Raw genomic sequence first — 57671 nt, forward strand, 5'->3', positions numbered from 1 at the left:
ACAATAAATCTAACAATTGGATTCAGCTGAATGTTACTCAGGGCAAAAAGAAAGAAAATGAATTTGTGTTAGTTGAACAAGGATTTAGTGGTGTTTTAATTTTGCAGAAAAACGGAAGTACATTTACAGGTTTATGGATTAGTCCAGACACTAAAAAACAGTTAAAAGTGGATCTCAAAGAAGCTACGATGACTAAAAAAGAACTTGAAAACTTCGAAAAAACAATGGAGAAAGTGAATTATGAAAATAATGACTGCTAAAATTCTATTTATTTCAGCTTTGTAAAAATCTACAAAAATGCAATAAAAGTCAATTTCGAATAAAAATTTTGTGATGGATGATAAAAAATCGAGTCGTAAATTCGTAATTTTACATTTTAATCTACAACGTTTTCGAAATGAATCCAAATATTGAAACCAATCCGTTATTAGAGCGATTGCCGAAGCATTTAAAGCAATTTATTAAACCTCAAGATTATAGCGATTACACTCCTATCAATCAGGCGGTTTGGCGATATGTAATGCGCAAAAACGTAGATTATCTTTCTAAAGTTGCCCATGATTCTTATCTAGAAGGTTTACGCAAAACTGGAATCGAAATTGATTCTATTCCAAGTATGTACGGTATGAACCGAATTCTAAGCGAAATTGGCTGGGCAGCGGTTGCGGTTGATGGCTTTATTCCGCCAAATGCTTTTATGGAGTTTCAAGCTTATAATGTTTTGGTAATTGCCTCAGACATTCGTCAATTGGAACATATTGAATATACTCCTGCTCCAGATATTATTCACGAAGGTGCCGGCCACGCTCCTATTATTGCAAATCCTGAATATGCAGAATATTTGAGACGTTTTGGCGAAATTGGCTGTAAAGCGATTTCTTCTCATAAAGATTATCAGATGTATGAAGCGATTCGCTTGCTTTCTATTTTAAAAGAAGCCGAAGATACTCCGCAGGAAAAAATCGACGAAGCTGAAAAAGCGGTGGCCGATTTACAAAATGATATGGGAGAATTGTCTGAAATGGCCCAAATTAGAAACTTACACTGGTGGACTGTTGAATATGGCTTGATCGGAACCGTTGAAAATCCGAAAATATATGGCGCTGGATTGCTTTCTTCTATTGGAGAAAGTGCACACTGTATGACCGATAATGTAAAGAAAATCCCTTATGATATTTCGGCTGCGAATCAGAATTTTGATATTACACAGTTACAGCCACAATTATATGTAACTCCAAATTTTTCTTATCTAAGTTTAGTTCTAGAAGAATTTGCTCATAAAATGGCGCTTCGTACAGGAGGGCTTTCTGGAATTCAAAAACTGATTCAATCAAATGCTTTAGGAACTATTGAATTGAGCACAGGTTTGCAGATTTCAGGAGTTTTTACGAATGTTATTGAAGAAGAAGGAAAACCTGTCTACATTCAAACTACAGGAAAAACAGCTTTGGCTTACCGCGAAAAAGAATTGGTGGGACACGGAACTTTAACGCATCCACACGGATTTGGAAGTCCGATTGGGAAACTGAAAGGTTTTAATTTGGCGATTGAAGATATGAGTCCGAAAGATTTACAGGCTTACAGTATTGTAGAAAACGAAACCGTAAAACTGGAATTTGAAGGCAATATAATTGTTGAAGGAGAAATTATTACAGGTTCGAGAAATCTTCACGGAGAAATCATTTTAATCAGTTTTAGAAATTGCAAAGTAACTCATGGAGAAACAGTTTTGTTTCAGCCTGAATGGGGCAATTATGATATGGCAATTGGTAAAAAAGTGATTTCTGCTTTCTCTGGCCCAGCCGATGTAAATAGTTTTGACTTAATTAATATTGTTCCTTCAACAAAAACAATCAAAGCAAAACATACTGAAGAGCGTGATGAATTAGAACATTTGTACGCAACAGTTAGAGATATTAGAACAAATAAAAGCGCTAAAACAGAACTAAATTCTGTTTTTGAAAAACTAAAAAGCAGCCATTCAAACGACTGGTTATTGTCTGTTGAAATTGTAGAACTTTTGAAGGATACTGATGAAAAACAGCTTTTACAAGAAGTTTTAGTTTATCTGGATCAATTGAAGGTGAAACGCCCTGAAGTAGCACATTTAATTTCTGGCGGATTGGATTTGATTTTTGATAATTCTTTACCTAATTTGCCACAAAGGCACTAAGACACAAAGTGTTTTTTTAAATTGCAAGTATTGAATTGCCTCCTGCTTCAGCTGGAGGAAAAAACAAAGCCAAAATGAAAAGGCTTTAGCCAAATGTCATATTTTGGCTAAAGCCTTTTTCAATTTCTTGATGAATACCTCCAGCTGAAGCAGGAGGCAATTCAAAAAACTTTGTGTCTTACTGTCTTTGTGGCAAACTTCACAGCTTCAAATCCTGAGTTAACTCCGTTTCCGATTCAATAGTTTTTCCATTGTATTGCAGCTTCCAACCCATTGAATTTGTCATAATCAAGATTTTAGACAATTCACTTATTAATCTGTTTTCGGCGTTTGTTTTTAATGAAGATGCTTCAATTTTCTTAGCCAAATTCGCTTTTACCGATTTATTGATTTTATTGTAATCATCTCCCGTAAATTGATTCATTTGACTTTGTTCAATATCATAAAACTTAATATCCGGATTGATTGTAATTTCTTCTTTTGGAATATTTAAAATCGTAATCGTTTTGTTTTTTTCGTCTATGTCGTATTTCATCTTATGCAAATCGTAGGCAACCGTCACATTTGCATTTACAACTACAAGCGCTTTTTTCTCAAAAGAAACCATATCCATCAAATATTTCTGCTGATTTTTATAGGTAATAACTTCTGAGAAATGCCCTTCGGTAACCACCAATTTCCCAACATTAAGAATCTGCTGCTGAATTAAATTGGTATTATATTGAATATCAGAATCGTCTTCTTTTTTGAACTGGCAATATTTAAACCCCAGAACAATTATTAAAACAATAGCTCCAACACCTATAATTCTTTTGATCAAGTTTTGCATTCTTCTAAAATATTTTAGACCAATTTACTCCTTTTTTTAGTTTTTTTGCCACGAATTCAGCGAATTTCCACAAATTTTTGGAACGCATAAATTTTAATTTAATTTTTGAAATTGTCCAATGTACGCAAAGATTAATTAGTGAAAATTCGCGGAATTGCTTCGCCTGTTCGCTATCGCTCGAGTCGTGGCAAACAAAAACCGTTTAGAACGGATAGCCGATAGCGATATTCAAAATCAGGTTGTCTTTTCTCCACGAACTGCTTCCGAAATTAATATCGTCAATTACCCATCTTTGTCCGTCTGGCAAAGCGGGATTTCGAAGCGGAATCGCTAAATCGGTTCTTAAAATCAAAAACGATAAATCAAAACGTAAACCTGCTCCTGCTCCAACAGCGATTTCTTTCATAAAATCTTTTGAGATTTCAGCTCCTGGTTTATCAGGATCTGCATGCAAAAGCCAAATATTTCCTGCATCCAAAAACACAGCCCCTCTTACAATACTGAAAAGCTTTGCACGGTATTCTGTATTAAATTCCAGCTTTAAATCGGCTGATTGATCGGGCGTATAATTAGCATTTGTAGTTGGCGGAATAACATAACTTCCTGGCCCTAAAGTTCTCGCTCTAAAAGCTCTAATACTATTGGTTCCCCCTACTACAAATTGTTTTGAGGCTGGAAGTGTTCTTGAATTTCCGTAGGCAAACCCTGCACCAACAATCAATCTGCTGGCTAATTCGCTTTCTTTTCCCAATTTTAGATAATGTCTGAAATCGGATCTAATTTTCACATATTGGCTAAAAGGAACATCAAAGATTTTTATCGTATCATTTTTCTTGATATTGGCTCCAGTAACCGCACCTGTTAAATTCCCTGCCAAGTCCAATTCTCCATTAAAATAGATGGTATTTTTTTTACGTTTTTGCATCGTATTGGTATAGGTGTAATTGTATGTGGGACCAAAAATCAATTGTTTTTCAATTACTTTCCCCAAAGCTGGATCATCTTTAATATCTTCCATATATTCTGGCGTAACGTGATTCGGACTCACATACGTCACGTCAACAACGTTCAATTGATGTTCTTTACGAATATTTTCTTTCCACATATAACCAAAAGAAGTATTAAAAGAATTTAAAGCATACAATTGAGTTCTTTTCTGATACTCGTAACGTAAAGTTGCTTTGGTTCTTGGCACATATTCGCTGTTGCCTTCAATATGAAAAGGCGTTATAAATCTTGGCCAGGTTAAACTGACTTCTCCTCCCAGTTTATAAATATTTTTACCTCTGTTTACTCCACCCAACTGAAAATCGGCGCCACCAAAAACTGAAGCGGTAAACAATTCAGCACCTTTAAGAAAGTTTCGGTTATTCCAGTTTAGATTTAATTCTGTTCCTGTATAACTCGCCGAATTGGTTTTTCCAATCACTTCAACACGAATAAACTTCTTAGGTAAAAGTGTCAGATAGTAGTAAGAATCTAAAGTATTCGGAATGGAATCTGAGGGTTTAAATTCGTTCTTTACAAAACTGAAGGTTCCCAGATTTACAAATCGGTTTAAGGTTAAATTGTGGTCTTTTCGATTGTAAACATCTCCTTTTTTGAAATAAATCGTTCGATCGTAAATTCTTGGTTTAAAAGTTTCTGTCGTGTCAATTATAGTGAGATCTTTATATTGTGTGATATTTCTTTTTCTATAAACCGCACTATCATTTGTTAAAGAATAATTAGGATACACAAAGATTTTATCAATCTTATAAGAAGTCAAGGCTTTTACAGGCGTATCATCTTTTATAACCAATCTGATTCGCACTTCATGATCGCCTTTACTGCTATCTACTTGAGCCAAAATATAATCTGGATTAAAATAGAAATAACCTTTTTCTTTTAATCGCGCATCGATTCTTTCTCTTTCCGCTTTTATGACATCCAAATCATATGGTTTCCCAACTTTAAGCAGACTTCTTCTGTGGCTTTTGGCTATAATTTTTGACATTTTTAAAGAGTCGTCAGGAAATGTAACGCTTTTTATAATGTACTGTTTTCTTGGTGTCACAATATATTCTGCGGTAACTCTTTTATTTCGAACAGTTGAATCGGCACTGACACGAGTTTTAAAATACCCTCTGTTCTCTGTAAAATTTCGCAAAACCGAAGCGTTATAATCCAAATCGACCTGACTGAAAAGTACTGGCGGTTCTCCAACTTTATTGCGAAGCCAATATCTCGTTCCTTTATCTTTTTTGGGTTGGCCTGCAAGGTTATATATCAATAATTTAGGACGAAGTCCAAAGATTTGTTTGTTTGGTTTTGGGCGCAATAAACCTTCCAATTCTGTTTCCAGTGCTTTTCGATCTTTCTTTTTCATAATCGAATCTTTGATGGTCACAGAACCGCCTGTATAAAGCAGATCGCCTTCCGCAAGATATTTTGTATTACTGCATCCAGCAACAAAAAATAAAGAAAGCAGCACGATATACTTTAAATATATATTTCTATGATTATGTCTTTTGCTCATTTCCTTCAATAGTTTTTTCGTCTTCGTTCTCTTGCAGTTTTCCTTTTTCTTTATCTTCTTTCTTTTTTTGTTTTTCTTTTTCCTTGCGAATTTTTTCTTCTTTAATCAATTGTTTTTCTGCTTCCGTACGATGAAAAAGTTCTCTGAATTTGTTGTAGCTCATCGTAATCACAAAAGCAACTCCTGTCTCGATAACTTGCCCTTCAACCGCAACTTGATATTGATTTTTACGGTAAGCACGAACCATATAGCGGCCATCTTTTGTCAATTGATAATCTAATGCAACGTCTCCGGCAATATTGGTTGTTTCTTCATTGGCACGTTCTTGTCCTTCAACACCAAAACTGCTTCCAACGGTAATTTTCAATCGATCGTCAAGCAGTTTTTTAGAAACCTCAACATTCAGATCGGTTCTGTTCTGCATCGTTCCTGTCGTATAATCTTCTGTCGATTCTAAATCGAAATTGACCTCAAATCCTTCAATAAGATCTCCCGCCAGATTATTTAATTGTTGCGAAAGTATTTTACTCACACTTTGTCTCGCAAAAGATTCGGCACTTACGCCACCGCTTTCGCTCGCAAACGGATTTTCGCCCACAAATCTGTTCAATAATAAAAGGGCAAAAACTTGTTTGTTTAATTCTGCTGGATCTTGCTCTAATTGTTTCAGTTTTGCCTGTGTCATATCTACAACATTTGAAGCAACATTATAATTTCCTTCAGGAAGTACAATTCCAAATGAGATTTCTGGTTTCAGCAATTCTCCTTTCATTTTCAATAAAGTCTGAAAAGGGAGCTTTTGCTTATAGGTATTTTGTACCGCTTGAGTTTCTCCTTTTATCTGACTTCCCAATAAATCAATTGGTGCTGTGTCCACTTTATAAATGGCCGTAATGTTTAAAGTCGCCATTGTCGGTTCGCCATTCCAAGTGATAAAACTTCCTTTCTGAATATCAAATTTTCTTTTGATTCCGTTAAAATTCATCTGATAAGCACCATCAGAAAACTCATATTTCCCAGTAAGAGTAGTTTTTCCCGATTGATCGATTCCGCCAACTAATTCTGCTTCTCCTTTCAAATTCAAATAATCCCCATTAGATTTATCAATCAACAAGGTTAATTCGGCTTCTTTATTGATCGAAATCGCCACATTTACATCCATTCCTTTCAATTCCGATTGATTCAGTTTGTTCTGCATATCAACCGTTTGCCTCAAATACATATTATCTTCATCAACAAATTCAACAATTCCTTCTCGATCAGCAATCGATGGATCTGACTGCGGCATTACAACTGTAAATTTGGTTTCTTTATTAATTTTAATAGTTCCATCAACGACTGGACTGTCCAAATTTCCTTTGATATTCAGTTTTGTGTCTAAGAATAAATCTCCGTAGAATAAATCGTTGTCTTTAGCTTTTGAATGAATGGCTCTAAAATCGTCAGCTTCAACAAGCAGATTGAAATTGTATTTGACAAAATCTGGAGACTGAATAGTTCCATTTACAAATAATTCGTTGTCGTTTTCATCAAAAAGAGAGAACTTGTCAAATGAAATGGTTCCATCATTAAAAGTGATTTTTTCATTTTTAGTTTTAAAGTACGAATTCAATTGTGTCACTCTAAAACCAGCATCATTAAAATTCAGTTCGCCATTAATTTTTGGAGCCGAAGCATTTCCTGTCAGCTTAAAATTTCCAGACAAAAAGCCTTGCCCTTCCGTAATATTGCCCATACTGAAGCCTTGAATACTTTTGATATAAAGTTTATTAATCACCACATCAAAATCAAAGTTTCCAGTATCCATCAAATAATCTCCTGTTAACTTTAAGTCATTTCCTTCATCGCTCAAGGCTACATTTGCAGCAAGCGTATTGGCAGTTTTATTGTCAACTTTTATTTCTAAATCGCCAACTTTTGAGCCTTTAAAAGTAAAATCATCAATTTTTAAATCGGATGTAAAAGTCGGGTTTGTCATCACGTTTTCAACCAACGCATTTCCGTTTATCAAACCTTGCATCAACAATTCGTCTTTTTTAACCATATTCATAATGGTTCCGATTTTGAAGTTCACAAAATCGACTTGCAAAGGCGCATTGTCTTGCGTTCCTTGAGATTGGACTTTTAACTCGTTCCCGTCATTATTCAAATTGAATTTATTAACGTAAAGTCGTTTTTCTCCAAACTCAATTGCATTTTCAGGATCAACATTCCATTGATCATAATTTAAAATAAAGCTGTCTGGATTTAGTTTTAAAATATTTTTAGAATCTTCTGCTTTAAATTCGCCTGCAATAAAATATTGCTGTTTTTGTTTTGCATCTTGAACTTCAAGCGCATACGTCAGAATATTATTTTGCACATTTCCAGACAAACTTGTAAACGGAATTTTTAAAGAACCGCTTTCAATTGTTGCCACAGAAACTAAATATTCCAGCGCATTTTCTTTGGCTTCAATATTAATTTTTCCGTCAGAAATGGTATTTCCTCCATAAACAATTCTCGGAATCGTTCCTTTTACCGTCAAGGAATCAGTCTGATTATTATAATTCCCATTTATGGTAAAAGGTTCTAATCCAGTTAATTTTGGCAGCAATTTAAAAAGTACAGGATCATTATCGACTTTCAGCATAAAAGCCAATCTTTGCTCGTCTGATTCTGCATTGACTTTTGGATTTTTGAGGTCAATATATTTTGACAATGATTTTTGAAATGAGTTTGCCAAAGTCGTCAATTTGTATTTCCCTGTCACTTCGGCCTTTAAAAATTGAGAAGAGATTTTGATCGAATTGCTGTCTTTATCCGCAAAAGCCAAAACATGAATTGAATCTAAAACAATCGGTTCTGCATCTTGCAAAACTTGAATGTTCGAAAGAAAGACTTTTCCATTTAAAAAATCAGGATTACTGTTGGCGATATCAGCATCTACATTTCCGCGAAGTTTCATTGGCCCCGCATGCAGATTCAGTTTTTCTAAATCGGCAATATCCAGATTCAATTTTAGTTTTACGGTCGGATATTTATCTTTTGCATCTCCAGAAGCTATTAAATCGAAATTTAGATTAGGATCTTTCATTCCCGATTTTACAGCAAAAGAACCATTTTCCATATTTCCTTTTAAAGCCAAATCTTTATACGTATATCGATTAAAAACCGCTTTCTGTACCAAACCATCAATCGCTGCATTTGCGGTTTTTGGATCTAAACCAGTTCCTTTAACTTTCGCTTTAAGCGTAATTTTTCCGATGGAATCGTTTTTAATTAAACGTCCCAAATCAAAATCTAGAAGATAAACCTGCGCATCGTATTTTTCTCTTTTTTTAATGCGCTGATCAAACAAAGCATCAACTTTTGCATTTCCAAAACTGCTCGCTAAAGTCATATTGGTTTTAAAATTCTGAACAGAGCCTTTAAATTTTCCTTTTAAACTTAATTGAGATGGTAGCTGAATATTCTTCGGAATTGTTCCTGCTGGCACAAACATATTGATGTCTTTCGAAGTAGTCGAGGCTTTTTTGATATCTAGATCATAATAGGCTTTTTGCGCATCTGGCAATCCGGTAATTTTCCCCGAAAGAGAAACTTTTGTAGAACCAATTCCACTCATTTCAAACTTCGAAATATTCAAATCTTTGACTTTTCCGCTTACACGGCTGTCTACATACAGAATGGCATTCGGATTACTTTTAAACGGATTTGTATTCTGTAGATCTGGGACAAACAGTAAAATATCTTTGAAACCAATTTTAGATTGCTTTAAATTGGCATCAATACCCAGATTTCCCAAATCTTTCTGAAGTGATTCAAGCGATTCATATTGTGCTTTAATTTTATCCTGAACAAGAGTCTGCGGTGTTTTTAGATATAAATTTTCCAGCGAAGCATTTTTCGGTCCGTAAAAGAAATCAGTTTTGAAAGACTGAATCTCTAAGCCGCTTTTTTCGTTTACGGTAAGTGTTTTTATTTTTCCTGAAATCGTATCATTTCCATAATATAATTTCTCGGCTTCAAAATTGAATTTATTCAGATCCAAGTGCGCATAATCAATTCCTTTTTTCTTGGGTTTTGATTGCTCATCATCAAACTTAAAAGCAATATTTTCTAGATTGGTCTCGTTGAGTTTTACTTTCCAGCCTGCTTGTTTTATGGCTGTTGTGTCTAAATTGGGAGTTTCAATTTGTTTATCTTTTGCACCTAATCGTAGATTCCCGCTAAGATTTTTTACTTCAAAAGCATCAAAATCTAAAAGCTGTTTATTTAGGTCAATTTCGTTTACTGTTAAATTTAAATTTCCTAAACGAATGCCTGAATTGAGTTTTGAATCTTTATTATCGTATAAAATATCGATTTTAGACAAGCTTATTTTTTTTAGAGCAAGTTTAAAATCTGAACGTTTCGAAATTGTATCAACCGTTTTAACTGAAACTTCAGCAATTTTCTCCACAACATCCTGATCTAAAACTACTTTTAAACCATTTAAATTGATGGTTGGAATATTAAAATCCATTTTATCGAGATCAAACTTTTTGAATTTGGTATCAAAATGCGTCAAGTTCACTTTGATATCATTCTTCGAAAAATCATCTTTAAAATTGAATTTAACCTTATCGAGATTTACTTTTACAACAGATATTTTAAACGGTTTTGCATCAGGATCTTCTACTTTTGGTTCTTTAGATTCGAATGCTTTTATGATATAATCGAAATTGAAAACGCCGTCTTTATTTCGGGAAATATTGGCTTTTACATTTTCTAAAGAAATAGAATTAATTTCGAGTTCGCTGCTAACCAATTTAAAAAGGTCAACATCAACCTCTAATCGTTTACCTACCAACAAAGTATCTTTTTTTTGATCTTCAAAATAAAAACCTTCCAGAACTACATCTTTAGGAAATTTAATTAGAATTTTATCTAAAGAAACTTTGGTTTTGATTTTACCTTCAAGATAAGTAATCGCTTTGTCTTTAACGAAATTTTGAACCGACGGAACCTGAATTAAGATTATAAGAAGTAATAAAAGTGCAATTATAGAAACCACGCACCACATTAGGATGCGAAGTGTTTTTTTAAGAAAATAAACTGGTTTCTTATTCATACATCAATAAAATCGGATTAGATTAAAATTGCTTCTGAAAAAAGCAGGATTGCACATTTTACAAAAATGTAAAATTTAAACCTTAACAATTTACATAATTATGAGGAATTATTCTAAAATTTTATTGCGAAATGATTTATTATGGCCAATAAAAAAGCCAAACAATAAAATTATTTGGCTTTAAGATTTTCCCTAAAGATTGATTTATTTCTAATAAGAATATGTACTTATAAAGGATAATGCTTTGTAATTAATTACGGTAGGAAAATTATCTCCGTCATAAGAATATGTTATCTCATTGGTATAACTAGAATTGTCTGCTAAAGTCACAGTATAACTTGTTACATTATTAACCGATGAACTAACTTGCGGCTGCTCCTCAAAGATTTTATTAAACCCTAAGACATTTCTCATTGGGCTATTTTTATTATCGTACTTATATGTTGTTACAGATGATTTAGTCTCATATTTTATGATATTTCCGTCCTTTAATGTATAGATATTCTTTGCAGAAATAACTTCTTCTGCTCCAGTTGAAATAGTGATTCTAGTCACAACAAATGAAACGACATCATTAGATTCATACGTATAAGAATACTTATCATAATAATCCCGTCCTGGAAGTTTTCGCAAATAAGTTGCCAGTTTTCCATTAGTATAAATATATTCCTTTATCAAATCTGAACTCTCCGTCTTTGTAATTAAATCTGCTGTATAAGTATATTTTACAACATAATTACCAGAATGAGTACTACTGACAATTTTATTTCCATCAAAAACGAAATCAATAGTCACAGGATTATCAAGGCTGGAAATAATTTGTTGTTTTGGCACTCTACTTGTCTCAGCATTCTGAGAAGTGTTGCCTTCGCTTGAACAAGATGTAAAAATCAATAGCGAAATGCAAAGCATAAAAATAATTTTCTTCATCATATTTAAAGGTATTTATTACAAATAAACATAATTTTATGATCAAAACATAATAATTTGCTTAATTTTATTTTGAGCATTTTTAAATCAAAACTTAAAAAAAACTATTTTTTACACATCAAAACACAATATGAGGCCATTTTTCTTCAACGTTTTTCATTTTCTGTTGAAGATTGACTAGAAACTTTTTATGCTGATCTGATTCCGGATTAAAACTTCGATGACGCAGACTTTTTTGTATTTCGTCTACTTCTTTCATCACGGAAACGCTTTCTTCTGAAACATAGTTTTCGCTGAAAAGCTTCCAGATATAATCTATCGCAGTCTGATTGGGGTGCAACATATCTTCATTATAAAAACGATAATCGCGAAGTTCGTCCATCATGATTTCGTAAGAAGGGAAATAATTATGAGTTATGAGTTTTGAATTATGAGTTTTTAAAACCTGATGCAATGCTGTAAACAAATGCGATTTGCTTAATTGGTTTTCTACAAATCCGTCTTTGATATGACGAACGGGAGAAATCGTGAAAATAAAATTTATATTAGGATTCAGAGCCTGAATAGCTTCAATTGTATTTTGAATGCTTTTTTGAATTATCTCAACCGATAATAATTCTTTTGAAAATTGCTTTTGAGGCACCTTATGGCAATTGGCTACAATTTCGTCTTTTTCAAGATTTCTATAAATCCATGAAGTTCCTAGAGTGATGATAATATGAGTGGCTTCCTTTAGCTGTTTGTATGTTTCTGTTACTGCTTTATTGAGAGTTTCTAATAATTCCTGACGATCTGAATTACTTAAGTCAGAATGCACTTCGTAACTGTGCCAGCGTTCGTTATAAAAGAAAACATCTTTTTCGCCAAACAATTCTTGCCTAGAAATTCTACAAAACAATTTCTCAATTGAAACTGGATTAAAAATGATTCCAAACGGATTTGTTTCATTTTGAAATTTAAAATAATCAAATTTCTCCGCCATATTTTCTGCAAAACAAGAACCGACAGAAAGCACTTTCGAATTATAATCGATCGGATTGTTACTTTTTGAAATTGGAATTTGGGTTCTGAATTGCATGGCTTATTATTTAGACACGAATTTCACGAATTTTCACCAATAAAAAAACCAAATACAGGAGTATTTGGTTTTTTAGATCTAATTTTTTCTGAAAAATTAATATACAAACTCAATAACTTCTTTTATTCTTTCAGCATAATCGTAAGTTATTTTTTTCGTTGGATATCCCTTTTTATTGTATTCATATTCCATTTTAAACCATTGGGGCTCAAAGATTATACCTGATGATGACCCTTGAATATTGCGCACATAATATCCCTTCATATTATTATTTGAAGATAAACCTGTTTCATAATCCAAACTAAACTGATCAAGCAATAAATTTAGACCCATAATATTTTTAAAGGCATTTTTATTTGTATCGTATTCATATTTAACAATACTAATAACATCATAACCCTCTCCCCAATTATATTCAGACTTCACTATATTTCCATCAATTATAGTAATTACATCTTTTTCAGTTCTCTTTGTTTCTTTCCCTGTGTCAATATCTAAATCACACATTTCTTTAGTTATTGAACCATCATTGTTATAACTATAAGTATATTTTGCTGCTATACCGTATGCAAATTTAGCAGCGGTTTTCAGCTTATTATTTTCATATGTAAATAAAGTTTCAGAACTTTTTGTTTCCTCTCCTTTATAGAAACTATAAACCGTTTCTCTCACGATATGATTACCATCATATTCATAATTTCTTTTACCATTTTTATTTCTTATGCTCACAATTTTATTTCCATCATATATAAAATTGGCATCATAATTTTCTTCAGGATAAGTGGGATATATCGTTTTTATGGTTTTAGGTAAGATTGTATTTTCAGAAGGATAGTATTCTTCATTGGAACAAGAATTAAAGACTAGAAAAATAACTGACAAACAAAACAATAACTTCTTTTGCATTATATTTCATTTAAAGATTTCAAACAAAAAGAAGCATTTCTGTAAAAATAAATTTCCACTAAAAGTTTTAATTATAACAGAATAAGACATATCTAAGTTCTCTGATCAACAAAATATTAACTGTTGATTTATATTTACATCCTCATAAAAAAATCACACATGGAAAAGTTTAGATTTTTAGCCCCTATTTTATTTTTAATGTTTGCCTCATGCAATCACGAAGAGCGTCAAAAAGAGCTGAATCAAATTCAAATATGCGCATTTGATTTTATGAATTCAAACTCTGATCCAGCTACAAAACCCAATTCTGCAATTATAAATTGGCCTAGATGGGAAATTGGGCAAACTATTAAAATAAAATTTTTAGATGGCAATGAAGTTCAGCATGAAAAAGTGAAAAAATATGCAAGTGAATGGACAAAGTATGCTAACCTAAAATTTGAATATGTTTCTTCTGGATATGCAGATATAAGAATTGGTTTTAACCGAGCAGGAGAAAGCAATCTTGATTTTGGCGCTTGGTCAGTTTTAGGAATGAGATCTGCTTATGGTAACACCGATGCACAATCTATGCGTTTGGGGCCGCTTAATTCTACTGATGAAAGCTCTGTAAGTAGAACCGTTTTACATGAATTTGGCCATGCACTAGGACTCGTTCATGAAAATGCAAGCCCTGCCTCAAAAATCAACTGGAATTTGGCTAAAGTTTATCAATATTATAGTGAATTAAATGGGTGGTCTAAAGATGAAGTGGATCGATATGTTATCAAAACTCCTGAATCTACAAATTATAGCCAATATGACGCCCTTTCTATTATGCATTATTATATTCCGGCTGCCCTTACAACCGATGGAAAAAGTGTAAATGAAATGAGTGTCTTATCTGATATTGATAAAAAATCAATAAATCAGTGGTATCCATTTCCTTTTGTATCGGTTATGGAATCCGGACAAAGCTTTAATGATCTGCGTTGGAAAGATCGTATTCAATCGAACAATAAAAGATATTCTTTAGAATTTACTCCTGGTTTTTTACGAATAATTGATCTAGTTGAAAAAAAAATAATTTGGGAAGTTGGAAATATTCGATATCCACGTAGAGCAATTTGCAATTTTGAATCAAATGGGAATATCATATTAAAAGGAGCTAAATATACTGCATCAACTATAGAAACTATTTGGACTAGCAATACATCTGAGTACCCTGGCGCAACATTACAGCTACAAGATGATGGAGATCTTCAATTAATCTATAACGGAACTGTAAAATGGTCTTCTAAAAATGGAAAAGTCTAATTAAGTAAAAAAGCCAAATACTTCTGTATTTGGCTTTCTCTAAATTTAAATATTACTTAGCATTAATATGTATACTCTATTTCATATTCAATATTTTTTCCTCCTCCATCAAATGAAGTATGTCTTGTTGGATATGAAGCATCATTATAAATATAAGTAGTTAAATAAACCGATGGATTCGGAAATTCAGTTGTTGCTCTTGTAGTTTTTACAATATTATTAGTTCCAAATCCATCAACTTCGTTTAGTAATAAATTGAAACCTAGTATATTTTTTAAGGGATTTTTTTTGGAATCGTATTCAAAAGCTAGTGTTGTGGTTGAAGAACCAGACTTTTCTTCTGCTTTTATTAGGTTTCCATCTTTATAAGTTAAAGTTCCTTCTCCACTTTTACTTTCAGTTTTCTTTATATTATCAACAGTATAATCAATGTAAGAAACTGTTCCATTAGAATTATGAGTATAAACCACTTTCTCAATAAAATAACCATCAGGATATTCGGCACTTATACTTTCTCTAAAAACTCTCGTTTTTAATTTCCCATTTTCGTAACTATACGAAACTTCCTCATTTTTAATTTCTTTTCCACTCGTGTCTATATCGAAAATTTCTTGCTTAACAATTACATCTCCATTATAAGTAAATACTGTTTTTGAATCGTCATTTAGAAAGCTAACTACTTTATTTCCATTATAAGAAGCCGTAGTCTTGGCATTTGTCCCTAACTCTGGAGAAGGATAAATATAAGAGATGGTTTTAGGCAGAGTAGAGTCAGTTTCTTCTAAAGAAGGTTTCTCTTCGCTAGAACATGATGATAATATTAATGCCAGAACTCCAAAAAGCCATAATTGTTTTTTCATAATTGAGAGATTTAGTTATATTTTTCAAAATTAAGAAAGCCAGTAGCATTTGCAACTGGCTTTCTTAATATTTAGAACTTATTCAAAATATTAATAAAAATATTCGGTATTACCTACACTATCAGATCCTGTATTGACTTCTTTAGTTGGGTATCCTTGATCATTATACGTAAAAGTGCTATTTCCCCATAGATCACCATCTGCGCTATCTGTTAAAATATTGAATTTAACACCATTTCCTTCTCCATCAACAAATGCAATTTTATCCATTCCTAAAATATTTTTCGTAGGATTATTTTTATTATCATACGTATATTTATGATCTGGTTGGTTTGCAGTAATTGCAAGGATTTCACTTACTTCACCATTTACAAATTTAATTGTTGATGTAACGCCTTCACCAGTTTGAGTTTCGCTATCGCCAGAATATGACTTAACCGAAATTGTACCATCAGCATTATACGTATAAACTTCTTTATGTCCCCAATCCATATTTGGTTCTACTCTAACAAAAGTTGTCAATTTACCTTCAGCATTATAAGTAAAAGTGTTTATTTGGTCAATTGTTCCGTCAGGATATTTAAATTCTATTTTAGTAATTAAATCTCCTGTATAAGTATAATACAGATTTGCTTCACCTGAATCATCTATAGCGCTTACTATTTTATTACCATCATATTTAAAGTTAGTTGTGAATTTTTCACCATCAGAGTTTGTGATAACGATTTTTTTAAGTAATACATTACTTGAAGAATCTGAAGAAGAATCATCACTTGAACAAGACGTCAACAGTAGCGTCAAAGCTCCAAAAAGACATAAAATTTTTTTCATTTTGATTTGGTTAAATTTGTTGTTGAGGCAAACGTAATACAATCAAAAATTAAAACCTTACGGGTTTCCTCATTAAAAACAAATAATACACTTTAAACATTTCTTAATATATTATTGGCAAACAAAATAACCAGATAATTACTTTATTCAACAAAACGTAAAAAGCAAAAAACACGTATAAATACTCAGCTTTTTTCCTTCGTTTTAAAGTATTCTGAAGATTTAAAAAAACTGAATTTTAATCTTTAAAAAAAATTACATTTTTAATAACAAAAACCAACTACACAAACCCAAACAATTCCTTATTTTTGCATCTTCCATTTTTTTAAAATCTCATATGAAATTATTATATACTTACATTATCAAACACAAAATGCTCTTATTTTTTGCTTTGATAATGGCTACGATCAACATTTGTTTCAGTTTGTCAGATTCAGTAATCACAGGAAAGTTAATGCAGGACTGCGGTGTCGGAATCTCAAAATACAAAGGAAATGAAATCGGATTTATAAAATCTTTAGCTTTCTGGCTCGGGCTTTCGCTTGGTGCTGCCATGATTTCCAGAATTACCAAAAACTTCCAGGATTATTTCACCAATGTTGTCATTCAGAGAACGGGCGCTCAAATGTATACTGACGGGATTAAAAAATCTCTTGACCTTCCTTATGCAGAATTTGAAGATCAGCGAAGCGGTGAAACTTTGAGCAAACTGACAAAAGTTAGAATCGATTCAGAAAAACTGATTACACTTTCGATTTCGTTAATTTTCCAGACTATTATCGGATTCATTTTCGTAATTGTTTATGTCGCAAGAATCGATTTTAGAATTTCGATTATCTTTTTAATTACCGCACCAATTATTGCTTTGGTTAGTTTGTATTTAGGGAAAAAGATCAAAATTGTTTCTCGAAAAATTGTCAATCAAACCAATGCATTGGCAGGATCTACAACTGAAAGCTTGCGAAATATCGAATTGGTAAAGAGTCTTGGCTTGACGTATCAAGAAGAAAAACGTCTAAACTTAAATACATTTAAAATCCTTCAATTAGAATTACAGAAAATACGTTTTATTAGAAGTTTAAGTTTCATCCAAGGAACAACAGTTCATTTCTTGAGAACCTGTGTTGTTTTTGCTTTGTATTACTTTCTATTTGGCGGAAAAATTATCGTTGGAGATTTATTGACAATGGTATTCTTTACATTCTTCATTTTTGGACCTTTACAAGAACTAGGAAACTTTATTATTGCTCTGAATGAGACAAAAGTTTCTATGGAAAATTTCAAAACCTTGTTGAATGCTCCAAAAGAGTTTCGTCCAAAAACTCCAAAACATATTGGTGCAATTCAGAAACTGCTTTTCGAAAATGTTAGTTTTCAACATAAAACTGCCAAGTTTAAAGCGGTTGAAAATATCAATTTCGAAATCAAACAAGGTCAGACCGTTGCCTTTGTTGGCCCATCTGGATCTGGAAAAACGACTTTAGTAAAATTATTAGTCGGTTTGTATACGCCAGAAGAAGGACAAGTTTTGTATAATGACATTGATTCAACCGAAATTGATTTATTAGATCTAAGAAAACAGCTTGGTTTCGTTACTCAAGACGCTCAATTATTCTCTGGAACAATTCGCGAGAACTTATTATTTGTCAAACCCAATGCAACAGACGAAGAACTTTATGACGCTTTAAAACGTGCAAGCTGCGATAAACTTCTAAGGCGTGCAGAAGATGGTTTAAACACCACAATTGGAGAAGGCGGAATAAAAGTGTCTGGAGGTGAAAAACAGCGTTTATCTATCGCGAGAGCTATTCTAAGAAATCCGAATTTATTGATTTTTGATGAAGCCACTTCTGCTTTAGATTCTATTACCGAAGAAGAAATCAACGATACGATTCGAAATATTTCAGATAAAAACAGAATTACAGTTTTAATTGCGCATCGTTTATCAACTGTTATGCACGCTGATAGAATTTTTGTTCTGGAGCAAGGTAAAATCATTGAACAAGGCAAACATGATGATTTAATTGTAGAGAAAGGATTGTATTATGCTATGTGGCGCCAGCAGATTGGTGAGCGAAAATAGTTTTCTAAGATTCTGAGGTGCTAAGTTGCTAAGATTCTAAGTTTTTTTTGAATAGCGTCCAGCTTTAGCTGGATGAATATAATAAATTAAAATAGAAGGGCTTTAGCCAAACTACCACGTTTGGCTAAAGCCCTTTCTAATTCCTAATTTTCCCATCCAGCTAAAGCTGGACGCTATTGAACCTATATTAAACACAAAACCCGACAGGTTTTAAAAACCTGTCGGGTTTGTTGTAAATTATAAAAACTTAATTCTTTAGTACCTCAGAACCTTAGAATCTTTATTTAACAAAATCTACCGCTTTAGCCAAAGCCTCTGCAATTCCATCAACATTTTTACCTCCTGCAGTTGCAAAGAAAGGCTGACCTCCTCCTCCACCTTGGATGTATTTTCCTAATTCCCGAACCACTTGTCCAGCGTTTAGGTTTTTCTCAGCTACGATTTCTTTAGAGATGTAACATGTTAACATTGGTTTTCCTTCGTGAGCTGTAGCAAAAACTACAAATAAGTTATTGTAAGAACCGCCCAATTCGTAAGCTAAATCTTTTGCTCCTTCTGGATTTAAGTCAACTTGTTTTGCTAAAAACTGAACTCCATTGATTTCTTGTAATTCTTTAGCCAAATCAGCTTTCATATTTTTGGCTTTATCTTTTAATAAAGCTTCTAATTGTTTTTTCAATTGTGCATTTTCGTCTTGTAAAGCTATAATAGATTTTACAGGATCTTGAGCATTTTTAAGTGCTTCTTTAATTTCTGCTAAAGAAACAGCTTGTGACTCAAAATACTCTTTTGCCGCTTCACTTGTAATCGCTTCAATTCTTCTAATTCCAGCTGCAACAGCCCCTTCAGAAACAATTTTAAAGTGCCAGATATCAGATGTATTCGCAACGTGAGTTCCTCCACATAATTCGACAGAGTCTCCAAATTTAATAGTACGAACTAAATCTCCGTATTTCTCTCCAAACAAAGCAATTGCTCCATCTTCAAGCGCTTGCTCTTTTGGAATTGCTCTTTTCTCAATTAATGGCAAACTCTCACGAATCCTTGCATTTACGAAGTTTTCTACTTCTACCAATTCTTCATCAGTTACTTTAGAGAAATGAGAAAAGTCAAAACGCAATGAAGCATTTCTTACCATCGATCCTTTTTGCTCAATGTGAGTTCCTAAAATCTTGCGTAAAGCTTGGTGCAATAAATGCGTAGCCGAGTGATTTGACGAAGTTTTAGCTCTCTGATTAGCGTCAACAACCGCATTAAAAGTTCCAGTAATGTTTTCTGGTAACGATTTTGCTAAATGTATCGTTTGGTTATTTTCTTTTTTAGTATCAATAATATAAACGATATCTCCATTTTGAGCTTCTAAATATCCTTTATCTCCCGTTTGTCCTCCACTTTCTCCATAAAATGGAGTTGCATTGAAAACTAATTGGAAAATCTCTCCATCTTTTACACTTTCAACTCTGCGGTATTTAGTAATTTTTACTTGTTGAGATAATCTGTCATATCCAACAAATTCTTGAATATCATCTTCCACAATTACATTCCAATCTCCAGCCGTAACTTTTGATGCCGCACGAGATCTTTCTTTCTGTAATTGTAATTGCTCTTGGAATCCTTCTTCGTCTAATTTCAATCCTTTTTCAGAAAGAATCAAAGCTGTTAAATCGATTGGAAAACCGTATGTATCATATAATTCGAAAGCTTTTTTACCATCTATTGTATCTCCTGCATTATTTAAGATTACAGCATCTAAAAGAATTAACCCTTGATCTAATGTGCGTAAGAAAGAGTTTTCTTCTTCACGGATAACATTTGAACAAAGTGCTTTCTGAGCTCTTATTTCTGGGAAAGAATCTCCCATTTGCTCGCTTAAAGTTTCAACCAGTTTAAAAATAAATGGCTCTTTAGTATTTAAGAAAGTAAATCCGTAACGAATTGCACGACGTAAAATTCTACGAATTACATAACCTGCACCCGTATTAGAAGGCAATTGTCCATCTGCAATAGCAAAAGCTACCGCACGAACGTGATCTGCCACTACACGAATAGCAATATTCATTTTATTTTGTTCTTCACTAATGCCTGTTACATCATTAGTTGTATATTTTGCTCCAGTAATGGTTTCGATTTCTCTAATTAAAGGCATGAAAACATCAGTATCATAGTTTGATGTTTTTCCTTGTAAAGCCATACACAAACGCTCAAATCCCATTCCGGTATCAACGTGCTGTGCTGGAAGTTTTTCAAGAGAACCATCAGCTTTACGGTTGAATTCCATGAATACATTATTCCAGATTTCAACTACCTGTGGGTGATCATTATTTACTTCTTCTTTACCTGGTTTGAGCGCCTTTTCTTCTTCAGAACGTAAATCAACGTGAATTTCAGAACAAGGTCCACATGGTCCTTGATCTCCCATTTCCCAGAAATTATCTTTTTTATTACCAAGAATAATTCTGTCCTCGTCGATTAAAGTTTTCCAGATATCCCAAGCTTCTTGGTCAAAAGGAACGTTATCTTCTTTACTTCCTTCAAAAACAGAAACATAAAGATTTTCTTTAGGAATTTTGTACACTTCTGTCAATAGTTCCCAAGCCCAGTTGATCGCTTCTTTTTTGAAGTAATCACCAAAAGACCAGTTTCCTAACATTTCGAACATGGTGTGGTGGTACGTGTCAATACCTACTTCTTCAAGATCGTTGTGTTTTCCTGAAACACGAAGACATTTTTGCGTATCGGCTATTCTTGGACTTTTTGGAGTTCCGTTTCCTAAGAAAAATTCTTTAAACTGGGCCATCCCAGAGTTATTGAACATTAGGGTTGGGTCGTCTTTAAGAACAATAGGAGCTGAAGGAACAATAGTATGCCCTTTACTCTCAAAAAAATCTAAAAATTGTTTACGTACGTCTTGTGATTTCATATTTAAATTAGAAAAATGTGTCAATTTAATGTGTCAATTTGATAACTAGATGATTAGCTAATTTATTCATTTGATGATACGTTAAGTTTTTTATAATGAAATTAAAAAACTTATATTTTAAACAATAAATTGCCTATTTTGCGCATTATCTAATGATAAAATAGCCCCAATATCTAATCATTAATCCTCGTAAAAAAGTGTCGAATAACTGAAACAATTAGCAGTTTTATTCGACTAACTCATTTTACAAGGTGCAAAAATAGCGTATTTTAAAATATGGCGAAAGTAAAATATTATTACGACCCAGAAAATCTGGCTTATACAAAAATAAAAACCAGAAAAAGAATAAAAATAGGTTACGCACTACTGTTTTTACTGGCATCGGCTCTATTTGGTTTTTTAGTTTTTGTTCTTTTAATTAACACCCCTTATTTCGAAACTCCAAAAGATCGTTTACAGGCACGTGAAATTGAAAATTTAAAGCTTCAATATGCCATTTTGAATAAAAAACTGGATGAAATTGATGATGCCGCAGACGCATTAGAAGAACGTGACAATAATATTTATCGCGTATATTTTAACAAAGCTGAAATTCCAGATTCGATTCGAAAAGCTGGTTTTAGAAGTTCTGACAAATACAAAGCGCTAGAAGGATACAACAATTCTCAATTGGTTTTGAATGCAACAAAAAGAGTTGACAAATTATCGAAGCAGTTGGCAATTCAGTCTAAATCTTTAGACGAAATTTTAAAATTAGCTGGAGCTAAAGAAAATTTATTATTGGCTATTCCTGCCATTCAGCCAGTTCGAAATGAAAATTTAAAACGTGTTGCGTCAGGTTTTGGATACCGCATTGACCCTTTCACGAAAGTGAGAAAAATGCATAACGGAATGGATTTCACTGCCAATACAGGTGCTCCAATATACGCGACAGGAGATGGTGTCGTGCAAAGAGCTGACAACACCGCTTCAGGATACGGAAACCATGTTGTGATCAGGCACGGTTTTGGATATGAAAGTTTGTATGCCCATTTGAGCAAATACAACTGTCGTCCGGGACAAAGAGTAAAACGCGGTGATGTGATTGGATACGTAGGAAGCACTGGTAGATCTGAAGGTCCGCATTGTCATTACGAAGTGCATAAAGATGGAAAAGTAGTCAATCCGCTGAATTTTTATTATGGTAATATTTCAGCTGTAGAATATGTGGCGATTTCGCAAATGGCAAACCAAGAAAATCAATCATTAGATTAATAGTACAAAAAATACTATTTTTGAAGTAAAATAGAAAAAAACGAACCATGCATATTGAACTTTCTAAAGACAAAAGATATTACAGTATTGGCGAAGTTGCCAAGGCTTTTAATGTCAATGCTTCTTTGATACGATTTTGGGACAGTGAATTTGACATTCTGAAACCTAAAAAAAATGCAAAAGGAAATAGAATGTTCACTCCAGATGATATTACGAATCTTCAATTGATTTATCACTTAGTAAAAGAAAGAGGATTTACGCTTGAAGGCGCCAAAACGCACTTAAAAGAGGGACAGAAGAAAACGTTAGATAAATTCGAAATAATACGTAAATTAGAGTCCATAAAAACGCAACTCAACGACATAAAAAACGAATTGTAATTAAAAATAGAAATAAACTTAAATCAAAACAAACATGAAAAAGTGGTTAATCCCTGTAGGAATTATTGTAGCACTTATTGCTATTATCGCATTTTGGTCGATTGGTATTAAAAATACTGCTTTACAACACAGTCAAGCTGTAAATAAAGAATGGGGAAATGTTCAAACGGCTTACCAAAGACGTAATGATCTTATTGGGAATTTAGTAAACACTGTAAAAGGTGCTGCTGACTTTGAAAAAGGAACTTTAACTGCTGTAATAGAAGCTCGTGCAAAAGCTACTTCAGTAACAATTGATCCAAGCAATGTAACTCCAGAACAATTAGCAGCATTTAACCAAGCTCAAAGCGGAGTAAGTTCATCTTTATCAAGATTATTGGTTTCTGTTGAGCAGTATCCAACTTTAAAAGCTAATGAAAACTTCTTGAAATTACAAGATGAATTAGCAAGTACTGAAAACCAAATTTTAACTGCTAGAACACGTTTTAATGAAGCTGTACAAGTTTACAACGGATATGTTTTAAAGATTCCAAACAACTGGTTCTTGAGCGAATACAAAGAGAAACCATACTTTGAAGCTTCTACTGGAGCAGATAAACCTGTTGAAGTAAAATTCTAAAAATTTAATATTTTTGATTAACGATTTTAGATTTCAGATCTAATCTGCAATCTAAAATCTACAATCTAAACTCTAAAATAATTTCCATGTCAAAAGTAGAAGATTTTTTAACCAAAGAAGAAGAGCAAGAAATTGTTGAAGCTATTCGTATGGCCGAAAATAATACTTCTGGCGAAATTAGAGTGCATATAGAAAAAACAACTTCTAAAGTCCATTTTGATCGGGCTTTAGAAGTTTTTCATGAATTGCGAATGGATGAAACCAAACTAAAAAATGGCGTATTGCTCTATTTTGCAGTTGAAGATAAAAACTTCGTGATTTGCGGAGATAAAGGAATTAATGATTTAGTTTCTAATGATTTTTGGGATTGTACCAAAGACATTATGGTGAATCATTTTAAAGCCGGCAATTTTAAACAAGGAATTGTTGGCGGCATTTTGAATGCTGGAGAACAACTCAAAAAATATTTTCCTTCTCAGGAAGATGATGTAAATGAACTATCTAACGAAATCTCAAAAGGATAAATAATGAAAAATTCCAAAATTAAAATCCCAAATTCCAATAGAATTTTTCAGATTACTTTTTTATTTATCGCATTATTTATCAGCAATGCTATTTTTGCGCAATTTGAGATTCCACCAAAACCAAGTTTTCAGACTTCTGTTTACGATTACGCTAACATTTTAAGTTCTACAGAAAAAGCGCAATTAGAAGAAAAGCTAATTCGTTACTCGGATTCGACTACTACTCAAATTGTAATTATTACTATTGAGAGTTTAAAAGGAGAAGATGTAAGCCAATTAGCAACGAAATGGGGCCAAACTTGGGGAATTGGAGGAACCAAAGAAGATGATAACGGAGTTGTAATTCTTTTAGCAAAAAATGAAAAAAAGATTGCAATTAATCCTGGATATGGACTTGAAGATCGTCTTACAGCGGGAATTGGAGGAACAATCATCAGAAACATTATCATACCAGAGTTTAAAGCAGGAAGCTTCTACAATGGTCTTGATAAAGGAACTGATGCCATTATTGATGTTTTTAAAGGAAAATTTAAAGGCGAACGTAAAACAACAAGTAAAGGACAAGACTTTCCTTTTCTTCCATTTATTGTAATTGTTGTAATCGTATTAATTCTGCTTTCTCGAAATAAAAGAGGCGGTGGAGGAAATTCTGGCAACAATGGCGGTGGTGGCCCTAGCCTGCTTGACGCTATTATTCTGAGTAATCTTGGAAGAAGCAGTGGTGGATTTGGAGGTTTCGGCGGATCATCTGGTGGTGGTTTTGGCGGAGGCGGAGGCTTCGGCGGCGGATTTGGCGGTGGAGGTTTCTCTGGCGGCGGATCTAGTGGAGGCTGGTAATTTATTCTGGTTCTAATTTTCTTTGTTTGAGGTTTCAAGTTTAGGTTTCAATCTTAAAAAATCATACATTTACATTTTACAATTTATTAATAGATGTTATCACATAAAGCAAAATACGCCCTTAAGGCCTTACTTTATTTAGCAGAACAAGACGAAAATCACATTTCTAGAACTGTAGAAATTGCTGATGGCGCTAACATTCCTAAAAAGTTTTTAGAGCAGATTTTATTAGATCTAAAACGCGGTCGTTTTGTGAGCAGTAAGCAGGGAAAATTTGGCGGATACTATCTAATTAAATCCAAAAATGATATCACTTTGGCAGAAATTCACCGATTATTTGACGGTGCAATTGCACTTTTGCCATGCGCTTCTTTAAATTTTTACGAGCCTTGCTCAGATTGTAAAACCGAGTCCGAATGCAGTCTGCGTCACGGTTTGATGCTTATTAGAGACAAAACTTTGAAGGCTATGGAAGGCATTACAATCGCTTCATTGGTAAAAAAATAAAAAAATATTTTCTAAAGTCTAGTAAATCGATAGAATTAATTATATATATTTGCCAAAAATAATTAACTAATCATTTACAAAATTTTAACTCATGAAAGTACATTCTAGTCAATCAGGTGGACAAAATCTTTTGCAAAAAAAACATAATTATAATTTCACAACTGTGAAAACTCTTTCATCTATGATGTGTATGTGTTGGTAAAAAAAATTTAGTTTTAAATTCTACTAATCACATATACTTAATATAAAAATGAAAACATCTATAAAAAATATATTTACAATACTTGCAGTTTTAACTTTCTCAATCTCATTTGCACAAAAAATAGATGGGGTTGTTACAACAGATCAAAATATTCCTTTAGAAGCAGCCAATGTGGTAATTAAAGGAACAACTTTTAGCACAATTACAGATTCTGAAGGAAGATTTTCGATAGAATCACAAGGCAAATTACCTCTTACGCTTTTAGTTCAGTATATAGGCTATAATACTGCAGAACTAGAAATTACAGCTATTCCTGCGTCACCAATATTGGTTACTTTACGCGAAGAAAACAAACTTGTTGAGGTGGTAGTTTCTTCAAGAAGAAGAATTGAAAAAGTACAAGATGTGCCAATTGCAGTTTCTGTTGTTACAGGAAAACAAGCAGAAGCAGCGGGAGCATTTAACGTAAACCGTATCAAAGAATTGGTTCCTTCTGTACAATTGTATTCTTCTAACCCTAGAAATACGGGAATCAACATTAGAAGTTTAGGTTCACCATTCGGACTTACCAATGATGGTATTGATCCTGGAGTTGGTTTTTATGTTGATGGCGTTTACTATGCGCGTCCAGCAGCGACTACTTTAGATTTTATCGATGTAGAGCAAATCGAGGTGTTACGTGGTCCACAAGGTTCATTATTTGGAAAAAATACTACTTCTGGAGCTTTCAATATTACCTCTCGCAAGCCAAGTTTTACACCAGGAGCTGACTTTGAAGTAAGTTACGGAAATTATGCCTTTTTACAAGCTAAAGCTTCTATCACAGGAGCATTAGGAAAAAAAGTAGCTGGTCGTTTATCTTTCTCAGGAACTCAGCGTGATGGTTTAATTGACAATATTGTTACAGGAAGACCTACAAACACGTTGAACAACCAAGGTTTTAGAGGACAATTATTATGGACTCCTACAGAAAACACAAACGTTACTTTTGCAGGAGACCTTACAACACAGCGTCCTGACGGATATGCACAGGTTGTTGCTGGTGTTGCTCCTACTCAGAGAGCTGCATACCGTCAGTTTGATGCTATTATTAAAGATTTAAATTATCAATTGCCAAGTTTAAATGCTTTTGACCGTAAGATCGATCACGATACTCCTTGGCGTTCTGGACAAGATTTAGGAGGGATTTCGTTAAACATTGATACCAAAATTGGTGGCGGAACGCTTACTTCTACAACTGCATGGCGTTTCTGGAACTGGGATCCTTCAAACGACAGGGATTTTACAGGATTACAGGTCTTAGCTAAATCTCAAAACCCAACAAGACAAACACAAATTACCCAAGAGGTTCGTTATGCTGGGCAATTAACTTCAAAAATTAGCGGTGTCGGTGGAGTATTCTTTATCGATCAGACATCACAAACAGATGGTACAGAAGAATCAGGAAATGCACAATGGAGATTCTCTCAAAGCACAACAAGTCCGTTATGGAAAACTCCTGGCCTTTTTGAAGGTTACGGAATTAAAACTGATGCAAGAATTAGAGCTTCGAGTGCTGCTGTATTTGGACAACTTGATTGGGCAGTTACAGAAAAATTTCACATCTTGCCAGGTTTGAGATATAACTTTGATAAAAAAGATGCAAGTTATTCTCGTAAAACTTACGGAGGTCTTCAGACCACAGATCCTGCATTATTGGCTTTGAAAAAATCAGTTTACTCAGATCAAGCATTTGATTCAGATACAGACAATACGGATTTTTCTGGAAATATCACTCTTACCTATAAAGCATCAGATAAAATAAATGCTTATGCAACTTATGCTAAAAGTTACAAGCCAGTTGGGGTAAACGTAGCTGGGCTTCCAACAAATGCCGCAGGTCAGCCAATGACTGAACTTGCAGTGGTTAAACCAGAAAAAGTAAATCATTATGAAATTGGAGTAAAAACATCTCCTTTCAAAAATTCAATCTTCAACTTAACGTTCTTTAATACTGACATCAAAGATTTCCAAACCAACGTTCAGGCAGCTGAATTGGGTGTAAATCGCGGATATCTTGCCAATGCAGATAAAGTACGCGTAAGAGGTGCAGAATTGGATGCAAGCTTTGTGATCAGCTCACACTTAACAATCAATGGTGCTGCAACTTATACAGATGGTAAATATGTCAAGTTTACCAATGCGCCACTTCCGTTAGAAGAAACAGGAGCGCCAGTTGCCTTCAAAGATGTTTCTGGAACTGAATTGCCAGGAGCTTCAAGATGGGCAGGTTCTCTTGGAGGTGAGCTTTCTGACAATGCAAGATTCTTTGGTAATGCTGGAAAAATCTTCTTCGCTGCTGACGGATATGCTCGTTCTGAATTTTCTTCAAGCCCTTCGGCTTCAAAATATTTAGTGGTACAAGGTTACGCAATCTTCAATGCCCGTTTAGGTTTCCGTGCTTCGCAAGGTCTATCTATTCAATTTTGGGGAAGAAACCTTTTCAACAAAGATTACTACGAGCAATTATTGCCTGCAGGTGGTAACTCAGGACAATATGCTGGAGTTCTTGGTGATCAAAGAACTTATGGAGTTACACTTAAGTATTCACTGTAAGCGGTTAGGTTAGTTAGTTTTAGTATTAAAAACGAGATGCATTTTAATGTGTCTCGTTTTTTTATTTTCACAAAAAAATATATAAAACAGATTTTAAAACAATTAGGAATGAGATCATTTGTATAAATTCGCAGCCTGAATTTGTAGCAATTGAACCGAACCTTTAAACTTATATCTTCTCTACTCTTTATTAGCCAGTTAATAACGGGCCAAAACCAAAGAAATATCGACCAGCAGACTTTGACTTGGATTCGGTATTACAATATTTTTCCGTTATCTGAAAAATGGTCTATTCATTCTGAATTTGATAATAGAAGTTTTGTAAATCCTGTTCATGAGAATCTTTTTGTTATAAGATCTCAAGCTCGTTACAGAGCAGCTAAAATGGTAGATTTGGGTGCTGGTTTTGCTTTTTTTAGTGTCAATACTCAAAACCCAAATATTGATCCTGATTATTCTATTCCTGAATATCGTGCACAGCAAGATATAACATTGATTAATGACATTGCCAAAATCACTTTTCATAACCGCTTTCAGCTGGAAGAACGATTCATTCAAAAAGCAGACAAAAGCGGACTTCTAGATGAATTCTCTTATGCTTTCAGATTCAGATACCGTTTACAATCCATGTTTACCCTTTGGGAAAAAGAAGGAAGAAGTATAAAAGGCACTATTTCAGATGAAATTTTATTCAATTTCGGAAAAGACAATCGCAGAAATACATTTGATCAAAATCGTTTCTACGTTGCTTTACGTTATCATTTCAATCCAAATCTTGGTTTAGAATTGGGGTATTTAAAAAACTTTCAAAGACGCGCCAGCGGCGTAGATTTTTATGATCGTGATATTATCAGGTTCACGGTTTATCATAGAATTAATCGGAAAAAGTTATGAGTTATGAGTTATACAAAAAATGCCTGTCAAATTAAATTTGACAGGCATTTTTTGTAACCTTTGAACCTTTGTTCCTTTGAATCTTTGCACCTTAAAAGCTAAGATCCTCTCTGTCTCTTTCCTCCTTTTTTACTTTCAGCGAAGTTTCCAATTTTATAAGCTAAAGAAAACATTACGTAACGTTTTAAAACAGTGTTTTCTTCATCTCTGATTGAGGTTGGCGAAATAGTTCTTGTTGCACTTTGGTTCTGGTTTAAAACATCATACACTTTTACTTTTGCGTATAATTTTTTATCCAAAAACCCATAAGAAAGACTTGTGTTCCAAAGGAAAAAATCCTTTTTGAAATCGTCTGAAATATTTGAATTATAAGTATATCCAAAGTCATTTCCGAAAATTAAATTAGCTGGCCAATACGAGGTTGTCTGCATATTAATTCTATGAATTACGTTTGAAGTCGCGTCTCTTGAATAATTTTCATATCTCGTTTCGTTATAGGATAAACTATATGATGGCGCAATCGAAAGCACTTCACCATAATCGTAAGAAGCATAAACACTTGGCGTAACAACAACCGATTTTGCATAATACAAAACAGCATTTGTAAATCCTTTGTCAAAATTATAATTACCGCTTAAACGCAAACCGTATCTGATCGTGTGAGCATCTTTTTTAATCTGCTGGTTCCAGTTTCCTCCAATCGAAGCAGAATATGTTCCTGAAATATTTACATAAGTTGTATTTCTTTTTCCGCTGTCGTCATAAATTGAAGTAGAAACAACATCATTATTATAATAATCTCCTTTAAGAAATAAACTGTACCCAGAGCGTGTTCTAAAATCAAAATTCTTAAAATCAACACCTGCTGTGCTTTTTTCAATCGGGTTTAGATTTGGATTTCCGATTACGCTATTCAATGGATTATTCAAATCTGCAACTGGCATTAATTGTGTTGCTGAAGGTAGTGCATTAGAATAATCGTACTTAAAAGTTAAATTTCTAGAACGGTCAAATTTGTATCGAAGCTGTGCTGTTCCATAAGGCAGCATATATCTTTTATTCAAATCTGTAGCTTGATTCAAGTAAAAAGAATGATTGTCAAACTCCACGATCGATGTTCTCGAATTTACATTCAGCGTAAATTTACTCTTCTGCCAAGTAATACCCACTTTTGGCGTAATCGAATTTTGCTTTGACGTGGTATAATTAGTCAGCGATAGATTTAAATCTGAATAGTCTTGTGAGGCATCATCAAAATTAAATGTCTTTTGATCGTTCATAGAACTCTGCCAGTCAAAATCGGTGCCGAAACGAAGTCTCAACGAATCGGTTACAGGCTCTGTATATTCTAAATCAAGCGAATAAGCATCACTTTTTGAGGTGTTTTTTGCATTCTGATTTCTTTCATCATTTGGCTTATTATCCTGATAAAAAATAGTTTCAGAAATGTTTATTCCGTTCGAATCATTTTTAGTGTTATTGTTATTAAAAACCACACTTAAATTTCGCGATTGCTTCTTAAAAGTTTTGTTGAAATTAATGCTATTGGCAAAACTCGTATTCGAACTTTCTGTATGCGATGTCCCTGTACTTTCGTTTAAAGCATCACCATTTTCATTCTCAGAAAAAGTCGAAGAAGATGAATTGCTATTTGATTCGGATAAATTCAATTTAGGAGCAAAAACAATCTGCATAGTAGGATTGATTTTGTACTCTAACTCAAAATTCACCTTGTTTCCAGTGTTTTCATTTCTGGTTTTAGAATCAGCTTCAGTTAAAATATTTCCTGTTGGCAATAAACTCAGCTGATTGGATTTGCTTTCGTTTTTGGTCACAGCATTTGTAAAGTTGTAACTGCTCATAAACTCCAAATCTTTTGTCCAGTCATCAGAATAATTAATACCAGCCAAAGTAGACTGCGTAATTCCTTTTCCTCCACTGCTTGCGCCTTGGCTGCCACCTTTAGCATTACGTCCGCCTCCCATATTATCAAATACCTCATCCATAGAAAACCCAGTTGAGTTGATATTGTTTGACGAAGCCAATACGCTTATTTTCTGTTTATTTTTGAAAAAGTTCATCATTAAACTGCTTTCGTAGCGTTCGTCTGAACCGTATCCGCCAAGGACTTTACCGAAATACCCTTTATTTTTCTTTTCGTCAATGGTAATATTTATACTCGAGTAATCTGAAGTCGATTCTTGTTTAGCCAATTCTTCTTTCTTGGTTTTAAAATCAGAAACCTGAACTTTTTTAATAATATCAGCTGGAAGGTTTTTAATGGCAATCGCTCCATCTTTATCAAAAAACGCTTTTCCGTTGACTAAAACCTGATTGACTTCTCGCCCATTTACCGTAATTTTTCCGGTATTATCGACATCAAAGCCCGGCAACTGTTTTAGTAAAGTTTCCACATTAGCATCTGGACGAACTTTATACGAGCCAGCATTAAATTCTAGAGTATCTTTTTTAATGGTAATTGGCGGTGCCTCACTTTTAATTACCACTTCATTTAAAACATTGGCATTTTCAAGCAGGTACAATTTACCAAAGTCTTTACTTTCTGTAAGCGCTTTTTGCTCTTCAAAATAAGTTTGATACCCTGTATAATTTACTTTTAAGAAAACTGGCTTATCATACTTTTTAGTATTGATAATAAAATTTCCGTTTTTATCGGTTGTAGCATATTCAATAATAGTGGAATCTTTTACAGCAGTAAAATAAACGGTCGCGAGTTCAAGCGGAAGCTGCGAGTTGATATCAACTACAGTTCCTTTAATAACGATATTGTTTTGGGCATTTGCCGAATAAACAAAAGCTAAAAACAATAAAAGTGAATAAATTCTGGTCATAAAATTAGGTTAGTTAGATCAGTAAGACTTAAAAAAACGCAAAAGGTTTAATTGTATTTTTTACATTTATTCAAATATAATGCCAATAAAAAATTGATACTATAATAAAGATAGACACAAAACATAAAAAAATCCCCTATTCAGGGGACTCATTTTTTTATTTTTCTCTTATATAAATATCGATCGGAACTCCGGCAAAATCCCATTTCTCACGAATTTTATTCTCAAGGTATCGCTTATAAGGTTCTTTAACGTATTGCGGTAAATTGGCAAAAAATACAAATTGTGGTGTTTGCGTTGGCAATTGCATACAATATTTGATCTTTACATATTTTCCTTTTGTCGCTGGCGGTGGATACGCTTCAATTACTTTCAACATATATTCGTTGAATTTTGAAGTTGCAATTCTTTGTTTTCTGTTTTCGTAAACTTGAACTGTTGCTTCAAGCGCTTTTAATAAACGCTGTTTCGTTAAAGCAGAAACGAATAAAATTGGCACATCTGTAAAAGGCATCAATTCTTTTTTGATTTTCTCTTCGTAATCACGAGTAGACATAGTATCTTTTTCTACTAAGTCCCATTTGTTTACCAAGATTACAACTCCTTTACGGTTTTTCTCAGCCAACCAGAAAATACTCTGATCTTGCCCTTCAAATCCGCGTGTTGCGTCGATCACCAAAATACAAATATCTGCATGCTCAATTGCTCTAACAGAACGCATTACAGAATAAAACTCTAAATCTTCTTTTACTTTTGCTTTACGGCGAATACCAGCAGTATCAACCAAGTTAAATTCAAAACCAAAACGGTCAAATTTAGTGTCAATAGCATCACGAGTTGTTCCGGCAATATCAGTAACAATATAACGATCTTTGCCAATCAAAGCATTGATAAAACTAGATTTTCCAGCATTCGGACGACCTACAACCGCAAAACGAGGCAATTCAACTTCTGGCGTTTCTGGTTCTGGTTTTTCTGGGAACGCTTCGATTAAAGCATCCAATAAATCCCCTGTTCCACTTCCAGAGATACTCGCAAAAGTATAATATTCACCTAAACCAAGGTTATAAAACTCTACAGCGTCTTTCTCACGCATGGCATTATCAACCTTATTTACAGCCAATAAAACTGGTTTTGTTACTTTGCGAAGCAATTTTGCAACGGTTTCATCCATTGGCGTAATTCCTTCTTCAACATCAACCACAAAAATAATAACATCGGCTTCATCGATAGCAAGCTCAACTTGTTTACGAATTTCACCTTCAAATACGTCATCACTTCCGCGAACGTATCCACCTGTATCAATGACAGAAAACTCTTTTCCGTTCCACTCGCTTTTACCATAGTTTCTATCACGGGTAACCCCAGATACTGAATCTACAATAGCTTCTCTTCTTTGTATCAGCCTATTAAAAAGGGTCGATTTCCCCACATTAGGTCTTCCTACTATCGCAACAATGTTATTACTCATTTTATTGAATTTTAGATTTTAGACTTTAAATTTCAGATTCTTAGCTTCCTAAAAACCTAATCACTTGCAATCCAAAATGCCTTATTAAAATTTTTTGCAAAGGTAGTTAAAAAAAGTTGCTGAGACGCTAAGTTTCTAAGTACCTAAGTTTTTATTGTTTTTTTGTATAATTTTCAGGAGCTAATCCAGCTATCCGCTATATCTTTTCCTGGCTAAAGAAGCCAGAAAAAGGATACCGCTCCTATCTGGGCTAGGGCACTTATTTTCAAAAGAACTTTCGTTTAACGATTAAACAAATCAACGATTAACCGATTAAACAAAAAAACTACTGATTATAACCAAATCGTTTCAGCATATTGGCGTTGCTTCTCCAGTTTTTGTTCACTTTTACATAAAGTTCAATGTGAATTTGTTTTCCGAAGAATTTCTCTAAATCAGCTCTAGCATCGGTTCCAACTTTTTTCAACGCTGCACCTTTATGCCCGATAATAATTCCTTTTTGTGTATCGCGTTCTACCATAATTACAGAACGGATTCTGATAATATTTTCCGTTTCATGAAATTCTTCTGTTACGATTTCTACTGCGTATGGAATTTCTTTGGCGTAGTTCAATAGGATTTTCTCACGGATTGTTTCGTTAACAAAGAAACGTTCTGGTTTGTCTGTTAATTGGTCTTTAGGGTAATAAGGTGGTGATTCTGGCAATAATTCGATAATTCTTCCGAAAACTTCTGGAACGTTGAAATTCTGCAATGCCGAAATTGGGAAAATCTCTGCATTTGGCACTTTTTCTTTCCAGAAAGAAACTTGCTGTTCTAACTGTTCTTGGTTTGAATTATCAATTTTATTTAAAAGCAATAAAACCGGAATCTTAGCATGAATGATTTTCTTGAAGAAATCTTCATCTTTCAGATCCTGCTCGCCTATTTCGACCATGTAGATTAAAATGTCAGCATCTTCAAAAGCCGATTTCACAAAGTTCATCATCGATTCCTGCATTTCGTACGCAGGCTTGATGATTCCTGGAGTATCAGACAAAACCAATTGAAAGTCTTCTCCGTTTACAATTCCAAGAATTCTATGACGTGTAGTTTGTGCTTTTGATGTAATGATCGACAATCGTTCTCCAACGAAAGCGTTCATCAATGTTGATTTTCCAACATTTGGATTTCCGATAATATTTACGAAACCTGCTTTATGTGACATTTTTTGCTTTATTTATTTTGCAAAGGTAGTCATATCAACTCAATACAGAAAATAAAACATTTTTTAAAGTTTTCGTTGGATTTCTCAAAAATCGCCGTATCTTTGCACCCGAAACATCGCGGGATAGAGCAGTAGGCAGCTCGTCGGGCTCATAACCCGAAGGTCACAGGTTCGAGTCCTGTTCCCGCTACAGAGAACAACCCATCAAAATTTTGATGGGTTTTTTGTTTTTTATTAGCTCCTTCAACCCTTGCAAACGTTGAAACTAAGGCAAAAACTAGGTTCACTTTATCGGTTAGATATTGCCTGTTTTCAGCTCTAATTGACAATCCCTCTGGAAATACCAAATTCTGAATTCTTATTTTACTCTCAATATCTCCTTCTTTCCAGTATTTACTGATGTTCGAGACTTTTTCTACAACTTTATCGATATGTCTTTTGTGGTTAGATATTTTTTTTGAGCTGGCATGAATCTGGCTTTCAATCATCTTTAATTCGGTCTCAAACTGAAGCGCATATCTATTGTATTTTTCATCTCCAAAATTTGAGTTCTCAAAATAGCGTTTATCCAAATTCTCAATTTTAGTTTCAACATCTTTTTTCTTTTCAAGCAAGCTTTTCATTTCTTCTTTAGCTTCTGCGTTTACATCTTCAAAAAATTTATTCAACTGCATTTTAAAAGGCTGTACAAATCGTGAGTTTAATGTATATTTTGACAATAACCTTTCGAAAGAATCATTCAACCCTTCCATTTTTGATTTTTGGGTAGTCAAAGCGTTAAAACTGGCATTTTTACACTTTTGGCATTTATAATAGTGTGCTTTCTTTTTTCGAACCTCATAGCTTGTTAAAAGGCATCCGCACTCGCATCTTAAAAATCCTGTAAGGGGTCTAAATTCATTAACTTTAGTTTTACAATATTCCTTAACTGCAATCACACTGTTTTCAGAAAGCATGTAATCCACTTTCAGGAAATCTTCCTCACTGACTAAGCCTGACCAGTTTCCTTTCACTGGTTCTTCAATTAATGAATTAACTAAGATTCCGCAATAAAATGGATTGCGCCACATGGAACTCATTCCTTGTTTGGAAATAACCAGATTCAGTTTTTCAAGTTTCTCTCTGATTACATAATCTCTTTCCCCTGCAAGCTTCCATTTCCAAGCCTTTTTTAAAATTTCTCCTTCCTGATTGATGGTAATAGACTGTGTATCCTGCATTAAAGCGTAATCTCCCACTTTTCTGCCTCGCATTGTATAACCTCTTGGAGCTTTGCCCAGCCAGTTTCCTGATCTGAGCAGTGCCTTCATGCCTGGAATGGTTTTTTCTAATCTGTCCATGTTTTCTCTTCTGGCATCTAAGAGCTTGCTGTAAATATCTAATTTACTATATTCATCATTGGTGCAGAGTCCTGACGATGTTTCAATCAAGTGAACACCCAGTTTATCCACCAGTTCCTGCACAATAGTAATAGCATTGCCTCCTGTTCTGGAGAACCTGCTGATAAATTTGATAGCTATTGCAAAAGGTTTCTGCTTTGCGCTTTTAACCTCTTCAAATAATTTAGTAAACTCTTTTCTTGTGAAATCTCCCGAAGCACTCTCATAAGTACCTCCAAGTATATTTTTAAGTGAATAACCATTCTTAGAGGCAAACTGAACAATTTCACTCCTCTGCTCTTCAAGACTGTTGTTTACTAACTGAAGTTTAGAACTTACCCTTGTATAGCCCCAGATTTCTTTTACCTCAATCTTTTGAGCCAGCTTTTCTTTTTGGAATTTTTTGAAATTTTCAACACTCATATTTTTAACTTTAAAAATTATAAACTATTACTGCTAATTGAAACAGGCTTTCAATTATCTCCTGCCCTTCCGATTCTGATATTGTTTCAAAACCTTTACAGCTTCTTAATTCTTCAATAGTTAATTTTACCTGATTCTTTTTAGCTTGTAGCTGTACTAAGGCAGTTTCTGCCGTGATCCTGCTTTTAACTGTTTCGTTATTTTCCATTCTGCACCTCCAGCTTTAAACAGCTAAAGACCGTTTTTAAGGTCTCTGCTAATTATACATTATTATACTTTAATAAATATATAAATGCATGCTCTAAATGACTGCCGTACCAGCACTGCTGGTGCTCTTTGTCTTTTAATGTCGTTATCTCCAATACAATTACAGGCAGACAACCTGTGGCAGAACTACAGATGAAAGTTGTATTTTTTAAAAGAAATAGTAATTAATTAAATCTCACGAATGTATCCTATCAATTCTTTATATACGGTACATTGAAAATCGTGTTTCATACATTTGATGCAAATTAAACATTCCAGAAACGTTCTTAAAGTTTTGGTTTCCTGCGGTTAGCCTTTCGTTTCAACTGATTGGCAAAATCAGTTTCCTGAAAATCTTCTCCCTGAGCTTGGGGCAGTAAGCTTCCAAATGTTTCAACAGCATTATTCTCCTGTCCGCTGTAAGACGTGTTTTCCTTTCCTAACGAGTCAGGATGGCTGTTTGAGTGATTAATCTGACTACCCTCACGAAATGTCTCCTTTGCAGTGGGATTATTTTTTAAAGCCAGATCTGTTTTGTTGCCGTTATTCCACCAGTCATTGAATACATTAGCAGAAAGGTTTTTAGCCAGCTCTGATCCGTTCCAGACACTGCGGGATTTGTGGTCAATAAAAGTAATGCCGTAAATACGTCCTCCAGCATTTCGCCTTACAACAATATTGATCCTTTCTTCCATTAGCTTTTTCCTGAATTCGGACTCATTTGTTGCTGTCTGCAATACTGATTCGATCCTGTTTTTAACTGATTCCTTCACGGGACTGTCTTTTAGTTTCACTCTGTTCTGGTCGCACTGGGATTGCAGCTGCAGATAACCTGCACTTTTACCAAACAGAGAAGCCTTAAAGGGATTACTTGCTTTTTCTCCCTTTTCATTTAATGCAGAATATACCAGTCCCAGTTTTGAAATTCCATTGTATTCCCCTTTGACTTCCTCAGCAGTAATATTAAAAAGCGAAAGCACGGCATTATATGCCCCAAAAGTTTGGAACTGGTAATATGCAGGCAGATAGCGAAGCACCGAAGCCATCTGGCTTTTTATATCTCCTGCCTTATAGTCAACTGGTTTAAATGTTGGGCTGTCTGTCTCTTGCTGTTTTTCTACAGCCGATATAAGGCTGTACTTTTTTTCTAATGCCCTGCAGACCGCCATTGAACGCCTTTTTTCAAATTTATCGGATATTTTCCTACCGTCTTCATCCACGCAGACAGACACTATATGAATATGAGTGCGGTCTATATCAGTATGTTTGAATACCGCAAAAGGCTGATTTCCGTAGCCCATCTCCCTCATGTAGTCCTGTGCCATATTCTCAAAATCAGTATCGCTTACATTGTCTTTCGGATCAGGATTTAAGGAGATATGAAGTATGGGTTTTTCTGTTTTTCTGTTAGCCAGCAGGTACATTTCAAAAGATCGGGAAAGCTGTTCTAAGGAATAACTGCCATCAGGGGATTGGATTATCTTTTGGGTAAACAAAACCTGTGCACTTTCTTTTTCAACTTTTTGATAATTATAGGCTAATGTCCCGTACAGACTGCTTCCTCTTCCTATTTTTGCTATCACTTTTTCAGGTGTTTTTCTTCAAATTCCGCTGTGAGCTGTATTATCTTTTGGCACAAAACACCTAATTCTATCGTTTCTTTTGCCAATTTATAGAGATATACGGGAGCTTTCTTTTCGGAAAAATTACGTTGCATAATCTTTACAACCTGATTGTAATTAACCCCAATAGCCCGAAACTGTCCGAATAAGGCAGTTAGAAGTATGTAATAATCCATTGTCGCTTTATCGATCTTTACGCTCTTGATGCCTTTTTGAAAAATGCAGGCAGTAATAAAGTGAGCCATTACATTTATTCCCGAGCTCTCAAAAAGGATCAGAAACTGTGCATTTTCTTCAGCGGTAAGACTGATTGAGTAGCGGTGGACTGCAGGATCTATTTTGGGATGCCTGCCTCCTTTGTGCGGGGTCTTTTTTTGTTCATTTTCCATGACTTCAATTATGGGTATCATTTAAAAAAATAAATCCAATATATTTTATAATCAGTACTTACGCCCCTATTTGGAAGTACTGGGAAGTGTTTGGAAGCATCTGGCTCAGTTACCCAAAATACCGTCTTAAACCTTTAAGCTTGGACAGCCTCTGACAAGCAAAGCCACCTGTAGACACTCTTAAAGAGCAGGACTTTTTCAGAATTAATTTTTCTGAAAATATAAAATTATGCTCTACAAAGAAACAGTCAGCAAGGAGATGTGGGAACTTCTCCAAAGGCTTATGAAAGATGAAAAACTAAAAGACCACATCTTGGTCGGCGGTACAGCTCTGGCACTGCGCTTAAGACACCGCCTCTCTGTAGATATTGACCTTTTCACGACAAAAGAATTTGACCCGAAAATGATGTTGGAGTATCTAGGCAAGACATATGGCGCAGATGAAAAAGAAAGCAGAACATACAATAACACTGTTCTTACTTACATTAATGACATCAAAGTTGATATTGTAACCCATAAATATCCTCTTTTGAATGCTGTGGAAACTGCTGAAGGAGTCCGTATGATTTCAAATGAAGACATTGGAGCCATGAAACTCCACGCAATCCATCAGAGCGGAAGCAGATACAAGGATTTTGTCGATATGTACTATATGCTTGAAGAAGAACCATTAAAATTCTATCTGCAGGCTTATCAAAGAAAATATGACCGAGAACCTTACTGGGCTTCTATAGGTCTGAATACTTATGACAAAATTACCACCTTTGACGGTGTAGACATGCTCAAAGGAAAAGAACAGAGCTGGAAAAACATCCAAAAACGGCTGGAACTGGCAGTAAAAAATCCTTTGCATAAATTCAAATCAGAAAGTCAGGATTTACCCGATAATCCCAATAAAAAGAGAGGTTTTCCCAGGTAATTCGGCAGAAATTGCTTATATTTGACACTAACCTTATTTAAGAAATAATGAAGCCATCAGTTAAAAAAATACCTGATCTTCATCCTAAATTCTTCTGGGATTTTAGATTTGACAAGATCGATTGGGAAGGGGGATATAAAATGGTAATTGGACGTATTATAGAGCGTGGAGGACAGGATCAGATTGACGAAATTGTGCGTTTTTATGGTCGTGACAAAGTGATTACTGCTGTGCGTGATGAAATTTCCTTTCTGCCCAACTATGCCATTGAAGAAGCTCTTAAATTCTTTCCTGAACTCAAAAAGGAAGAAATGTACTGCTACCTCAACCGCAGGGATAAACCCTACCACTGGATTTAGTTCTGCATTTAATAAATTAAGCCCTCTGACCATAATGATTAATCAATTCACTATGGATCTGGAGGGCATGTCCATAAACATAATCTTCCATTTTATGTTTACTATCCGCACAATGGCGTATGCTTTTAAACGATTATCCAAATAATATATTATAGGCTTAAAACATTAGTTTTAAAAAGCTGTCTGCAATATCAGAATATCTGCCAGATTTTAATTATAAGATTCCATCATTATGTTCTAATTTTACAAGTATCTTTTAATTGGATTTTTTTAGTCTTTCATAAAAAGAACAACAAAAAAGAAAACGAAAGTATGACGGGCTGTTTCAGTCTGGCAAAAAGACTTCGGCATAATGCCTTGCTCGCATACTCACAAGCCACCCTTCGGGACTTATTCCGATTCCTTTTGGCCTGCCTGCATCCCGTCCTGTGAAATTGCTTTCTTTTTCTTTTTTTCGGTTTTTCTGTTTTCGTTTGAAAATATATATGGTTTTATATAGGTATGCAAGGCTGTAACTTAAAGCTTATTTACATACTTAGATACAGTAGTAATGATGTCTTTGCGTAAAAGCATAGATATGCAGAAGAGTAAAGCTGTATATGCGTATCTGCATAAGTACAGCTTTATAAAACTATTTGCTCACGGGCTTATACATAACTATAAATATGTCCGTACTTTTAGCTTTATACACATAACCAAATAAGCATGAGCAGTTATAAATAAATATATAATTTTAATCATACATATCTAAATAGCTACAATTCGGAAAAGAACTTTATTTTAGATTTTTGGAATTTAGCGGTGTGATCTAAGTCAGAACTGCTAATGCTGTTCTGTTTTTTTTAGCCTTATCAAGGCTGATTCTAAAATTAATTCTAAAACATAAAATATCTCCTAAATAAAAAAAGGGCATCAAGCCCTTTCAATTAAATCTATTGCAATAATATTTTCGAGAGAAAATAGCAAGATACTATTATGAAAACCTAATTTTTTTCTGATTTTTTTTAGAAAAAAGTCCAGTAACACACCCTCTTTTAAAACTAGAAGTCTTATATGGCATTTGGAGGCTCTCTTTGGCAATATTGCACAGTACACTCTTTTTACTTTCTTGACTTTACTTTGTAAAGATTTTATACGGCCCTTAATATGTTTTGAAAAAAGCAAGCGGGAGTTGGGCAGAGCCCTACTCGCTTGCCCCTTTGCTGGGGCTTCGGGGGATTTGGGTATACTCTGGGTATACTAATAGGCTTTGAGGCTGTCTGCAGTAAAACATGAGGTATACCGCCCAGTATATCGGTATTTAGAAAATGAGTGATATGGAGTTAAAAAAATAATGTTATGAAACCCAGAGATACCAACAGTATCCGTTATCCTAAAGAAACTGATGACAAAATAGAGAAAATGGCTAAAGCTCTTAAGCGCAGTAAAAAAGAGCTATTCTGCCAGATGGCGGATTATTTTTACAGAAGCAAAAAAGATCCGGCAGACCCTGGTGATGAAATGCTCAAACGCGAACTGTCTTCCGGCATCAGCCGTATCCTGTCTTTTATCCGCCAGCAGGAGAAGGATTTTCTCCTGCCGCTGTTTACCGATATCGGTAACTTGAAAACCATTTCTTCCATGCAGATAGAAATTCTCGAAGGAATAGGCAGAGATCTTTTGTCCGAAAGTGAGAAAACTGCTGTTCTTGTCAAACGGAGTGAGCAGCTTATAAATGGCATTAAACACTTGCTTTCAAAGCAGAAAGAGAAAGAAATGCTTAAAGAACAGTTCAGCCAATTGTTGGATTATTATATAAACCAGCGTGAAGAAATGGGGTGGACTACAGCCGGCACAAAAAAAGAAGAACTTATAACACACGTAAGGCAGGCAGTCAAAAATCTATAGCGTCATGTACATTAATATTACGGATTCTGAAACAGGGAATAACAAAGGAAGTTCCGGACAGCTGGTAAATTATCTGGAAAAAGAGAATCGGGCTGCGCCTGAAGAAGACCATGTAAAGGAATTATGGTTCAATACTGAAAACAGGAAGATCATGCCACAAGAAGCCAGGGTAAGAATAGATAACAATATAGCCAAGCTGGGCCGCCGTGATGCGAAGTTCTTCCTTGTCAACATAAGTCCCAGCCAAAAAGAAATTGTTTTTCTAAAAGAACGTTTTGGGGCCCAAGTCGCAGAAGAGAAACTAAAACAGTACGCTGTCTTGGTAATGGATGCCTATGCCCATAATTTTAAACGCCCCGGCATTCAGGACAGTAGAGATCTGTTATGGTACGGCAAGCTCGAACGTTACCGTTATTACAGCTTTAGGGATCCAGAGGTAGAGCAGGGAATCGTAAAAGCAGGGGAACGAAAGACAGGGGAACAGATGCATATACAGATCATTGTCAGCAGAAAAGACATCTCCAACAAAATCAAGCTCAGTCCGATGAACAATTCCAGAGGCAGCAACAAGAAGCATTCCCAGAGGCTCGGCCAGTTCGATAGGGTTTCTTTTAAAAGTTCAGGGGAACTGATTTTTGATCAAATGTTCGGTTTTGACCGGTCATTAAAAGACACAATGAACTATGCCCTGACCATGAAAAATGGTACTGCAGAGCAGAAACGAGAAATTAATTTACTGGATCAGCTTCAGAGTAGACTGATCAATTCAGGTACACAAGGCTTCCCTGATACAGCAAAGGATATTTTCCAAAGCCAGAGCTCAGAACCCGAACAGCTCACTGATGGCATTGGTTTATCCAAAACAGGTCTATTGAATATTCTTTCTTCTCCCGATCCTTTGATGTATGAGAATATGGAAGATCAGATTACTGGCTTCAAGAAGAAAAAAAAGAAAAAAAGACGTCCACCCGGGACATAAGCCTGAACATGTAAATTCCGCCAAAAATAATTATATTTGTATATCATAGAGGTTATGCCTGTCAAAGGACAAAGACCATCTACTGCAGCCCGCAAAAGCGGGTTGCTTACTTTTTAAGAAGATTTTTTTTTTCCGTACTCTCAAAAACGTTACAAATTTCAATGCCGCTATTATAATCAGTAATATAATCCTGTTCATTTTTATAAAGTGTGTAAATAAGAACAAGTAATTTCCTTTCTAAAGCAACAATCCCCGTCCTGCCTGGTTTCCCTCTATCCTTTAACTGATTAAAATAGGTTTTTAGGTTTTTGTTATGAATAATAGAACAGACTCCTGCCATATATAAAGCTGCCCTGATATGCGCATTTCCCCTTTTGGAGATACGCGGTCGCCAAGAGAGCGTGCCGGATTCTTTCATGATCACGTCCAGTCCGACATAGCTTACCAGTTGGCGCCTACCTCCAATATTGGCAAAACCGTCCGTCTCTGCTATAACGGTAATAGCAGTTACGAAGTTGATTCCTGGAATTGTAATGGTATGGCAAATCCGTTTCCATAACTCAGGATCACTTGCTGCCAGTTCGCGCATTTGCTTTTCAATATCAACAAGTTGTCTGCTGGCTAGCAAAACACGTTCTTCCAAACGCTCCACGCTATGGGGAAAAGCTTGAAAAGAATGATTCAGCGCATGCAGCTGGTTTGTCAGTGAATTCCTGTCTCTGATAAGTGCCATACGTTCCCTGCTCAATCTTTTTAAGACACGCATTTTATCACTGGGACGATTCCATGAGGTAAGCTGACGCTCCAGTCCCATGCGTGCCAGCATAGAAGCATCACTTTTATCTGTTTTATTTTTCTCATCCAGACTTTTGGCATATTGCTTTCCCTTTGCAGGCTGAATGATACTTAAAGAATATCCCACATCTGAGAGAAAATAAGCCGCTTCTTCATGATAAGTTCCAGTTGCTTCCATATTGACGTACATGACAAGGTACTCTTCTTTCTTTTTATCAAGCCATTCTCCAAGTTTAACAAACCCGCTCCTGTTGTTGTCAAATACTCGTGAGGCAACTGCCTTGACCTTCAATTCGTCGGTAAAGAAAGACAGGCAGCAGTCAATCTTTTTCATTGATACATCAATACCCAGACATTGTTTCAGTATTGCTTTTTTACTCATAACTTTTTTGTTATTAAAAGAAATTGATCCAGAGAGATATCCCACAGTCTATACTCATCTTTCTACACAGGCTCGGGGGATTTAGACCTCCGGCTTAAAATACTATAGAGACTCATGGATAGAATACGGTAAAGGTAGATTCTTGCTTATGCATACATCATAAAGCTAAAATGTTGCAGGTTGTTTGGACACTCTTTTGCCACTTCCTCCCTATATCAATATCTTGTGATTATCGTTTTAAATTACAACTTTTAAAAAGAGCAGGATGAATCGGAAAACGTTTTTTATACGCTTAAGTTCCGATTCTCCCGTCTTAGTGAAAGATAAAATACTCATGATTCGAACAACCATAATTGGAATAAGGTAAAATCTTGCCATGCATACATGTTAAACATGCTGTGGAGTTGTGTTAGTTACTCTTAGAACTGAATTGTCTCTTTCGCTGTAAGTAATTTAATAGAATTAATTATCCCATAAAATAGGATGTAGAGTTATAATAAATACCCTTAACCTAGTCTGTTGAATTACTTCTGCTAAAGTATGAGTTGTGTTTTGAGATGCTTGAAATGAATTCAGCATCTCAAAACAACTTGCCCTGCGGGGCTGGAAAAAACCTCCAAAGTCGGCTTTTTTTTAAATTATGACCGGACATGAATCAGTCTGAACTGCTTTTTTTATTTTCCTTTAGATATCTGCTGTGAAGCATGTCCAGCAGATCCCCTTCTTCTAATGGGATCAGCATTTCAATCACTTTAAGAAGGCTGTAAACATATCGTTCAGTCTGCTTGTGATTGTTCTCACTTATTTCAATTCCTTCCAGCGCCAGCATTCCTGCTTTAAGCAGATCCATAATCATGGTAAAAAGATCAGAATACCCACTAACATTTATGTTGAGATTGTAGACGTCTTTTCTTGTTTTTGACGCTGGCTTGAGCATTACAAAATAATGCTCTGGATTCTCAACCATATCCCTTAATTTGATTTTATTTTTTCCCATATCAGTATATTTTATCAGTTAAATCGATCCTCTCTGGATGATGCAGTAATTTCATTGTTCTGCATTGTCTGTACTCAGGCTCACTTTTTTTATTTTTTCTATCCCTCTATCACGCATAAGCTGGCTTGCATCAAGCATCTTGACAAGATAGATGTAGGGAGTTATGAGATCATAATCAAATTCTTCAGTGAATGGAGAGAGTGACAGGTGTGCAATTTCAAAAAGGAAAAATTCAAATTTAGCTATGGTATTCTGTTCAAATGCTTTCTGAAATACTGTGAATGGATTCTCATACTCCTGCTCTGTCAGTGAAGCCATATCAAGTTTTGACTTACAGACGCATGATTCTTTAACTTTCCATTTTCTGTTTTTGTACTGCAGAAGAAAACATGCTTTCACAAAAGAGCTGAAAGCACAGCGAAAAACAAGCAGCTGTCCGGGATATCTTATCCTGCATACTTCTGTTTTATGTATATACAGAAATGTCTCACTGAGCACTTCCTTATATGAATCAAGATGGGCAAAGTCAAAAAAAGCATCCATAACCTCAAAAGGATTTTTAATCTCATAGCCTGCCCAAAACTTGGTTTCAAAGGATTTTATATTCTTTTTCATGTCATGTTTCTTTTTTGTTTTTTTTCAATGCCTCTTTCATTGATAAGCTCTCCTGCATCCAGCAGTTTTATCAAATGGATATAGGGAGTGGTTATATCAGAGTCGGGATCTGAACCGAAAGGAGATAATGAAAGCTCTGTGATTTCGCTCAAGAAGAATTCAAATTCCTGCAGTGTTTTCTCTTCAAATGCATTTTGAATCGCCAGATAAGGATTGTCGTATTCTTCTTTGGTCAGGGAAGAAAGATGAAATACCGTTTCAGAGCGGGTTGACTCTTTTATTTTCCATTTTTTGCTTTTATCCAGCATCCAGTAGCAGACTCTGACAAACGAACACACAGCTGTGTAAAAAACAAAAACGTTGCAGGGAGCTTCCTGCTTGTATACTTTACCCTTATAACAGTGAAGAACTGCTTGGGTTAGGTTCTGTTTATAATAATCAAGATGGGCAAAATCAAGAACTTCTTCTAATGCGCTGAATGGGTTTCCCGTTCTGAACCCTGCCCAGAATCTTGTTTCGAAAGTTATTTTATTCTTTTTCATAATTTCCAGAGATTATCCGTTATCATTTTCCTTATTGATCTCCAAATAAAGCTTGTGCAGTTTATCAAGCCCTTCGGATTCGGAGCATGGCAGAAGCTGTAATGCAATTTCCAAAACGCTTGTAAGATGAAAAGCGGGATCCTGAATCTGGCTGGAGTTTTCAAGATCGGAATTCTCAAGCGTATGGAGGGCTATTTTCAGAGGATCCTGTACAGCAAACATCAGATTGATGTAACTTGTAAATTTTAGGCTTGCATAATAAATGCCTTCTTTGTCTTTCTGCGGGGTCAGGGTTCTGAAAAAGAAACTCTCTGTCAGCTCTTTGACAAATTCACCCGCTGTTTTGGTTTCATTTGTTTCCATAATTTCTGCTATTTTATTTTCTCAGGTTCTTCCTTTTCGGCTTTCTCCAGCCTGTCAAGCTGATCTTGAATCAGAATATCAGCCTGCTTTCTAAATTTCCCGCATCTTTCTTCCATAAGCTGGTAATAAAGATAATCAACATCGTTAGCCTTGGCGAAACGCAGTGCGTGGGACTGCTGTTTAAGCAGATTAAACATTGCTCTGTCTTCCTTGCTCTGGCGTGGAAAGAAATCTGCAGTAATGCTTGAAAAGTATTCGCAGAGACTGAACAGATGCTCCATTGCAAAATGGCTTGGGGTGTAGCCTGTAAAGGAACGAATCAGGGAAAGGCAGGTCTGCTCCACTATCTGATGAAGCGCAAACATTTTCAGCTCATACGAATTTGAAGCATCATCGTCATTGTAAACCAAGTCCCAGATTGTGATGGCAATATTGCTCCTGTTTGCAACATAGTTTGATGTCAGTTTTAAGCTTCGTTTTGGGGTTTCGCTAATGTTTAAATACGGAGGATTGTTTATGTCCTGAAATAAAAGCTCTGCATTCTGCATGATCTGCCAAAAGAAAAACTGCTGGTCTTGACCAAGATTTTTCAGGCTCTGCACATGGTGCAGAAGAATAGTGGTAGTCAAACTCCCTTTAGTCTTCGTTTTAATTTTATCGCGTATGTCATTGCTTGCATTCTCTATAGTTTCCGATACAAAAACCAAAAGGTACAAATGCACATGTTCTTTGCGTATCCCATGATCGGGATAAACCTTTCTGCTTGAGCTGTAAGCCGTATCATTACTGCCGAAACAGTAAACTGCTGATGTCTTGATGTGCTCTGTAATTGCCTGAATTACTTGTTTTTGCTGTGAAATTTCAATTGTTTTCATAATTTTACTTTTTTTAGTTAATACTTGTGTGAAAAATTGTATTTTTGTTTAACACACAGCCAAGTAAGTGATTAGTTGTACTGTACCGTATCAATTTGTATCATACCGTACAGTAAAATTTCTATATCATACAGCAGACTTACTTTTTTATTCTTAATTATTATCTTTGAGCTATGAGTACATCAACAAAACCAAGTCACATGGGGCGTAAAATCAGCCGTATCCGTGAACTGAAAGACATGAAACAGGAAGCGCTGGCACAGGCTATGGGGACAAACCAGCAGGCGATTTCTATTATGGAAAATAGTGAAACGATTGAAGAAGAAAAACTAGTTGAAGTAGCAAAAGCTTTAGGTGTAACTGTGGAAGCAATTAAGAATTTTTCAGAAGAAGGCGTATTTAATTATTTCAACACTTTTAATGATTCAGGCAATAATACTTTTGCAAATAATGTATGCAATTTTAATCCATTAGATAAATTAATCGAATCCCACGAACATCAGATCAAGCTTTACGAACGTTTGGTTCAGGCAGAAAAAGATAAAGTCGAGTATTTGGAAAAGTTACTAAAAGCAAAATAATGCTTTTATAAAAGACATATTAATTCCAAAAAGAGGCTTTCGAGTCTCTTTTTTGTTTTAAAATTATTTGTTCAACTATTTTACAATACCAAATAAATACCATGAATAAAACAATCAAGCTAAGGGTAAAGAAAGAAATTGAAGAGGATAAAGAGCTTAAAGTACTAAAACTAAAAGGCACTTTAATTTCCAGAGGCTATACTGAAATTATCCACATAGCTGATGAAAACGAAGATTTCCACTTAAATACTTTTACCACATTACAAGATCAAAAAAAAGAAGTTGAGAACTATATATTAGATTATATTTCTTCTCATAATGTAAATGATATTATTACTCTAGTCAGCACTGTTAAGTAGTATTTAAACTTTTTTAGTTCTTAAAAAATTGATAAACTTATATAATGTTAGGTATCTGAAAAAAACTTCTTTTTTATTGGTTTCATTTATATCTATTTTATATCTACCTAGCCCTATTAACAAGCAAAAATATATAAACTTAGGTGCGGTTTGTTTGAAACTACCGATAGCTTTAAATCGAAAATACTATACACGTTTAGTCAACAGAAGTTATTTATAGATACCACAGAACGATTATTAACTAATGGGCATATAAGGTTAATTTAAAAAAGCAGATTATGGAAATTTAATTCAGTTTTAATGTTTTACCTAATCTTTTTATGTATATAGAATACTTGAATCTTAAGATTCGAAAGACTGTATGGTAACCAATTTATTATAAACCCCATTATACGCGATTAATTCATTATGAGTTCCCTGCTCTACGATTTTTCCTTTTTGCATTACGACAATAACATCTGCTTTCCGAATTGTAGAGAGACGGTGTGCAATTACTATTGAAGTTCTATTTTGCATCATGTTTTCAAGTGCTACCTGAACAAATTTTTCACCCTCAGTATCCAATGCTGATGTTGCTTCATCCAATATCATAATTTTTGGATTTTTGAGCGCTGCACGTGCAATAGATAAACGTTGTTTTTGACCTCCTGATAATTTATTTCCGCTGTCTCCTATGTTAGTGTAAATTCCTAAAGGCAATTCTTTTACAAATTCATAGGCATTCGCGATTTTCAGCGCGTCAATAATTTCGTCGTCATTAGCGTCTAATTTTCCTAAAGCAATATTGGCTTTTATGGTCTCATTAAATAAAATACTTTCTTGTGTAACCAACCCTATCAAGCCACGAAGCGATTGTAAATTCATTTCTTTGATATCGATTCCGTCAATAGCAATAGTTCCTTCGTTTACATCATAAAAACGAGTCAATAAACCGGCAATGGTACTTTTTCCACTTCCTGATTCTCCCACAAGTGCAACGGTTTGCCCTTTTTTAATTTGAAGAGAAAAGTCTGTTAGAACATTTTCATCTTCGTATTTAAAGTTGATATTTTGGACATTAATTTCACTGTCAAAAGTTGTTTTTTCAAGTGCTTTTCTTTTAGATGTAATCGTGTTCTCCTTTTCCAGAATTTCTAAAACACGTTCAGCCGCAGCATTTCCTTTTTTTATTGTATACGAAGCTTTAGATATTGATTTAGCAGGTGTTAGGATATTATAAGCTAATCCCGTATAGGTAATAAATTCAGCACCTTTTAATGTGTCTTCTATCAAAACCATTTGTCCCCCATACCAAAGCAAAATGGCAATAATCATAATTCCCATAAATTCGCTTGCGGGAGAAGCAAGATTTTGGCGATTTCCAATACTATTTGACAATTTAAAAAAGCGTTCAGTCGAATTTTGAAAAACGCGATTGAAATATTTTTCAGAATTATATCCTTTTACTACTTTTAATCCTCCAAGTGTTTCCTCAATAGTCGATAGAAATGTCCCTTGCTCTTCCTGTGCCTTAGTAGATTTTCTTTTTAATTGTTTTCCAATCAAGGAGATGATATAACCCGAAATCGGAATAAAAACAAATGTAAAAAGCGTTAGTTTTATGCTTATCGCAAGCATTGCTACTATGGTGAAGATAATGGTTAATGGTTCCTTTACAATAAGTTCTAGAATGGCTAAAAAGGACGTTTGAACCTCGTTTACATCGGCAGAAATCCTTGAAATCATATCGCCTTTTCTTTTTTCTGAGAAAAATGCCAATGGTAATTCTAATGTTTTTTTATACATCGCATTTCGAATGTCCTTTAGAATAGCATTTCTTAAATACGTAATAAAAAACATAGCAAAATAGTCGGAGATGTTTTTTAATAAAAAAATTGCAATTATTCCCGTTACTAAAATTGATAAAGTATATCCAATGCCATTTGCATCTGTTATTAAAGTTAAATAATAACTTAGATAATCTGATAAGTATTTTTTTAATTCCCAAATTCCCTTGTAAATTGGAAGGATATAATTTTTTTTTGATTGCCCAAACAATACATCCATCATAGGTATTAAAGAAACAAACGAAAGTGTTCCGAATAAGGCATACAAAACATTAAAAAAAATGTTTAAATAAACATATTTTTTATACGGATATACAAAGGGTAATATTTTTTTGAAATTACTCATTTTTATGGTTTTATTTTCTGCAATGGCAATCGCCCTCTCGAGTTACTCCAGCAATATTATTTTTTTCTGATTATTCGGCTAAGTAAGCTGAAACCTAAATTTATTCGTTTTGATCCAGAATTAAATAATTAATTCACTTAGGAGATTTTTGACTGCACAAAATTAATCCTATTATCTTATTTCCTCTTTCTTTTTGTTCCTTTTTCTTTAGCCAGCTAAGATATAATTCAATTAACCTGCTTTAGAACTTCTTCTATATAGCCAAGTTTAAACTCATAACTGTATTTAATTTGTTTTTCCATAAAATCTCCCAAAATAGCGTCTAACTTTTTGGGGACAGTTCAGAAGGTTGTTTAGTTTATAACTGCGACAACACTATAAATAGTTGATTTTATGAGAATCTTAAATGAAATAATTAGTCACCAACACATCTGACACATTACCAATACAAAAACTCTTATCAATAACTATGAAACACTACCATTTAATTCGATTCCCTTCTAGTAATTAAAATTGGTAAATAAATAAATATGCCTATTAACGAAAAAAATAACCCTCCAAGAGATCCAACAGCAAAAGAAAACCAAAAAACCTCATTTTGTCCGTCCCATACAAAAGGAATTAATCCTGCCATAGTGGAGACAATAGTTAGCATTACAGGAATTATTTTGTAATTAAATGCTTTAAAATATAACAACTGAGCATTCCTTAACGGATATTGTCTTTTAAAATTATTATAATCATTAATAATGTACAAGGAGGCATTTACAGAAATTCCACATAAAAGAATGAAAGATGCGTACCCTCCTTGATCGAAATTAAAATCGAAAAAATAAAATGTTAAAAAAACTCCAATAAAGGTAATTGGAATCATAGTTATTATTACAAACGGTTGAGTCAAAGATTCAAGTAAAATAGAACAAATAAAGAAAATAATTAAAACTACAACAAAAATAAAATAATATTGTTGTTTATTTTGTTTATTCCATCCATAAAGATTTTCCTCAAAAACTCGATACCCAATAGGCAACTTACTTTTCAATCCGGCTATATTATCTTCACGTACTTTTTTCGCTAATGGTTCTGAACCAAGAAAGTCATATTCTACCACTAAGTGGTATTGCTGATTAAATTTTGAAATTGAGTTTCCTGTTTTTCTTTTTTCAATAGTAGCCATTTGACCTAATTTATACTGATTGTTCCCAATATTAACAGGAATATGTTTTAAATCCCAAATATTGATCTTTTGATATTGATCAGACACTAACTTAATTTGATGCAGTTCATTGTTATCAATAAAAGATGTTATACCTTCTGCATGAGTTTGGTTTTTCAAATACGAATAAAGTTCTGTTTGATAAATTTCAGACATTGCCATTTTTTCAGTATCAAATTCTAAAAAGTATTCATAGGAATTATTACCCCAAGAATAATCATTGGTTATTTCTATTTCATTAATTCGAGAAGAGGAATTGGCAAATAACTGTGTTTTTAGAAGTTTGGCATATGAATACAATTTATCATAATTATAACCTTCTATTATAATTCTGTTGCTTTTGTAACCCGATCCTAACGAGTTCGAAAAACCTTGACCAACACCAGTAACAGACCAATCTAAGCCACCTAAACTAATAGCTTTTAATTCCAATAAACTTTTTAACTTAAATGGAAAGCCTCTCAATTCATTTTCTTTTTTAAAGTAAATGCAAATCGTTGAATTCTTATAACTACTTATATTAGTTTCGAACATTTCTACATCTTTAAAAGTGCTGATGTAATTTTCCATTTTGATAATTACGTCATTTAATTGCTCAATAGTACATCCTTCAGGCATACTTCCACTAATCCTTAAAGTAGTTCTCCCTGGTTCAGAATAATGAGAATTTTCAAAAACATTTTCAGTAAATAATCTAAGGGAACCTCCGAGTATTTTTTCTAATGTAGGTTTTATTTCATCACAAAACCATTCATTACCTACCGTTTGATTATAAGTTTTTTCTAAAAAACCGTCACCATCAATTTTTTTAGGTAAAAGATGCAAAGGGATTCCAAATCCAAGCAATAAAATAAATAAAAACAACCACTTAAAATATGGTTTTCTAAATAATAAAATCAATCTGTAGTAAGAGTTTGTGAATTTTATTATCCTTCTTTTTCTTTTAGTTGAAAAATATTTCGTTCTTTGTTTGATAGACATTTTTTCTAAAAGTGCCGGAACAAAAAATAAGGCTACAAACAATGAAACGACTATATTAATAGAGATAACTAAAGTGAAATCTCTCAAATTAGCTTGCAGAGATTCGTCCAATAAAAACGTTGACAATAATGCCCCTGCGGTGGTTAATGTTGTCGCTAAAATAGCTAAAAAGACAGTTCTATCATTTTTATTTCTAAGATGATCTATCATAATAATACAATTATCGATGATGATTCCTAGAGAAATCGTAATTCCGGCAAGAGAATACAATTGTAATTCTACATTAAATATATAATAAAATATTACAGCAATTAAGAGATTAGCAACAATGCTAAAAAATAAAATTAATATATATTTTAAGCTTCTGCTTGTTATCAAAATCAGAAAAAATAATATCGAAAACGAAAACAACATTTTTTCTTTAATTTTTTGTAATTCTTCGGTAATATACTGTGAATTATCAGTTGTTAATTTCAGATTATATTCACTTTTTATTTCTTTTTTTATCTTATCGATTTCATTCTTTACAGCATTTGAAATATCAATTGTATTGCTACCTTTCTCAGCATATACTACCACATTTATGGAATTTTTTCCATTTATTCTAAAGTAAGCTTGCGCCGAAGCTTCCTTAAATTGAACTTTAGCAATGTCCTTTAAATAAATGATTCGATTTCCTGTTTTTTTAATCGGGATGTCATTCCAATTAATCTCATTTTCAAATTTATAAGTTAAGACCATTGAAATCTCTTGAATTTCAGCATTTCTTTTAGAAAGTACACTTCCATTCCCTAATTGTTGTATTTGAAAATAATCCGTAATAGCACTTTCTATTTCATCAACCGATATAGAAAGTTGTTGCAATTTATCAGAGTCATACTTTACAACCCATTCAAAGGGATCGGCTCCATACACGTACACTTTGTTAACGCCCTTTATTATGGCTAATTTTGGCAGTATATTGTTCTCAGTATATTTTTTAATAAGATAAGGGCTTTCGTTAGTGTTTATGCTGTAAATCAGAATTGGTGTGGAGGTCTCATTGATTCCACTAATGGATAATTGGGGATAACTTACGCCTTCAGGAAGTTCAGAATAAGTTTGACCGATGAGATTGGAAATCTCAAATCGGACAGCATCCATATCTGTATTTTTTTTAAATTTAATATTTATTGATCCGTTTTCCTTGTTTGTAATTGAATTTATTTCTTTAATTCCCTTAATAGTATTGAAAACACCTTCTAATTTAGAGGTAACTTCTTGCTCGATAATCTTTGCAGAAACTTCATTCCAACTATAACTAACACTTAAGGAAGGTAGAGAGTTTGATGGATTTAATTGAACACTCAATAAAGGAATCATACTTGCTCCTATAATACATACACAAATAAAGCAAGCTAAAGTAGTAAATGATGAGAACTTTAAATTCATATATATTCCTTAGTAAACTTAGATTTTGACTAAGTTTAAATTACATTAACATTTTTAGACACAATTCGATTTATTAATACAAGAGACAGATATTAATAAAAAACTGCCTTTAAATAATTTTAAAAAACAATTAAATTTTTATAAAACTTAATAAAACAAAAAACTGTTATAATCTTAGTGTAACAAAAATGAATTTAAATAGAAATTACAGCTAATCGAGTATTAATTTATTTCACATTTTTAAATAAGCGATCCCATCTAAATTTCGTTTGATAATTTGACAATAAAACACATTGTACTTTACCAATGATGTTAGATTTTGGAACAACCCCCCAAGCACGCGAATCTAAAGTTTCTTTTCTATTGTCCCCCATCATAAAAAAATAATCTTGCTTAAATGTATAAGAAAGTCTTTTTCTATTGTTAATAAAATATCTACCATTTACTGTTATTATTTTAGAACCTTCAGAGCTATTAATTATGTTTTGATACAATGAAAAAGTTTCTTGGTTTAATTTTATTTGCATTCCTTTTTTAGGAATAATAAATGGCCCCATATTATCAAATGTCCATTTTATATTATCATTTTTAACAAATGTTTTTTCTTTGACAAAAGAATCGATCTGAATTGTAATAGAATCAATACATTTATTTTTTTTGAGGTGATCTAATTCAAATTTTGATAGATTTGCTTGCTTAAATGTATGGCTGTAATTTTTTATCAATACGTCATGTAAAGCTAAAGAATCCATTACTCTATACAGAGCTTTTTTATTTTTAACCGTAAATTTATAATTATTCTTTTCAGTCTTCGGTGAACAAAAAAGTCTACGATTTGTATAAATTATCGCATCTTTAATAGTTATCGTATCACCTGGCAAAGAAATACAACGTTTAACCAGAATAAAATTTTTATCCCAAGTGGAATTAAAAACAAAAATATCGCCCCTTTCAATTTTTGAAGTTCCAGACAATCTTTTATAAGTCCACCAATCCTCTTTTATATGACTTTTTGCAGTGTCATTAAAATAAAAAGCAATATTTATAAAAGGTATCTCAAAAGGGGAACGTGGTAATCTCGGTCCATAATTTAACTTATTCACTAAAATGATGTCATCGGCATATAACATATTTTCCATTGATGAGCTTGGAATTTTAAATATATCCGCTGTAAACAATTTAATGCTTATACCAATAAATAATACGAATAAAAATATTGAAAAAAAAACAACAATATTTTTTAAGGCTGAGTATTTAATAAATCCTATTAATTGTTTAATGTTGCAATATAAAAAAGACGTTACCAATAAAAACAAGCTTAACCAATATAAGTTTAACAACAAAAAAAATAAACTGATAATTCCAATAGTTAAATACTTAATGTTCAATTTTCTCATGTATAAGTAACTAAATAATATGTTAAACTTGTTTTTCATATGGTTGATAGTTAAAAAAATAGTAAAGAAATGAAGGAACAAGCCTATTAGTATTTTAATTTACCTATAAATAGAACCGGATTACCATCTTCTTTGCAACCGAATAATTTTCGTTGTTCCACATTGAAATAAACTGGATTGACTGCACTTACTATAATATTTCCATTTATATAATTAGGCCTAAAGGCTGTTGCATTTTTAATGAGGTCATTTTTTATTCCAAAATTGATCATTCCATCATATTTTTTTTCTTCATCATAAGTATATGCAGATTTGTGAATGCATTTATTATTATTTTTGCTAAATACAGTAAAATATGAATTATCATTGAAGGAATAACTAATGAAGAAATATTTCAATGATTCGAATACCTCTTTAATATCAACTTTATCATTATTTAGTGTCTCACTCCTTTTTGATACATTTAATCTTTCCTCTGCATCTAATTTATATTTACCTGAATCAATAAACCAATGTGGTTTTAAAAATTTATCAGATACTTCAAAAATGCTATCGCTAAGAAAATCCCTGTAAAAAACTTCTTTGCCTATATCATAAACAAATCCCATCCCCATAAAATCCTGGCTAACTTTTATAATTTCTTCACTTTTGGATTTAAATGATTTAATTTTATTTCCTGAGGAATTAAAAAGAAATAATTCATCTCTATTAATTTCACTATAATTTTGAGATACTGATACTAAAAACTTACCATCCTTTAATTCAATAACATCACCGGGAGAAATCCCGATAGCAAATTTATTAATGAAACGACCAGCAAAATCATAAACTTTAACAGCATCAATATCAACAACATATACTAACTTATCATTAATATTGATATGTGCATTTAGTATTTTAACATACTCATCAGGTCCTTTACCTACAGAATTTATTTTATCTTTGTAGGTTCCCTTACCATCAAAAAACAATATAGAATTTCCAGATCTATAAATAATATTTTCTTTATCAATATATAAGATTTCTGAAAAATATTCAATGAAACATTCCGGAGTAGTTTCTAAAGTGATTACTTTAACCTCTGATACTAATTCTGATAGTACAGCCTCTTGATTTACGGTTTTGGGATCAATACTTATTGTGGAAACATTTTGTTTTTTAGCATCAGGCATACATCCCGATAATGTTAAGATTGATAACAACAGTATAACTTTATAATCCCCTAAATGCATCATTTCCTGGTTTTTGAATTTTAATATAAGAAACCTTAGTACTATCACAACTATAAAATGCAACTAGTGGATAAATCAAATTATTTTTTTTAGAAAAAACATTGTTATCATCAATATAAATATTAGAGTATTTTGTTACATCAATTCCTATTTTATGAGAAATAATCTTTAAGGAATTTATATTAGTAAGTACAAATAAATATTCGTCATTCTTATAATTTTCTGCTAAAAAAGTTTCTCCTTCTGATATACAGCCATCGCAACCAGAACCTGGCAAAACAATAATATTCTTATAACATTTTTTCATAGGAACTACCAACTTTTCGATACTTTCTGACATATAATCAAACTCTTGATCTTTTTTCTTATCATTACAAGAAACAAAGAATACCGATAAACAAAATAGAAATAAAAAATTTTTCATAGTTAATTTTTTGAAATATTATAGATTGTGAAGTTTAGACTGTCTTCGTCTCGAAAAGAATTTTTTTGTTGAATAAGGAGACCTTCAGGAGAAACAGTTATAGTATTTAAATATTTAATTTCAAAGTCGATTTTATCTTTGAATAACTTTTCTCCGACAACTTTAAATTTACTATCAAGAATTATAACTGACAAATCTCTTGAATAATCCTCATCTTCTTTATTATTAGCAGGTAATAGACATAA

46 protein-coding genes and 1 tRNA gene (2 of these 47 cut by a window edge) are annotated in these 57671 nt (G+C 33.6%); 19 read left to right on the plus strand and 28 right to left on the minus strand.

Annotated features, from left to right (window positions below; all coding sequences use genetic code 11):
• Together RB618_RS00490 and RB618_RS00495 are read left to right on the plus strand one after the other, a co-directional pair.
• Positions 1–260, plus strand: partial view of a hypothetical protein gene (locus tag RB618_RS00490; protein WP_308067001.1) — the 3' portion only. It extends 187 nt beyond the left edge of the window; the window shows 260 of its 447 coding nt (coding positions 188–447); the start codon falls outside the window, past its left edge; its stop codon occupies positions 258–260.
• A 137-nt stretch (positions 261–397) separates the two neighbouring features.
• Complete coding sequence (locus RB618_RS00495) at positions 398–2173, plus strand: aromatic amino acid hydroxylase (protein ID WP_308067002.1); 1776 nt, start codon at positions 398–400, stop codon at positions 2171–2173.
• A 199-nt stretch (positions 2174–2372) separates the two neighbouring features.
• Here RB618_RS00495 and RB618_RS00500 read toward each other — a convergent pair whose 3' ends face one another.
• The 6 genes from RB618_RS00500 to RB618_RS00525 all read right to left on the minus strand — a co-directional run bounded on the left by RB618_RS00500 (position 2373) and on the right by RB618_RS00525 (position 13529).
• Positions 2373–3002 (minus strand): DUF4230 domain-containing protein, encoded by a 630-nt coding sequence (locus tag RB618_RS00500; protein WP_308067003.1) that lies wholly within the window; start codon positions 3000–3002, stop codon positions 2373–2375.
• A 202-nt stretch (positions 3003–3204) separates the two neighbouring features.
• The gene (locus RB618_RS00505) at positions 3205–5520 is read right to left on the minus strand and encodes a BamA/TamA family outer membrane protein (RefSeq protein WP_308067004.1); all 2316 of its coding nucleotides are present in this window, start codon (positions 5518–5520) and stop codon (positions 3205–3207) included.
• Entirely contained in the window at positions 5504–10615 is a 5112-nt protein-coding gene (locus RB618_RS00510) for a translocation/assembly module TamB domain-containing protein (RefSeq protein ID WP_308067005.1), read from the minus strand. The genes RB618_RS00505 and RB618_RS00510 overlap by 17 nt, the downstream gene beginning before the upstream one ends.
• Positions 10616–10825: 210 nt before the next feature.
• On the minus strand, positions 10826–11548 hold the full coding sequence (locus RB618_RS00515; protein WP_308067006.1) for a hypothetical protein: 723 nt from the start codon (positions 11546–11548) through the stop codon (positions 10826–10828).
• Between the two features lie 115 nt (positions 11549–11663).
• Positions 11664–12623: a GSCFA domain-containing protein gene (locus RB618_RS00520; RefSeq protein ID WP_308067007.1), complete on the minus strand. Its 960-nt coding sequence runs from the start codon at positions 12621–12623 to the stop codon at positions 11664–11666.
• A gap of 96 nt (positions 12624–12719) precedes the next feature.
• Positions 12720–13529, minus strand: coding sequence for a hypothetical protein (locus RB618_RS00525; protein ID WP_308067008.1), 810 nt, complete (start codon positions 13527–13529; stop codon positions 12720–12722).
• Between the two features lie 159 nt (positions 13530–13688).
• Between RB618_RS00525 and RB618_RS00530 the strand changes: the two genes are divergently transcribed.
• Entirely contained in the window at positions 13689–14825 is a 1137-nt protein-coding gene (locus tag RB618_RS00530) for a matrixin family metalloprotease (RefSeq protein ID WP_308067009.1), read from the plus strand.
• Between the two features lie 62 nt (positions 14826–14887).
• Here the strand turns inward: RB618_RS00530 and RB618_RS00535 are convergent, their stop codons facing one another.
• Positions 14888–15685 carry a hypothetical protein gene (locus RB618_RS00535; protein ID WP_308067010.1) on the minus strand — a complete coding sequence of 266 codons (798 nt, stop codon included), beginning with the start codon at positions 15683–15685 and terminating at the stop codon, positions 14888–14890.
• Between the two features lie 90 nt (positions 15686–15775).
• Positions 15776–16516 (minus strand): hypothetical protein, encoded by a 741-nt coding sequence (locus tag RB618_RS00540; RefSeq protein WP_308067011.1) that lies wholly within the window; start codon positions 16514–16516, stop codon positions 15776–15778.
• A gap of 337 nt (positions 16517–16853) precedes the next feature.
• Between RB618_RS00540 and RB618_RS00545 the strand changes: the two genes are divergently transcribed.
• On the plus strand, positions 16854–18599 hold the full coding sequence (locus RB618_RS00545) for an ABC transporter ATP-binding protein (protein ID WP_308067012.1): 1746 nt from the start codon (positions 16854–16856) through the stop codon (positions 18597–18599).
• A 280-nt stretch (positions 18600–18879) separates the two neighbouring features.
• Here the strand turns inward: RB618_RS00545 and alaS are convergent, their stop codons facing one another.
• Positions 18880–21519: an alanine--tRNA ligase gene (gene alaS / locus RB618_RS00550; RefSeq protein ID WP_308067013.1), complete on the minus strand. Its 2640-nt coding sequence runs from the start codon at positions 21517–21519 to the stop codon at positions 18880–18882.
• Positions 21520–21795: 276 nt separating this feature from the next.
• On the opposite strand from alaS, the gene RB618_RS00555 reads away from it, so the two are divergent.
• The 8 genes from RB618_RS00555 (at position 21796) to RB618_RS00590 (ending at position 29331) form a co-directional block, all read left to right on the plus strand.
• Entirely contained in the window at positions 21796–22773 is a 978-nt protein-coding gene (locus RB618_RS00555) for a M23 family metallopeptidase (RefSeq protein WP_308067014.1), read from the plus strand.
• A gap of 47 nt (positions 22774–22820) precedes the next feature.
• Entirely contained in the window at positions 22821–23153 is a 333-nt protein-coding gene (locus RB618_RS00560) for a MerR family transcriptional regulator (RefSeq protein WP_111364203.1), read from the plus strand.
• A 34-nt stretch (positions 23154–23187) separates the two neighbouring features.
• Positions 23188–23772, plus strand: a complete 585-nt coding sequence (locus RB618_RS00565; protein WP_095928713.1) for a LemA family protein — start codon at positions 23188–23190, stop codon at positions 23770–23772.
• Between the two features lie 86 nt (positions 23773–23858).
• Positions 23859–24296 carry a TPM domain-containing protein gene (locus RB618_RS00570; protein ID WP_308067015.1) on the plus strand — a complete coding sequence of 146 codons (438 nt, stop codon included), beginning with the start codon at positions 23859–23861 and terminating at the stop codon, positions 24294–24296.
• Between the two features lie 3 nt (positions 24297–24299).
• Positions 24300–25133, plus strand: coding sequence for a TPM domain-containing protein (locus RB618_RS00575; RefSeq protein WP_308067016.1), 834 nt, complete (start codon positions 24300–24302; stop codon positions 25131–25133).
• Between the two features lie 93 nt (positions 25134–25226).
• A complete protein-coding gene (locus RB618_RS00580; RefSeq protein WP_012023964.1) occupies positions 25227–25640 on the plus strand; it encodes an Rrf2 family transcriptional regulator in 414 nt (137 codons plus the stop codon).
• 250 nt (positions 25641–25890) lie between these two features.
• Positions 25891–28437: a TonB-dependent receptor gene (locus RB618_RS00585; RefSeq protein ID WP_308067017.1), complete on the plus strand. Its 2547-nt coding sequence runs from the start codon at positions 25891–25893 to the stop codon at positions 28435–28437.
• A gap of 150 nt (positions 28438–28587) precedes the next feature.
• Positions 28588–29331, plus strand: coding sequence for a DUF2490 domain-containing protein (locus RB618_RS00590; RefSeq protein WP_308067018.1), 744 nt, complete (start codon positions 28588–28590; stop codon positions 29329–29331).
• Positions 29332–29429: 98 nt separating this feature from the next.
• On the opposite strand, the gene RB618_RS00595 is transcribed toward RB618_RS00590, so the two are convergent.
• The 3 genes from RB618_RS00595 to era form a co-directional block, all read right to left on the minus strand.
• Positions 29430–32183 carry an outer membrane beta-barrel protein gene (locus tag RB618_RS00595; protein WP_308067019.1) on the minus strand — a complete coding sequence of 918 codons (2754 nt, stop codon included), beginning with the start codon at positions 32181–32183 and terminating at the stop codon, positions 29430–29432.
• Between the two features lie 157 nt (positions 32184–32340).
• A complete protein-coding gene (gene der / locus RB618_RS00600; protein WP_308067020.1) occupies positions 32341–33654 on the minus strand; it encodes a ribosome biogenesis GTPase Der in 1314 nt (437 codons plus the stop codon).
• A 325-nt stretch (positions 33655–33979) separates the two neighbouring features.
• Positions 33980–34861, minus strand: a complete 882-nt coding sequence (gene era / locus RB618_RS00605) for a GTPase Era (RefSeq protein ID WP_308067021.1) — start codon at positions 34859–34861, stop codon at positions 33980–33982.
• A 117-nt stretch (positions 34862–34978) separates the two neighbouring features.
• Between era and RB618_RS00610 the strand changes: the two genes are divergently transcribed.
• Positions 34979–35051 (plus strand) — tRNA-Met (locus RB618_RS00610).
• Here the strand turns inward: RB618_RS00610 and RB618_RS23695 are convergent.
• The 4 genes from RB618_RS23695 to mobA form a co-directional block, all read right to left on the minus strand.
• Entirely contained in the window at positions 35011–36663 is a 1653-nt protein-coding gene (locus RB618_RS23695; protein ID WP_374121102.1) for a recombinase family protein, read from the minus strand. The two genes, RB618_RS00610 and RB618_RS23695, sit on opposite strands and share 41 nt — an antisense overlap.
• A gap of 10 nt (positions 36664–36673) precedes the next feature.
• Positions 36674–36871: a hypothetical protein gene (locus tag RB618_RS00615; protein WP_308067022.1), complete on the minus strand. Its 198-nt coding sequence runs from the start codon at positions 36869–36871 to the stop codon at positions 36674–36676.
• Between the two features lie 325 nt (positions 36872–37196).
• Positions 37197–38492, minus strand: coding sequence for a conjugal transfer protein MobB (gene mobB, locus RB618_RS00620; RefSeq protein ID WP_308067023.1), 1296 nt, complete (start codon positions 38490–38492; stop codon positions 37197–37199).
• Positions 38489–38920 carry a conjugal transfer protein MobA gene (mobA, locus tag RB618_RS00625; protein ID WP_308067024.1) on the minus strand — a complete coding sequence of 144 codons (432 nt, stop codon included), beginning with the start codon at positions 38918–38920 and terminating at the stop codon, positions 38489–38491. The genes mobB and mobA overlap by 4 nt, the downstream gene beginning before the upstream one ends.
• A 229-nt stretch (positions 38921–39149) precedes the next feature.
• Here mobA and RB618_RS00630 point away from each other — a divergent pair, with 229 nt between their 5' ends.
• From RB618_RS00630 to RB618_RS00645, 4 genes are all read left to right on the plus strand, one after another.
• Positions 39150–39839, plus strand: coding sequence for a nucleotidyl transferase AbiEii/AbiGii toxin family protein (locus tag RB618_RS00630; RefSeq protein WP_308067025.1), 690 nt, complete (start codon positions 39150–39152; stop codon positions 39837–39839).
• A gap of 47 nt (positions 39840–39886) precedes the next feature.
• Positions 39887–40198: a hypothetical protein gene (locus tag RB618_RS00635; RefSeq protein WP_308067026.1), complete on the plus strand. Its 312-nt coding sequence runs from the start codon at positions 39887–39889 to the stop codon at positions 40196–40198.
• Positions 40199–41536: 1338 nt separating this feature from the next.
• Positions 41537–42085 (plus strand): BfmA/BtgA family mobilization protein, encoded by a 549-nt coding sequence (locus RB618_RS00640; protein ID WP_308067027.1) that lies wholly within the window; start codon positions 41537–41539, stop codon positions 42083–42085.
• A gap of 4 nt (positions 42086–42089) precedes the next feature.
• Positions 42090–43064 carry a DUF5712 family protein gene (locus RB618_RS00645; RefSeq protein ID WP_308067028.1) on the plus strand — a complete coding sequence of 325 codons (975 nt, stop codon included), beginning with the start codon at positions 42090–42092 and terminating at the stop codon, positions 43062–43064.
• Between the two features lie 106 nt (positions 43065–43170).
• Here RB618_RS00645 and RB618_RS00650 read toward each other — a convergent pair whose 3' ends face one another.
• The 6 genes from RB618_RS00650 to RB618_RS00675 form a co-directional block, all read right to left on the minus strand.
• Positions 43171–44241, minus strand: a complete 1071-nt coding sequence (locus tag RB618_RS00650) for an IS110 family transposase (RefSeq protein ID WP_308067029.1) — start codon at positions 44239–44241, stop codon at positions 43171–43173.
• A gap of 655 nt (positions 44242–44896) precedes the next feature.
• The gene (locus RB618_RS00655; RefSeq protein ID WP_308067030.1) at positions 44897–45238 is read right to left on the minus strand and encodes a hypothetical protein; all 342 of its coding nucleotides are present in this window, start codon (positions 45236–45238) and stop codon (positions 44897–44899) included.
• A 51-nt stretch (positions 45239–45289) separates the two neighbouring features.
• Complete coding sequence (locus tag RB618_RS00660; RefSeq protein ID WP_308067031.1) at positions 45290–45853, minus strand: hypothetical protein; 564 nt, start codon at positions 45851–45853, stop codon at positions 45290–45292.
• Entirely contained in the window at positions 45850–46395 is a 546-nt protein-coding gene (locus RB618_RS00665) for a hypothetical protein (RefSeq protein WP_308067032.1), read from the minus strand. The genes RB618_RS00660 and RB618_RS00665 overlap by 4 nt, the downstream gene beginning before the upstream one ends.
• Positions 46396–46407: 12 nt before the next feature.
• Positions 46408–46758 (minus strand): hypothetical protein, encoded by a 351-nt coding sequence (locus RB618_RS00670; protein WP_308067033.1) that lies wholly within the window; start codon positions 46756–46758, stop codon positions 46408–46410.
• 8 nt (positions 46759–46766) lie between these two features.
• On the minus strand, positions 46767–47633 hold the full coding sequence (locus RB618_RS00675; RefSeq protein ID WP_308067034.1) for a hypothetical protein: 867 nt from the start codon (positions 47631–47633) through the stop codon (positions 46767–46769).
• A 173-nt stretch (positions 47634–47806) separates the two neighbouring features.
• Here RB618_RS00675 and RB618_RS00680 point away from each other — a divergent pair, with 173 nt between their 5' ends.
• Both RB618_RS00680 and RB618_RS00685 read left to right on the plus strand, forming a co-directional pair.
• Positions 47807–48214: a helix-turn-helix transcriptional regulator gene (locus RB618_RS00680; RefSeq protein WP_308067035.1), complete on the plus strand. Its 408-nt coding sequence runs from the start codon at positions 47807–47809 to the stop codon at positions 48212–48214.
• Between the two features lie 101 nt (positions 48215–48315).
• Positions 48316–48573: a hypothetical protein gene (locus tag RB618_RS00685; RefSeq protein ID WP_308067036.1), complete on the plus strand. Its 258-nt coding sequence runs from the start codon at positions 48316–48318 to the stop codon at positions 48571–48573.
• 342 nt (positions 48574–48915) lie between these two features.
• On the opposite strand, the gene RB618_RS00690 is transcribed toward RB618_RS00685, so the two are convergent.
• From RB618_RS00690 to RB618_RS00715, 6 genes are all read right to left on the minus strand, one after another.
• Positions 48916–50745 (minus strand): ABC transporter transmembrane domain-containing protein, encoded by a 1830-nt coding sequence (locus RB618_RS00690; RefSeq protein ID WP_308067037.1) that lies wholly within the window; start codon positions 50743–50745, stop codon positions 48916–48918.
• Positions 50746–51229: 484 nt separating this feature from the next.
• The gene (locus RB618_RS00695; RefSeq protein ID WP_308067038.1) at positions 51230–54373 is read right to left on the minus strand and encodes an efflux RND transporter permease subunit; all 3144 of its coding nucleotides are present in this window, start codon (positions 54371–54373) and stop codon (positions 51230–51232) included.
• Between the two features lie 227 nt (positions 54374–54600).
• Positions 54601–55809 (minus strand): signal peptidase I, encoded by a 1209-nt coding sequence (gene lepB, locus RB618_RS00700; protein ID WP_308067039.1) that lies wholly within the window; start codon positions 55807–55809, stop codon positions 54601–54603.
• Positions 55810–55856: 47 nt separating this feature from the next.
• Positions 55857–57005, minus strand: coding sequence for a 6-bladed beta-propeller (locus RB618_RS00705; RefSeq protein WP_308067040.1), 1149 nt, complete (start codon positions 57003–57005; stop codon positions 55857–55859).
• Complete coding sequence (locus tag RB618_RS00710; protein ID WP_308067041.1) at positions 56983–57426, minus strand: hypothetical protein; 444 nt, start codon at positions 57424–57426, stop codon at positions 56983–56985. Before RB618_RS00710 ends, RB618_RS00705 begins: the two co-directional genes overlap by 23 nt.
• A 2-nt stretch (positions 57427–57428) precedes the next feature.
• Positions 57429–57671, minus strand: the 3' portion of a protein-coding gene (locus RB618_RS00715) for a DUF4221 family protein (RefSeq protein ID WP_308067042.1). The gene runs 906 nt beyond the window's last position; only the last 243 of its 1149 coding nucleotides appear in the window; its start codon lies beyond the right edge, outside the window; it ends in the stop codon at positions 57429–57431.

The organism is Flavobacterium sp. LHD-85 (assembly GCF_030929595.1).
GTDB lineage: Bacteria > Bacteroidota > Bacteroidia > Flavobacteriales > Flavobacteriaceae > Flavobacterium.

Excerpts from the sequence above, each read along its gene's own strand:
- RB618_RS00495 (WP_308067002.1), top strand. The coding sequence starts at position 398 with ATGAATCCAAATATTGAAACCAATCCGTTATTAGAGCGATTGCCGAAG.
- RB618_RS00500 (WP_308067003.1), bottom strand. The coding sequence starts at position 3,002 with ATGCAAAACTTGATCAAAAGAATTATAGGTGTTGGAGCTATTGTTTTA.
- RB618_RS00505 (WP_308067004.1), bottom strand. The coding sequence starts at position 5,520 with ATGAGCAAAAGACATAATCATAGAAATATATATTTAAAGTATATCGTG.
- RB618_RS00510 (WP_308067005.1), bottom strand. The coding sequence starts at position 10,615 with ATGAATAAGAAACCAGTTTATTTTCTTAAAAAAACACTTCGCATCCTA.
- RB618_RS00515 (WP_308067006.1), bottom strand. The coding sequence starts at position 11,548 with ATGATGAAGAAAATTATTTTTATGCTTTGCATTTCGCTATTGATTTTT.
- RB618_RS00520 (WP_308067007.1), bottom strand. The coding sequence starts at position 12,623 with ATGCAATTCAGAACCCAAATTCCAATTTCAAAAAGTAACAATCCGATC.
- RB618_RS00525 (WP_308067008.1), bottom strand. The coding sequence starts at position 13,529 with ATGCAAAAGAAGTTATTGTTTTGTTTGTCAGTTATTTTTCTAGTCTTT.
- RB618_RS00530 (WP_308067009.1), top strand. The coding sequence starts at position 13,689 with ATGGAAAAGTTTAGATTTTTAGCCCCTATTTTATTTTTAATGTTTGCC.
- RB618_RS00535 (WP_308067010.1), bottom strand. The coding sequence starts at position 15,685 with ATGAAAAAACAATTATGGCTTTTTGGAGTTCTGGCATTAATATTATCA.
- RB618_RS00540 (WP_308067011.1), bottom strand. The coding sequence starts at position 16,516 with ATGAAAAAAATTTTATGTCTTTTTGGAGCTTTGACGCTACTGTTGACG.
- RB618_RS00545 (WP_308067012.1), top strand. The coding sequence starts at position 16,854 with ATGAAATTATTATATACTTACATTATCAAACACAAAATGCTCTTATTT.
- alaS (WP_308067013.1), bottom strand. The coding sequence starts at position 21,519 with ATGAAATCACAAGACGTACGTAAACAATTTTTAGATTTTTTTGAGAGT.
- RB618_RS00555 (WP_308067014.1), top strand. The coding sequence starts at position 21,796 with ATGGCGAAAGTAAAATATTATTACGACCCAGAAAATCTGGCTTATACA.
- RB618_RS00560 (WP_111364203.1), top strand. The coding sequence starts at position 22,821 with ATGCATATTGAACTTTCTAAAGACAAAAGATATTACAGTATTGGCGAA.
- RB618_RS00565 (WP_095928713.1), top strand. The coding sequence starts at position 23,188 with ATGAAAAAGTGGTTAATCCCTGTAGGAATTATTGTAGCACTTATTGCT.
- RB618_RS00570 (WP_308067015.1), top strand. The coding sequence starts at position 23,859 with ATGTCAAAAGTAGAAGATTTTTTAACCAAAGAAGAAGAGCAAGAAATT.
- RB618_RS00575 (WP_308067016.1), top strand. The coding sequence starts at position 24,300 with ATGAAAAATTCCAAAATTAAAATCCCAAATTCCAATAGAATTTTTCAG.
- RB618_RS00580 (WP_012023964.1), top strand. The coding sequence starts at position 25,227 with ATGTTATCACATAAAGCAAAATACGCCCTTAAGGCCTTACTTTATTTA.
- RB618_RS00585 (WP_308067017.1), top strand. The coding sequence starts at position 25,891 with ATGAAAACATCTATAAAAAATATATTTACAATACTTGCAGTTTTAACT.
- RB618_RS00595 (WP_308067019.1), bottom strand. The coding sequence starts at position 32,183 with ATGACCAGAATTTATTCACTTTTATTGTTTTTAGCTTTTGTTTATTCG.
- der (WP_308067020.1), bottom strand. The coding sequence starts at position 33,654 with ATGAGTAATAACATTGTTGCGATAGTAGGAAGACCTAATGTGGGGAAA.
- era (WP_308067021.1), bottom strand. The coding sequence starts at position 34,861 with ATGTCACATAAAGCAGGTTTCGTAAATATTATCGGAAATCCAAATGTT.
- RB618_RS23695 (WP_374121102.1), bottom strand. The coding sequence starts at position 36,663 with ATGAGTGTTGAAAATTTCAAAAAATTCCAAAAAGAAAAGCTGGCTCAA.
- RB618_RS00615 (WP_308067022.1), bottom strand. The coding sequence starts at position 36,871 with ATGGAAAATAACGAAACAGTTAAAAGCAGGATCACGGCAGAAACTGCC.
- mobA (WP_308067024.1), bottom strand. The coding sequence starts at position 38,920 with ATGGAAAATGAACAAAAAAAGACCCCGCACAAAGGAGGCAGGCATCCC.
- RB618_RS00630 (WP_308067025.1), top strand. The coding sequence starts at position 39,150 with ATGCTCTACAAAGAAACAGTCAGCAAGGAGATGTGGGAACTTCTCCAA.
- RB618_RS00635 (WP_308067026.1), top strand. The coding sequence starts at position 39,887 with ATGAAGCCATCAGTTAAAAAAATACCTGATCTTCATCCTAAATTCTTC.
- RB618_RS00640 (WP_308067027.1), top strand. The coding sequence starts at position 41,537 with ATGAAACCCAGAGATACCAACAGTATCCGTTATCCTAAAGAAACTGAT.
- RB618_RS00645 (WP_308067028.1), top strand. The coding sequence starts at position 42,090 with ATGTACATTAATATTACGGATTCTGAAACAGGGAATAACAAAGGAAGT.
- RB618_RS00650 (WP_308067029.1), bottom strand. The coding sequence starts at position 44,241 with ATGAGTAAAAAAGCAATACTGAAACAATGTCTGGGTATTGATGTATCA.
- RB618_RS00655 (WP_308067030.1), bottom strand. The coding sequence starts at position 45,238 with ATGGGAAAAAATAAAATCAAATTAAGGGATATGGTTGAGAATCCAGAG.
- RB618_RS00660 (WP_308067031.1), bottom strand. The coding sequence starts at position 45,853 with ATGAAAAAGAATATAAAATCCTTTGAAACCAAGTTTTGGGCAGGCTAT.
- RB618_RS00665 (WP_308067032.1), bottom strand. The coding sequence starts at position 46,395 with ATGAAAAAGAATAAAATAACTTTCGAAACAAGATTCTGGGCAGGGTTC.
- RB618_RS00670 (WP_308067033.1), bottom strand. The coding sequence starts at position 46,758 with ATGGAAACAAATGAAACCAAAACAGCGGGTGAATTTGTCAAAGAGCTG.
- RB618_RS00675 (WP_308067034.1), bottom strand. The coding sequence starts at position 47,633 with ATGAAAACAATTGAAATTTCACAGCAAAAACAAGTAATTCAGGCAATT.
- RB618_RS00680 (WP_308067035.1), top strand. The coding sequence starts at position 47,807 with ATGAGTACATCAACAAAACCAAGTCACATGGGGCGTAAAATCAGCCGT.
- RB618_RS00685 (WP_308067036.1), top strand. The coding sequence starts at position 48,316 with ATGAATAAAACAATCAAGCTAAGGGTAAAGAAAGAAATTGAAGAGGAT.
- RB618_RS00690 (WP_308067037.1), bottom strand. The coding sequence starts at position 50,745 with ATGAGTAATTTCAAAAAAATATTACCCTTTGTATATCCGTATAAAAAA.
- RB618_RS00695 (WP_308067038.1), bottom strand. The coding sequence starts at position 54,373 with ATGAATTTAAAGTTCTCATCATTTACTACTTTAGCTTGCTTTATTTGT.
- lepB (WP_308067039.1), bottom strand. The coding sequence starts at position 55,809 with ATGAAAAACAAGTTTAACATATTATTTAGTTACTTATACATGAGAAAA.
- RB618_RS00705 (WP_308067040.1), bottom strand. The coding sequence starts at position 57,005 with ATGATGCATTTAGGGGATTATAAAGTTATACTGTTGTTATCAATCTTA.
- RB618_RS00710 (WP_308067041.1), bottom strand. The coding sequence starts at position 57,426 with ATGAAAAATTTTTTATTTCTATTTTGTTTATCGGTATTCTTTGTTTCT.